General features: G+C 59.5%; 53 protein-coding genes (1 of these 53 running past the window's edge). 20 read left to right on the top strand and 33 right to left on the bottom strand.

Going from position 1 to position 56,660, the window contains the following annotated elements; translation table 11 throughout:
- Positions 1-484: the start of a DUF3426 domain-containing protein gene (locus tag ACQRAX_RS23090; RefSeq protein WP_412041424.1), read on the bottom strand. It extends 797 nt beyond the left edge of the window; the window shows 484 of its 1,281 coding nt (coding positions 1-484); its start codon is at positions 482-484; the stop codon falls past the left edge of the window.
- Between the two features lie 40 nt (positions 485-524).
- Complete coding sequence (prmA, locus tag ACQRAX_RS23085) at positions 525-1,403, bottom strand: 50S ribosomal protein L11 methyltransferase (RefSeq protein ID WP_412041423.1); 879 nt, start codon at positions 1,401-1,403, stop codon at positions 525-527.
- A gap of 677 nt (positions 1,404-2,080) precedes the next feature.
- On the opposite strand from prmA, the gene ACQRAX_RS23080 reads away from it, so the two are divergent.
- A complete protein-coding gene (locus ACQRAX_RS23080; RefSeq protein WP_412041422.1) occupies positions 2,081-2,842 on the top strand; it encodes a hypothetical protein in 762 nt (253 codons plus the stop codon).
- A gap of 100 nt (positions 2,843-2,942) precedes the next feature.
- Here ACQRAX_RS23080 and accC read toward each other — a convergent pair whose 3' ends face one another.
- The 6 genes from accC to ACQRAX_RS23050 form a co-directional block, all read right to left on the bottom strand.
- Complete coding sequence (gene accC / locus ACQRAX_RS23075; protein ID WP_400172394.1) at positions 2,943-4,298, bottom strand: acetyl-CoA carboxylase biotin carboxylase subunit; 1,356 nt, start codon at positions 4,296-4,298, stop codon at positions 2,943-2,945.
- Positions 4,299-4,315: 17 nt separating this feature from the next.
- The gene (accB, locus tag ACQRAX_RS23070) at positions 4,316-4,771 is read right to left on the bottom strand and encodes an acetyl-CoA carboxylase biotin carboxyl carrier protein (RefSeq protein ID WP_412041421.1); all 456 of its coding nucleotides are present in this window, start codon (positions 4,769-4,771) and stop codon (positions 4,316-4,318) included.
- A gap of 98 nt (positions 4,772-4,869) precedes the next feature.
- Positions 4,870-5,322: a type II 3-dehydroquinate dehydratase gene (aroQ, locus tag ACQRAX_RS23065; protein WP_412041420.1), complete on the bottom strand. Its 453-nt coding sequence runs from the start codon at positions 5,320-5,322 to the stop codon at positions 4,870-4,872.
- 171 nt (positions 5,323-5,493) lie between these two features.
- The gene (locus ACQRAX_RS23060) at positions 5,494-7,284 is read right to left on the bottom strand and encodes a protein-disulfide reductase DsbD (RefSeq protein ID WP_412041419.1); all 1,791 of its coding nucleotides are present in this window, start codon (positions 7,282-7,284) and stop codon (positions 5,494-5,496) included.
- Positions 7,285-7,369: 85 nt separating this feature from the next.
- Complete coding sequence (locus ACQRAX_RS23055; protein WP_412041431.1) at positions 7,370-9,217, bottom strand: methyl-accepting chemotaxis protein; 1,848 nt, start codon at positions 9,215-9,217, stop codon at positions 7,370-7,372.
- Positions 9,218-9,443: 226 nt separating this feature from the next.
- Complete coding sequence (locus ACQRAX_RS23050) at positions 9,444-11,057, bottom strand: diguanylate cyclase (RefSeq protein WP_412041418.1); 1,614 nt, start codon at positions 11,055-11,057, stop codon at positions 9,444-9,446.
- A 280-nt stretch (positions 11,058-11,337) separates the two neighbouring features.
- Between ACQRAX_RS23050 and ACQRAX_RS23045 the strand changes: the two genes are divergently transcribed.
- The 4 genes from ACQRAX_RS23045 (at position 11,338) to speA (ending at position 15,584) form a co-directional block, all read left to right on the top strand.
- A complete protein-coding gene (locus ACQRAX_RS23045; protein ID WP_412041417.1) occupies positions 11,338-12,411 on the top strand; it encodes a DUF2333 family protein in 1,074 nt (357 codons plus the stop codon).
- A 3-nt stretch (positions 12,412-12,414) separates the two neighbouring features.
- Complete coding sequence (locus ACQRAX_RS23040) at positions 12,415-12,951, top strand: NUDIX hydrolase (RefSeq protein WP_412041416.1); 537 nt, start codon at positions 12,415-12,417, stop codon at positions 12,949-12,951.
- A gap of 194 nt (positions 12,952-13,145) precedes the next feature.
- Positions 13,146-13,517: a translation initiation factor Sui1 gene (locus ACQRAX_RS23035; protein WP_412041415.1), complete on the top strand. Its 372-nt coding sequence runs from the start codon at positions 13,146-13,148 to the stop codon at positions 13,515-13,517.
- A gap of 153 nt (positions 13,518-13,670) precedes the next feature.
- The gene (gene speA / locus ACQRAX_RS23030; protein WP_045182317.1) at positions 13,671-15,584 is read left to right on the top strand and encodes an arginine decarboxylase; all 1,914 of its coding nucleotides are present in this window, start codon (positions 13,671-13,673) and stop codon (positions 15,582-15,584) included.
- 53 nt (positions 15,585-15,637) lie between these two features.
- Here the strand turns inward: speA and ACQRAX_RS23025 are convergent, their stop codons facing one another.
- Entirely contained in the window at positions 15,638-16,978 is a 1,341-nt protein-coding gene (locus tag ACQRAX_RS23025; protein ID WP_412041414.1) for an MATE family efflux transporter, read from the bottom strand.
- Positions 16,979-17,123: 145 nt separating this feature from the next.
- Between ACQRAX_RS23025 and ACQRAX_RS23020 the strand changes: the two genes are divergently transcribed.
- Positions 17,124-22,046: an alpha-2-macroglobulin family protein gene (locus ACQRAX_RS23020; protein WP_412041413.1), complete on the top strand. Its 4,923-nt coding sequence runs from the start codon at positions 17,124-17,126 to the stop codon at positions 22,044-22,046.
- Between the two features lie 70 nt (positions 22,047-22,116).
- Here ACQRAX_RS23020 and ACQRAX_RS23015 read toward each other — a convergent pair whose 3' ends face one another.
- The gene (locus ACQRAX_RS23015; RefSeq protein ID WP_045182322.1) at positions 22,117-22,410 is read right to left on the bottom strand and encodes a hypothetical protein; all 294 of its coding nucleotides are present in this window, start codon (positions 22,408-22,410) and stop codon (positions 22,117-22,119) included.
- Between the two features lie 104 nt (positions 22,411-22,514).
- Here ACQRAX_RS23015 and pbpC point away from each other — a divergent pair, with 104 nt between their 5' ends.
- Together pbpC and ACQRAX_RS23005 are read left to right on the top strand one after the other, a co-directional pair.
- Positions 22,515-24,869, top strand: coding sequence for a peptidoglycan glycosyltransferase PbpC (gene pbpC / locus ACQRAX_RS23010; protein ID WP_412041412.1), 2,355 nt, complete (start codon positions 22,515-22,517; stop codon positions 24,867-24,869).
- Between the two features lie 115 nt (positions 24,870-24,984).
- Entirely contained in the window at positions 24,985-26,649 is a 1,665-nt protein-coding gene (locus ACQRAX_RS23005; protein WP_412041411.1) for a ShlB/FhaC/HecB family hemolysin secretion/activation protein, read from the top strand.
- 9 nt (positions 26,650-26,658) lie between these two features.
- Here ACQRAX_RS23005 and ACQRAX_RS23000 read toward each other — a convergent pair whose 3' ends face one another.
- The 10 genes from ACQRAX_RS23000 to ACQRAX_RS22955 all read right to left on the bottom strand — a co-directional run bounded on the left by ACQRAX_RS23000 (position 26,659) and on the right by ACQRAX_RS22955 (position 33,739).
- Positions 26,659-27,066, bottom strand: a complete 408-nt coding sequence (locus ACQRAX_RS23000; RefSeq protein ID WP_412041410.1) for a response regulator — start codon at positions 27,064-27,066, stop codon at positions 26,659-26,661.
- A 59-nt stretch (positions 27,067-27,125) separates the two neighbouring features.
- A complete protein-coding gene (locus tag ACQRAX_RS22995) occupies positions 27,126-27,359 on the bottom strand; it encodes a Flp family type IVb pilin (protein ID WP_412041409.1) in 234 nt (77 codons plus the stop codon).
- Positions 27,360-27,620: 261 nt separating this feature from the next.
- Positions 27,621-28,403 (bottom strand): response regulator transcription factor, encoded by a 783-nt coding sequence (locus ACQRAX_RS22990; protein ID WP_412041408.1) that lies wholly within the window; start codon positions 28,401-28,403, stop codon positions 27,621-27,623.
- A gap of 133 nt (positions 28,404-28,536) precedes the next feature.
- The gene (locus tag ACQRAX_RS22985) at positions 28,537-29,007 is read right to left on the bottom strand and encodes an A24 family peptidase (protein WP_412041407.1); all 471 of its coding nucleotides are present in this window, start codon (positions 29,005-29,007) and stop codon (positions 28,537-28,539) included.
- A gap of 150 nt (positions 29,008-29,157) precedes the next feature.
- On the bottom strand, positions 29,158-29,739 hold the full coding sequence (locus ACQRAX_RS22980; RefSeq protein ID WP_412041406.1) for a DUF4136 domain-containing protein: 582 nt from the start codon (positions 29,737-29,739) through the stop codon (positions 29,158-29,160).
- A gap of 19 nt (positions 29,740-29,758) precedes the next feature.
- Entirely contained in the window at positions 29,759-30,397 is a 639-nt protein-coding gene (locus ACQRAX_RS22975; RefSeq protein ID WP_412041405.1) for a DUF4136 domain-containing protein, read from the bottom strand.
- A gap of 19 nt (positions 30,398-30,416) precedes the next feature.
- Positions 30,417-31,166 carry a methyltransferase domain-containing protein gene (locus ACQRAX_RS22970; RefSeq protein WP_412041404.1) on the bottom strand — a complete coding sequence of 250 codons (750 nt, stop codon included), beginning with the start codon at positions 31,164-31,166 and terminating at the stop codon, positions 30,417-30,419.
- Positions 31,163-31,468 carry a MazG-like family protein gene (locus ACQRAX_RS22965; RefSeq protein WP_412041403.1) on the bottom strand — a complete coding sequence of 102 codons (306 nt, stop codon included), beginning with the start codon at positions 31,466-31,468 and terminating at the stop codon, positions 31,163-31,165. Before ACQRAX_RS22965 ends, ACQRAX_RS22970 begins: the two co-directional genes overlap by 4 nt.
- A 61-nt stretch (positions 31,469-31,529) precedes the next feature.
- Complete coding sequence (locus ACQRAX_RS22960; RefSeq protein ID WP_412041402.1) at positions 31,530-32,384, bottom strand: MaoC family dehydratase; 855 nt, start codon at positions 32,382-32,384, stop codon at positions 31,530-31,532.
- Positions 32,385-32,386: 2 nt separating this feature from the next.
- On the bottom strand, positions 32,387-33,739 hold the full coding sequence (locus ACQRAX_RS22955; protein WP_412041401.1) for a 3-oxoacyl-ACP reductase: 1,353 nt from the start codon (positions 33,737-33,739) through the stop codon (positions 32,387-32,389).
- A gap of 201 nt (positions 33,740-33,940) precedes the next feature.
- Here ACQRAX_RS22955 and ACQRAX_RS22950 point away from each other — a divergent pair, with 201 nt between their 5' ends.
- Positions 33,941-35,218, top strand: coding sequence for an acetyl-CoA C-acetyltransferase (locus ACQRAX_RS22950; protein ID WP_412041400.1), 1,278 nt, complete (start codon positions 33,941-33,943; stop codon positions 35,216-35,218).
- Here the strand turns inward: ACQRAX_RS22950 and ACQRAX_RS22945 are convergent.
- Positions 35,205-36,224: a bile acid:sodium symporter family protein gene (locus ACQRAX_RS22945; RefSeq protein ID WP_412041399.1), complete on the bottom strand. Its 1,020-nt coding sequence runs from the start codon at positions 36,222-36,224 to the stop codon at positions 35,205-35,207. The two genes, ACQRAX_RS22950 and ACQRAX_RS22945, sit on opposite strands and share 14 nt — an antisense overlap.
- An 87-nt stretch (positions 36,225-36,311) precedes the next feature.
- On the opposite strand from ACQRAX_RS22945, the gene ACQRAX_RS22940 reads away from it, so the two are divergent.
- Both ACQRAX_RS22940 and ACQRAX_RS22935 read left to right on the top strand, forming a co-directional pair.
- Complete coding sequence (locus tag ACQRAX_RS22940; protein ID WP_412041398.1) at positions 36,312-37,100, top strand: AraC family transcriptional regulator; 789 nt, start codon at positions 36,312-36,314, stop codon at positions 37,098-37,100.
- A gap of 181 nt (positions 37,101-37,281) precedes the next feature.
- Positions 37,282-38,175: a PA4780 family RIO1-like protein kinase gene (locus ACQRAX_RS22935; protein WP_412041397.1), complete on the top strand. Its 894-nt coding sequence runs from the start codon at positions 37,282-37,284 to the stop codon at positions 38,173-38,175.
- Positions 38,176-38,182: 7 nt separating this feature from the next.
- Here the strand turns inward: ACQRAX_RS22935 and cueR are convergent, their stop codons facing one another.
- Positions 38,183-38,587 (bottom strand): Cu(I)-responsive transcriptional regulator, encoded by a 405-nt coding sequence (gene cueR, locus ACQRAX_RS22930; RefSeq protein WP_412041396.1) that lies wholly within the window; start codon positions 38,585-38,587, stop codon positions 38,183-38,185.
- A gap of 71 nt (positions 38,588-38,658) precedes the next feature.
- Complete coding sequence (locus tag ACQRAX_RS22925; RefSeq protein ID WP_412041395.1) at positions 38,659-39,045, bottom strand: hypothetical protein; 387 nt, start codon at positions 39,043-39,045, stop codon at positions 38,659-38,661.
- Between the two features lie 149 nt (positions 39,046-39,194).
- Between ACQRAX_RS22925 and ACQRAX_RS22920 the strand changes: the two genes are divergently transcribed.
- The gene (locus ACQRAX_RS22920; protein WP_412041394.1) at positions 39,195-39,392 is read left to right on the top strand and encodes a heavy-metal-associated domain-containing protein; all 198 of its coding nucleotides are present in this window, start codon (positions 39,195-39,197) and stop codon (positions 39,390-39,392) included.
- 115 nt (positions 39,393-39,507) lie between these two features.
- Positions 39,508-40,689: a multidrug effflux MFS transporter gene (locus ACQRAX_RS22915; RefSeq protein WP_412041393.1), complete on the top strand. Its 1,182-nt coding sequence runs from the start codon at positions 39,508-39,510 to the stop codon at positions 40,687-40,689.
- Here ACQRAX_RS22915 and ACQRAX_RS22910 read toward each other — a convergent pair.
- Positions 40,673-40,930, bottom strand: coding sequence for a hypothetical protein (locus tag ACQRAX_RS22910; protein WP_412041432.1), 258 nt, complete (start codon positions 40,928-40,930; stop codon positions 40,673-40,675). The genes ACQRAX_RS22915 and ACQRAX_RS22910 overlap by 17 nt on opposite strands.
- Positions 40,931-40,963: 33 nt before the next feature.
- Positions 40,964-41,977: a zinc-binding alcohol dehydrogenase family protein gene (locus tag ACQRAX_RS22905; protein WP_412041392.1), complete on the bottom strand. Its 1,014-nt coding sequence runs from the start codon at positions 41,975-41,977 to the stop codon at positions 40,964-40,966.
- Between the two features lie 121 nt (positions 41,978-42,098).
- Here ACQRAX_RS22905 and ACQRAX_RS22900 point away from each other — a divergent pair, with 121 nt between their 5' ends.
- Positions 42,099-43,016, top strand: a complete 918-nt coding sequence (locus ACQRAX_RS22900) for a LysR family transcriptional regulator (protein WP_412041391.1) — start codon at positions 42,099-42,101, stop codon at positions 43,014-43,016.
- A 475-nt stretch (positions 43,017-43,491) separates the two neighbouring features.
- Positions 43,492-44,208, top strand: coding sequence for an ArsR/SmtB family transcription factor (locus ACQRAX_RS22895; RefSeq protein ID WP_412041390.1), 717 nt, complete (start codon positions 43,492-43,494; stop codon positions 44,206-44,208).
- A gap of 64 nt (positions 44,209-44,272) precedes the next feature.
- On the opposite strand, the gene ACQRAX_RS22890 is transcribed toward ACQRAX_RS22895, so the two are convergent.
- The 4 genes from ACQRAX_RS22890 to ACQRAX_RS22875 all read right to left on the bottom strand — a co-directional run bounded on the left by ACQRAX_RS22890 (position 44,273) and on the right by ACQRAX_RS22875 (position 47,137).
- On the bottom strand, positions 44,273-45,226 hold the full coding sequence (locus ACQRAX_RS22890; RefSeq protein ID WP_412041389.1) for an adenosine deaminase: 954 nt from the start codon (positions 45,224-45,226) through the stop codon (positions 44,273-44,275).
- Positions 45,227-45,352: 126 nt separating this feature from the next.
- On the bottom strand, positions 45,353-45,844 hold the full coding sequence (locus ACQRAX_RS22885; RefSeq protein WP_412041388.1) for an NUDIX hydrolase: 492 nt from the start codon (positions 45,842-45,844) through the stop codon (positions 45,353-45,355).
- Between the two features lie 10 nt (positions 45,845-45,854).
- On the bottom strand, positions 45,855-46,568 hold the full coding sequence (locus tag ACQRAX_RS22880) for an NUDIX hydrolase (RefSeq protein WP_412041387.1): 714 nt from the start codon (positions 46,566-46,568) through the stop codon (positions 45,855-45,857).
- Positions 46,568-47,137: an adenylyltransferase/cytidyltransferase family protein gene (locus ACQRAX_RS22875; RefSeq protein WP_412041386.1), complete on the bottom strand. Its 570-nt coding sequence runs from the start codon at positions 47,135-47,137 to the stop codon at positions 46,568-46,570. Before ACQRAX_RS22875 ends, ACQRAX_RS22880 begins: the two co-directional genes overlap by 1 nt.
- A gap of 234 nt (positions 47,138-47,371) precedes the next feature.
- Here ACQRAX_RS22875 and ACQRAX_RS22870 point away from each other — a divergent pair, with 234 nt between their 5' ends.
- The 3 genes from ACQRAX_RS22870 to nadE are packed head-to-tail and all read left to right on the top strand — an operon-like array spanning position 47,372 to position 50,107.
- Positions 47,372-48,019 carry a nicotinamidase gene (locus tag ACQRAX_RS22870; protein ID WP_412041385.1) on the top strand — a complete coding sequence of 216 codons (648 nt, stop codon included), beginning with the start codon at positions 47,372-47,374 and terminating at the stop codon, positions 48,017-48,019.
- Position 48,020: 1 nt separating this feature from the next.
- Entirely contained in the window at positions 48,021-49,259 is a 1,239-nt protein-coding gene (gene pncB, locus ACQRAX_RS22865) for a nicotinate phosphoribosyltransferase (RefSeq protein ID WP_412041384.1), read from the top strand.
- Complete coding sequence (gene nadE, locus ACQRAX_RS22860) at positions 49,259-50,107, top strand: ammonia-dependent NAD(+) synthetase (protein ID WP_412041383.1); 849 nt, start codon at positions 49,259-49,261, stop codon at positions 50,105-50,107. Before pncB ends, nadE begins: the two co-directional genes overlap by 1 nt.
- Before the next feature lie 107 nt (positions 50,108-50,214).
- On the opposite strand, the gene ACQRAX_RS22855 is transcribed toward nadE, so the two are convergent.
- From ACQRAX_RS22855 to ACQRAX_RS22840, 4 genes are all read right to left on the bottom strand, one after another.
- A complete protein-coding gene (locus ACQRAX_RS22855; RefSeq protein WP_412041382.1) occupies positions 50,215-50,895 on the bottom strand; it encodes an SDR family oxidoreductase in 681 nt (226 codons plus the stop codon).
- A 336-nt stretch (positions 50,896-51,231) separates the two neighbouring features.
- Positions 51,232-51,816, bottom strand: a complete 585-nt coding sequence (locus tag ACQRAX_RS22850; RefSeq protein ID WP_412041381.1) for an IMPACT family protein — start codon at positions 51,814-51,816, stop codon at positions 51,232-51,234.
- Between the two features lie 10 nt (positions 51,817-51,826).
- Positions 51,827-52,489 carry a TetR family transcriptional regulator C-terminal domain-containing protein gene (locus ACQRAX_RS22845; RefSeq protein WP_412041380.1) on the bottom strand — a complete coding sequence of 221 codons (663 nt, stop codon included), beginning with the start codon at positions 52,487-52,489 and terminating at the stop codon, positions 51,827-51,829.
- A gap of 62 nt (positions 52,490-52,551) precedes the next feature.
- Positions 52,552-53,469: a LysR family transcriptional regulator gene (locus ACQRAX_RS22840; RefSeq protein ID WP_412041379.1), complete on the bottom strand. Its 918-nt coding sequence runs from the start codon at positions 53,467-53,469 to the stop codon at positions 52,552-52,554.
- A gap of 118 nt (positions 53,470-53,587) precedes the next feature.
- Here ACQRAX_RS22840 and ACQRAX_RS22835 point away from each other — a divergent pair, with 118 nt between their 5' ends.
- Positions 53,588-54,934 (top strand): aspartate aminotransferase family protein, encoded by a 1,347-nt coding sequence (locus ACQRAX_RS22835; RefSeq protein ID WP_412041378.1) that lies wholly within the window; start codon positions 53,588-53,590, stop codon positions 54,932-54,934.
- Between the two features lie 73 nt (positions 54,935-55,007).
- On the top strand, positions 55,008-56,501 hold the full coding sequence (locus ACQRAX_RS22830) for a CoA-acylating methylmalonate-semialdehyde dehydrogenase (protein WP_412041377.1): 1,494 nt from the start codon (positions 55,008-55,010) through the stop codon (positions 56,499-56,501).
- Positions 56,502-56,660: the final 159 nt, after the last annotated feature.

Raw genomic sequence — 56,660 nt, 5'->3', positions numbered from 1 at the left:
GTTCAATCAGCGGCGGTTGAGGCTCGTCGAGTCCTTCTGCCAGGGGCTCGCGCTCGCTGGCAGGAGTGCTGAACAGGCTGTCAGGCCAGGGCTGATCATCGCTCTCTGGCTCGTCACGGTGGGCGCTGAGGCTGTCCTCACGTGGCACGCTGGCCTTGAACTCAGTGGTCGGCTGGATCTCGCGTTGTTCCAGGCGCGCCAGTTCTTCATCCAGGTCGAGCTGGTCGAGGTCCAGTTCGGCAGCGCTCCAGGTGTGCTGTTGAGCTGGCGTCTCGGGGACAGGGGCTGGCACCGCGGGCTCGGCACTCGCCGCCTTTACCTCGGGCTGTTGCGCCGCACTTTGCTCCAGCAACTGCTTGGCGGCGTTGAAAACCTGCAGGCAGGCGCCGCAACGCACCACGCCGCGGGCCACGCTCAACTGATTGTGGCTGACGCGAAAGCTGGTCTGGCAATGCGGGCACTGGGTGACGAAACTGTCGGTCATGCGGCGGTCCGGGTTATACAGAAGGTTATTCTAGGCGCACTTAGCGGCGGCGACCACTGATGCGTACCCAGCCGTCGCGTACGGTAATCGGGTCCAGATCAAAGTCCTTGGTGTAGGCTGCGGCGACTTCTTCGCCCTGTTCGGCGAGGATGCCCGACAGTGCCAGCAGGCCACCGGGGCGCACCAGCGTCGACAGTTGTGTGGACAGCGAAACCAGCGGTCCAGCCAGAATGTTGGCCACCAGTACATCAGCCTGCATAGCGGGCATGTGTTCAGGCAGGTACAGGGCGAATTTCTCGTCAGCAATACCATTGCGCCCGGCGTTGTCGCGGGAGGCTTCCAGTGCCTGGACGTCGATATCGGTGCCGACCGCTTCGCGAGCGCCGAGCAACAGCGCGGCAATCGCCAGAATTCCCGAGCCGCAGCCGAAGTCGAGCACTTGTGCGTCTCGCATGTCCTGACCGTCGAGCCATTCCAGGCACAGGGCGGTAGTCGGGTGGGTGCCGGTGCCAAACGCCAGGCCTGGATCGAGCAGCAGGTTGACCGCCTCAGGCTCTGGCGCAGCGTGCCAGCTCGGCACGATCCACAGGCGCTGGCCGAAACGCATTGGCTGGAAGTTATCCATCCAGCTGCGCTCCCAGTCTTGATCCTCGATGACCTCGGCCTGGTGCTCCGGTAATGCAGCGCCGGTCAGCAGTTGCAGGTGGGCGAACACCGCAGAAGCATCCGTGTCGGCTTCGAACAAGGCCAGCAGATGCGTGTGCGACCACAGCGGCGTGGTGTTCAGGTCGGGCTCGAAAATCGGCTGATCTTCGGCGTCCATGAAGGTCACCGAGACCGCGCCGACTTCGAGCAGGGCATCTTCATAGGTTTCGGCTTGTTCCGGGCTGATAGCCAGACGTACTTGCAGCCAAGGCATGGCGGGCACCTTTGGAAAAATCTACTGGGGCAGCCCGAGGCTGCGCGAAGCGCGGAGTTTACGCCAGCTAGGCGCCAATGTGCACAGCTCGCGCCACTTTGTTCTGCGCTTGCAGTATGTATGTATGACATAGCGAGGCGCGGTACAACTCAGGATGCGCTCTTCTGAAGATAAGGAGTGCTGTGATAGCACACCAAAGGTCGTCAATCTGCTGGAATTGATTTGTTACGGATACGACGATAATGCGGGTATTGACCATCCTGATAGAGGCGTTCGTTCCAGTCTCGGTCAGGACTTGAGTCAACTGCGCAGTGCCGAGTTCGCTAGCTTTGCCCGTCGCGCCTATATTGGCGAGCAATACATCAAAGAGATTCGCGACACGTTCCTTGATCAGAATTCAGACAAGTATCGACAGCGGCAGCAATTGTTCGGTAGGGCGCTGTTAGGGGGGACCGAGACTTGCGTATCGCAGTTGATAGCCAGCAGATCAGTGTCGATGTGTACAACCGCCTCAGCGCACTGTCGACAGCGCTCGGTAAGACCATCACACATGGCAATGCGATGGCCGCTTCAGAGGTGATTCTTACCAGTGATGGCGTAGTCAGGTGCACAGTCGCCGACTGCGCTGTATTGGGGGGCTACGTACTGCGTTATTTCGATCAAGGCATGTCACACGATTGGCTTTACACGCCGCAAGTACCCTGCGCCAAGCCATCATCGCCCAGACCAAGGGTGATGCCGCCGTCGCACTGCGGCACTGGCTGGACGCCTCCTGGGGTGCATTGGGTGCTGTGTTGCAGCTGCCAGGGGTTGGTTTGCAGATGCTCAAGCCGTTGTTCACCGGACTGCGCCGATCAATCGTCGCTCCGCATGGTAACGCCGGGCGGGCGACTGTCCTGAATCGCTCAATGAAATTTGACAATCAATGGGCGTCAGAACCCTCGCAAAGCCTGGAGGAGGTCACTGAGGACGGCATCTGGAAGGGGACGTTGCGTAGCGTACCTTCAAGCGTTGCGCCGGATATCGAGCATTTTGTCCGCGACCGCGGCCGGCTTTTCAAGGTGATCCATGATGTCGAGCACAGCACCTTGCGAGTGGTGAAGGCCAATCGACCACAGGGTTTTCACCAGCAGGCTATCGTGCGTACCGCCGATGGCCGCTGGATACCCAATAGTACGGGCTTGCGCGGTGGTCATGCGGAGGATCTCGGCTGGATCACCGACCTGCGCCAAGTCAGCCGTGGCAACGGCAATCCGCTTGCCGCTCGGGGGGCTTTCCAGGGTGAAGCCGTGGTGGCGCGATTCAATCCCGACATTGCCGACAATTACTTGTTTTCGCTCAATGCTCAAACCTGTGTTGTAGTCTCGTTGTACAACCCCGCCACCCGGGCAGGTACGGATGCGCTCGCGCAGCAAGCCATTGCGATCATTGAGGTGTAACCCTGAGCGCAGGGCTGTCTCCGGGCAAACCTGCACTTTAAAACCTGCAAAAAAAAGACCCCGGCCAATAGGCCGGGGTCTTTTTTACATCACTGCGGAATCACTCCTGGTTAGCCAGTTTGTGTTCCAGATAGTGAATATTGACGCCACCTTTGCAGAAACCTTCATCACGCACCAGGTCGCGGTGCAGAGGGATGTTGGTCTTGATACCGTCGACGACGATTTCGTCCAGGGCATTGCGCATGCGTGCCATGGCTTCGTCACGGTCTTTGCCGTAGGTGATCAGCTTGCCGATCAGCGAGTCGTAGTTCGGTGGGACCGCATAGCCACTGTACAGGTGCGAGTCGACGCGAACGCCGTTGCCGCCTGGGGCGTGGAAGTGCTTGACGGTGCCAGGGCTGGGGATGAACTTCTTCGGATCTTCGGCGTTGATCCGGCACTCCAGGGAGTGGCCACGAATCACCACGTCATCCTGGGTGAACGACAACTTGTTGCCAGCGGCGATGCTGAGCATCTCCTTGACGATGTCGATACCGGTGACCATCTCCGAAACCGGGTGCTCCACCTGAACACGGGTGTTCATTTCGATGAAATAGAACGCACCATTTTCGTAGAGGAACTCGAAGGTGCCAGCGCCACGGTAGCCGATCTCGATGCAGGCATCGACGCAGCGTTTGAACACTTCCTGGCGAGCTTTTTCGTCAATGCCCGGAGCCGGTGCTTCTTCCAGTACTTTCTGGTGGCGGCGCTGCAGCGAGCAGTCGCGGTCACCCAGATGCACGGCATTACCCTGGCCGTCGGACAGTACCTGGACTTCCACGTGACGTGGGTTGGTCAGGAACTTCTCGAGGTAGACCATCGGGTTGCCGAATGCAGCACCCGCTTCGGTGCGGGTCAGCTTGGCCGAGGCGATCAGGTCCTCTTCCTTGTGCACCACGCGCATACCGCGACCACCACCGCCACCGGCGGCCTTGATGATCACCGGGTAGCCGACTTCACGGCCAATGCGCAGGGCTTCTTCTTCGTCTTCCGGCAGCGGACCGTCAGAGCCCGGTACGGTTGGAACGCCAGTTTTGATCATCGCGTCCTTGGCCGATACCTTGTCGCCCATCAGGCGAATGGTGTCGGCTTTCGGGCCGATGAAGGCAAAACCGGAGTTCTCGACCTGCTCGGCGAAGTCGGCGTTTTCCGCGAGGAAACCGTAGCCTGGGTGAATGGCGGTAGCCCCGGTCACTTCAGCCGCGGCAATGATCGCCGGGATGTGCAGGTAGGACTGGCTGGCCGAAGCCGGGCCGATGCAGACCGATTCGTCTGCCAGGCCCAGGTGCATCAGTTCGCGGTCAGCCGTGGAGTGTACGGCGACGGTCTTGATGCCCAGCTCTTTGCAGGCACGCAGGATCCGCAGGGCAATTTCCCCGCGGTTGGCAATCAGGACTTTTTCCAGCTTCGCAGACATCGTTGGCTCTCCGCGGTTCAAACGATGGTGAACAGCGGCTGGTCGAACTCAACCGGCTGACCGTCTTCGACCAGGATGGACTCGATCACACCGCTGGTTTCAGCTTCGATGTGGTTCATCATCTTCATGGCTTCAACGATGCACAGCGTGTCGCCTTTCTTCACGGTCTGGCCGACTTCAACGAAGGCTGGCGAGCTAGGCGAGGCTTTGCGGTAGAAGGTGCCGACCATTGGCGAACGGGCAACGGTGCCGTTCAGTTTTGGTGCGGCAGCTTCAGCTGGAGCGGCGGCAACAGGCGCAGCAGCGGGTGCAGCAACAGGAGCGGCGACTGGAGCCGGAGCGTAGTACTGCTGGGCTGGGGTCTTGCTGTGACGGCTGATCCGTACAGATTCTTCGCCCTCTTTGATCTCCAGCTCGTCGATGCCAGACTCTTCCAGCAGTTCGATCAGTTTCTTGACTTTACGGATATCCATTAATCATCAACTCCCAAGGTTCGGTCAGGGGCGTAAATATAAAAACGTGTTAGCAAACGTTTCTTGTGAGCCCCGGCCCGTAGGCCAGGTTCTCGTCATCAGGGCTTTGCGTTAGCAGCCAGGTGTTCCAGGGCAGACTCCAGGGCCAGGCGGTAGCCAGTGGCGCCCAGGCCGCAAATCACCCCTACTGCGACATCAGAGAAGTAGGAGTGATGGCGAAAAGGTTCGCGTTTGTGCACGTTGGACAAATGCACTTCGATGAATGGGATGCTCACTGCCAGCAATGCGTCACGTAATGCGACGCTGGTATGTGTGAAAGCCGCCGGATTGATCAGGATGAAGTCGACGCCTTCGCTGCGCGCAGCGTGGATGCGGTCGATCAATTCGTATTCGGCATTGCTTTGCAGGTACTGCAAATGATGGCCGGCGGCGCGGGCGCGCTGCTCCAGGCCCTGGTTGATCTGCGCCAGAGTGACGGCGCCATAGACGCCCGGTTCGCGGGTGCCGAGCAAGTTCAGGTTGGGGCCGTGCAGCACCAGTAGCGTTGCCATCTGTGAATCCTTTTTATCGTTAGGAATCGTTGCGCGGCGACTATGCCGTAAACCGGCGGGCACTGTCCAGTTACCCGCAATAGCCAGCACGATGACCGATAATCACGCTAAATATGTGACTAATTTATTAATTTCGGTCATCGATACTGGCTTTTCGGCGGCCAGAACAAGTTATAGACCCAGATCGGCACGAATGCGCGTCAGATGCTCGGCAAATTCGCCGGCGTTTGTCTCACCTACCACCCGAACGCTGGTTTTTTCGCTGCCGTTCGCGGCAAAGAACAACAGTGCCGGTGGGCCAAATAGTTGAAAGCGGTCGAGCAGGGCGCGCTGTTCGGCGGTGCTGTCGGTGATATCGAACCGCAGCAGCGTGTAGTCCTTGAGCTGAGGCAGCACCGCCGGGGCGTTGAGCACTTCATGTTCGATGACTTTGCAACTGATGCACCAGTCAGCGTACCAGTCCAGCAACACAGGCTTTCCGGCAGCCTTGGCAGCAGCCAGGGCGCTGTCCAGCGCTGCGGGGGTGGTGATGGTTTGCCAGGCACTGGCGCTTTGGGTCTGGTTGCTTGCGCTGCTGTTGGCAATGCTGGCCTGGGGTAGTGGGCGCAGCGGGTCGGTCTGCCCGCTCAGGGCGCCGTACCAGCAGGTCAAGGCATAGAACAGCAGGGCTAGGCCGAGCAACTGGGCCAAGCGCTGGCGGGTGGTTTTCATGGTGAACTCCAGTGCACCCAGGAACACCGCCACCCCGGCGGCCAATGCGCCGACCAGAAGCAATGTGATCTGCCCCGGCAGCACCCGGCTCAGCAAGCCGATGGCCAGGCCGAGCAACAGTACGCCAATGGCATTTTTCACCGTCACCAGCCATGGCCCGCTTTTCGGCAACCAGGCCGCGCCGCCGGTTGCCACCAGCAGTAGCGGGGCGCCCATGCCCAGGCCCAGCGCAAACAGTTTCAGCGCGCCGCCGATGGCATCGCCACTCGCGCTGATATACAGCAGTGCCCCGGCGAGCGGCGCCGATACGCAGGGCGATACCAACAAGCTGGAAAACACCCCGAGGATCGCCGCGCCAAGCAGCGAACCGCCTTTGGTCTGACCGACCAGGCGTTCCAGGCGTTGGCTGATGGCGTGTGGCAGTTTCAACTCGAACAGGCCGAACATCGCCAGGGCGAACAGTACGAAAAACAGTGAGAACGGCACCAGCACCCAAGCGGACTGCAAGCGTGCCTGCAGGTTCATGCCAGCGCCGAACAGGCCCATCAATGCGCCAAGGAGTGCGAAACAGGCGGCCATCGGCAGCACATAGGCCAGCGACAGACTGAAACCGCGCAGGCCGCCAACCTGGCCTCGCAAAACCACACCGGAGAGGATCGGCAGCATCGGCAGGACACAGGGGGTAAAGGTCAGGCCGACGCCGGCGAGGAAGAACAGCAGCAGTTCTTTCCAGGTCCAGGCTTTTACCATCGTCGGCGCGGCATCGGTTGGGGCAACGGCCTCGGTACCATCAATGCTCAGGCGGGCGGTTTCCGGTGGGTAGCACAGGCCTTTGTCGGCACAGCCTTGGTAGCCCACCAACAGGGTAAAGGCGCGCGAGTCGTTGGCAGGCCGTGGGATCTCTATGTCGAGAATGCCGTGGTAGACCTCGACGTCGCCGAAAAACTCGTCGTGCTTGGCTTCGCCGGGAGGGATCTGTGCTTTACCCAGCGCGATGTCGGCAGGCTCAGTGCGAAACTGGAAGCGATGGCGATACAGGTAATATCCATCGGTGGCGACGAAGCGTAGCTTGAGGGTTTGCGCGTCGCTTTGAATGAGGCTCAGCTTGAAGGCCTCGTGCACAGGCAGGAAGTCGCTACTGTTATTCAGCGAGGCAGCGCCGAGGGTGGCGCTGGGCCGGTTGTCGAGCAGGCCGGCGCCAACGGCGGGCAAGGCCAGAAGCAGAAACAGGAGGCAAAGCAGGCGGCGCATGGCGGTCTCGCAGTACAAAAGTGCCTGCATGATAACGGACTGGGGCGATATCTGCAGTTAGCGCAATAGGCGGCGATGGCGCAGATTACAGCCGGAAAGCCTGAACCGCAGTGTTCAACGCCCCGCCGAGCCTGAGCAACTGTTCACCCTGCTCACGCCCTTCACCAATGCGTTGCAGGTTGTCTTCGCCCAAGTCATGAATCCGCTCGCTGTGGTCACGAATCTCGCTCACTGCGCCACTTTGCTGCGCGGTGACGTCGGCAATTCTGACTGCGGTAGCTGAAATGGTCTGAATCGACGCGACGATCTCATCCAGGGCACCATCGGCCGCTTGCGCCTGATCGGCAGTGACTTGAGCATGCTCCAACTGGGCGCGCATGCCCTCTACAGACTCGCGTGCCGCTTGCTGCAGGCGGCCAATCAGGCTCTGAATTTCACCGGTAGCCCCGGTGGTGCGCTGGGCCAATGAACGCACTTCTTCGGCCACGACGGCAAAGCCGCGGCCCATTTCCCCGGCACGGGCAGCTTCAATCGCCGCGTTGAGAGCCAGTAGATTGGTCTGTTCGGCAATCGAGCGAATGACTGTAAGTACGCCACCGATGGTCGCCGACTCTTCAGCCAGTTGTTCAATCATCTGCGCATTATCTTGTACCTCATCGACCAAGGTGCGCAGGCCAGTCAGGCTCTGGCCGATGACAGCCTGGCCCTGTTCCACCGCCCGCCCGGCGTCGCGGCTGGCGTCAGCGGCCTGGCTGGCATCGCCCGCCACTTGCAGGATGGTCGCCTCCAGCTCGCCGAGGGCATCGCGGATTTGCGCTGTGTCACCGGCCTGGCGTTCAGCGCCCTGATGCAAGGCGCTGCTCATGCCAGCCAGGGCATGACTGCTACCCGCCACCTGTTCGGCATTGCTGCGGATGGTCCCGACCAGCTCCACCAAGTAGAGGCGCAGGCGGTTAAGGGAGTCCTGGATGTCGTGCATTTCACGGTTGCTTCTACCCAAGGCGATGTCCTGCGCGAAGTCGCCTTCGGCCCAGCGCGACAAGGCCGGCGCCAGGTTGGTCAGCACCCGTGCCAGACGCCCCTGGAGGGTATCGATGAGCAAGGCGATCAACAGGATCAGGCCAATCATCAGGCCCTGGATCAGGCGCACTTCGCCCTGGATTGTCGCATGCTGACTGCGCACCATCGGTTCAAGGGCGGTGATGGCCTGCTGTACGGCGGCAATCTGCTGATGGGTGCTGGCGGCCAGCTCGCTTCGGCGCTGAATCTGCTCACGGGTGCGCTGCAGTTCACTCGGGTAGCGTTTGAGCAAGCTGTTGAGCTCGCGCTTGAGGGCAATACCGCTGTCTTCGGCGTCGCCGCTGCTTTGCGTCTCCAGGCCCATCAGCGCGGCGAAATCGTCGGCGTTCGACTCGTGCGCAGCGCTGACACCGAGCAGTGGCAGCTGATCGAGCGCCTGGGCTTGGCTAACGATTTGCTCAAGCTCGCGCTGCACTTCATCGGCAAGTTCGCTGCGACCGCTGCTGACTAGCTTGTCGCGAGCGAGGGACAGGCGCGAGAGGTGCAGTGCCGCCCGAAACAGTGCGGGAGGATATCCACCGGCATCTCTGCTGGTGCTGCTCTGGGCATAGCTGGCCAGTTGATCAAGGCTGGCTCCCAACTCGCGTTCGGCCTGTAGTAGCAATGCCTGAGGGTCAGCGGCGAGCTTACCCGCCGCCAGTAGCTCATTACCGGTAAAGCGCTGCAGGTTGTCCAGGCTCGGGCGCACGCTTGCCGACAAGGGCTCGGGCAGTTGCTTGAGTTGTTCTTGCAGGTCTGCCGTTGCCTGCACGGCCGTCGCATGGCGCAACGCATCGCCACTGCTCAGGTAGTCCTCGATGTTACGTGCTGCCTGATTCTGGAATTGCTGCGACAGCGACAGATAGCGCTCCATGATTTGATAAGGGCGCTCCAGTGCCCGCTGCGACCACCACAGGGTCGCACCCAGGGCGATACAAACGGTTACCAGCAACAGGGTGTTGAAATTGGTGAGCAGTTTCAGGCGCATGTGCAGGGTCTACCAACGGCCGAATGGTAAGCCCCTGAAGTTATTGCGTTTTTGTGACCGGGTGATGACGAGGTCGGGCTTCAAATTAGAAAAAGTGGCACTTTGCCTTTATCTAGCCGACCCGCTGCACACGGTTGCGGCCTGCACCTTTGGCCTGATACAGCGCTTCATCGGCAGCAGTCGCCATGCTCAGCGCATCGAGCTCATCACCGAGTTGCACCACCCCGGCGCTGAACGTGCAGGACAGATCACGCGGTTGCGCAGGGTAGTGGATTTCGGCAAAGCGCCGGCGAATTTCGTCAAGAACCTTGTGCGCCGCTGACAAGTCGGTGTTGGGCATGACGATGGCGAACTCTTCACCGCCATAGCGGCCAATGAAGTCGGACTTGCGCAGGCGCTGTTTGAGAAACAACGCCAGGCTCTTGATCACCCGGTCGCCCATGGGGTGGCCATGGCTGTCATTGACCTTCTTGAAGTGATCGATGTCGAGCATGGCAAAGCTCAGTGGCTGTTCTTCGCGGCGGGCGCGGAAGCTGCAGTCTTCGAGCAGTTGCAGGATATGTGTGTGGTTGTACAGGCCGGTCAGGCTGTCGCGCACCATTCGCGCCTTGAGGTTACGCGCCCGTGCAGCCCGGTTGCGCACAGTGGTAATCAGGTGGCGCGAGCGGATCGGCTTGGTCAGAAAGTCATCGCCGCCTTCGCTCATGGCGTCGAGTTGCTTGTCCAGGTCGTCTTCGGCTGACAGGTAAATGATTGGCACGCTGACATAACGGTCATTGTGACGAATCACCTTGGCCAGCTCAGTACCGGTGCACTCGGGCATGTACATGTCGAGGATGATCAAGTCCGGCTGGAAGTCGGCAAGCTCAGCCATGGTGCGGATCGGATCAGTCAGGGTGCGGGTGACGATGCCGGCACTATTGAGCAAGCGCTCGGTGTGCATGGCCTGAGCCCGGGAGTCGTCGATGATCAGTACCTTGAAGGGTTCGTACTGAGTGACGCTGGTCAGCAGTTCGACTTTTTCCAACAGGCTGGAGGCTTCCAGGGTGCCGGTGAGAAACTCCTGGCCCCCGGCGCGCACTGCGGCCAGGCGTGTTGGCGTGTCGGTTTCATGCAGGCTGAAGAACAGCAACGGTACCCGCTGCTCCAAACCTTGCTGAGCATGGGCGGCCAGTTGCAAGCCGACACCGCTGCCGGTGAAGTCGACGTCCATGACGATCGCCGATGGCAAGCGTTCACTCATCGAGGCACGAAACGCATCGGCGCTGTACAAGGCTTGTACACCAAGGCCGAAGAACTCCAGTTGCTGAGCCAGACGCTCCGCCCGGTCGTGGTCCTGAAGCATGATGTAGACCGGTTTGCGCAACGGTGGCAACGGCACATGCTCAAGCTGGTCGCCCTGGCGCAGGCCGGTACGTGACAAACGCTGCATCAGCCGGTTGAGCTCGCTGATCAGGTGGCTGCTCAGGCGAGCACTATTGGCTTCGACGGCAGTAAGGGTCTGGCCGATGGCCTCGGCCAGCTCGCTGTGTTCCGGTTGTTCGAAGCGCTCAGCGTAGCGCTGCAGGCGCAGATTGGCCTCGCACAGTTCCCCCAGGTCGCCAGTCGACCACTCGCTGCGCTGCAGGCGCTGCCAGATCTCGAGAATCTGCCGAGCCTGGTGAATAACCCGCTGGGCAAAGTGTTGCTTGAGGCGCTCACGGTTGGGGTCTTCTGGCTCGGTCATGTCCTGACTACTTATATGGGGTGAGGCAGTTCGAGTGATGGCTCTATGCTAGCACCTCTTTTCCGGCAATCGAGTGTCTTGTATCAATTTACTGTACAAGTCTGTTTATTCAGTTGCCGACTCGATAGTCGCTTATGCGATCCGGCGCGCTTGATTTATAGTGCTGGGATACTTGCCCACCCCGGCAGGCGGCGCGCCGTGGAAAACCGCACAGCGCTGGCACGAAGCCCGGGGGTTGCGGTCGAACCCCTTGAACCGACGTGACAGAAAGGACAACGCCATGCTGGATTGGAAAAACCGTACAGGCAAAGCCGAGGCGCGCGAGCGTGTCGAGCCCCGCAGTGCCGCCACCCGCAGTTACTTTGGCGGATTGTTTTTCAGCCGCGCGCTGGGCACGCTGATCGGCCTGTACTTGTTGGTATGCATCGGCCTGGGCTGGTACTGGAGCGCTGAACCGGATCTGTTTCCGGTCCAGCAAAATGCCCAGGCGGCTGCGCAGAAGACCGGCCAGCAGATGGTTGTTGGCTACACCACGGTAGAGACCCTGAAAACCGTTGCTGGGACTTTGCTGCATAAGCCGGGCGGCTACATTTCCAACGACCGTTTCCCACCAGGCCTGTGGATGGACAATATGCCTAGCTGGGAATATGGCGTGCTGGTGCAGGTCCGCGACCTGAGCCGGGCACTGCGTAAAGACTTCGCCCGTTCGCAGTCGCAGTCTGCCGAAGACGCCGATCTGGCCAAGGCCGAGCCGCGCTTTAACTTCGACAACAAGAGTTGGATCCTGCCGTCGAGCGAATCGGAGTTCCAGGAAGGCATCAATTCCCTGACCCGCTACCAGAAGCGTCTGGCCTCGCCGGATCAGCAAGGCGCACTGTTCTATACCCGTGCCGACAACCTCAACAACTGGTTGGGCGACGTAGCCACCCGTCTGGGCTCGCTGTCTCAGCGGCTGTCGGCTAGCGTCGGTCGGGTCAAGCTCAACAGCAGCCTGAAGACCGAGACCGTGGTCGCCGGACAAGCGCCGCAACTGGATGAGGAAGTGGTTGAGACACCATGGCTGCAGATCGACAACGTCTTCTATGAAGCCCGTGGCCAGGCCTGGGCGCTGTCGCACCTGCTGCGTGCCATCGAAGTGGATTTCGCTGACGTTCTGGCAAAGAAGAACGCCACGGTCAGCGTGCGCCAGATCATTCGTGAACTGGAAGCCTCCCAAGAGCCGCTGTGGAGCCCAATGGTGCTCAATGGCAGCGGCTTCGGCATGTGGGCCAACCACTCGCTGGTCATGGCCAACTATATCTCCCGCGCCAACGCGGCAGTGATCGACCTGCGCCAGTTGCTGTCGCAAGGCTGATCGATGGCCATTTCCAAACAAGAGGCGGCGCACCGCGCTGCCTCCGACGCTGAACTGATCGCCTGGGTCGACGACAACGACCAGTTGCTGGGGGCCTTGCCTCGCGCTGAACTGCGTGACAAAGGCCTGATCGGGCGTGGTACCTACATTCTGCTGTTCAACTCGGCCGGTGAGCTGTGCGTGCATCGGCGCACCGAGAGCAAAGCGATTTATCCGGGTTACTGGGATGTCGCCGCGGGGGGCATGGTCCAGGCTGACGAAAGCTTTGCCGAGTCGGCCGCGCGCGAGCTGGAAGAAGAGCTTGGCGTCAGCGGCGTCGAGCTAACGGCCCACGAACGGTTCTTCTTCGATCAGCCCGGCAACCGGCTCTGGTGCGCGGTGTTTTCGGCGGTTTGGGACGGGCCGTTGCGCCTGCAGCCGGAGGAGGTCAGCGAAGCGCGCTTTCTGCCGCTTGAACAGGCCCTGGCCGACAGCCGGCAACAACCGTATTGCCCCGATTCGCTGGCCGCTTTGCAGCGTTATATCGACCGTCGGGCCTGACGTCGCGAATCGCATGGAAAATGGCGCAGTTTTGTACTTAGCATCTGCGGGATTTATCGTTACACTGCGCGGCCTTTCAAGGCTGTCGTACCCTGGTGCGACAGTTGCGCTGCCCCTGCCAGAGTGGGGCTTCGCGGTCGGTACCCTGCCTGGGGCGCCGACCAGTTTTTGTCCTCACCGTTCGAGGATCAAAAGTGGCCAAAAAAGCCGCATCATTCGCCGCCCTGGGTGGCCTGGTGTTCTCCACTGATGCAGGTCGGCATTGTCCGGACTGCAGCAAGCCCATAGATGCCTGCATCTGTAAACAAACGCTCATCCCCGAAGGCGATGGCATTGCTCGCGTGCGCCGCGAAAGCAAAGGCCGTGGCGGCAAGACGGTGACGACCATCAGCGGTATACCGCTGCCCCTGGAACAGCTCAAGGACCTGGCCAGCACGCTCAAGCGTCGCTGCGGTACCGGCGGCGCGTTGAAAGACGGGGTCATCGAAATCCAGGGCGATCACGTCGAGCTAATGTTGGCAGAGCTGATCAAACAAGGCTTCAAAGCGAAAAAGTCCGGCGGCTGAAGACCGTATCGCGATTTTTTGCAGTTCGCTTTCTAAACTCGTTCCCGTAGGAAGGGTCTATCCCTGAACACGGAAAATCGTCATTTCCAGGTTTTACACTGCGCCCGCCACCTGCTGGCCGGTGTTATTCGACTTTTTATATAGGGGACTTCAATGTCCGTACGACGCACACGCAAAGACGATGGCAGCCAATGGACAGTTGCGGACAGCCGTAGTGTTTACGGGATTCGCCATTGGGGGGCCGGTTACTTCGCAATCAACGAGGCCGGCCGCGTCGAAGTTCGCCCTAATGGGCCTGGCAGCGCGCCGATTGATCTGTACGAACAGGTCGACGAGCTGCGCAAGAGCGGCCTGTCGCTGCCGTTGCTGGTGCGTTTCCCCGATATCCTGCAAGACCGCGTGCGCCAGCTGACCGGTGCCTTCGATGCCAACATCGCGCGCCTGGAGTATCAGAGCCAGTACACCGCGCTGTACCCGATCAAGGTTAACCAGCAAGAAGCGGTGGTGGAGAACATCATCGCCACCCAGAACGTCTCCATTGGCCTTGAAGCCGGTTCCAAGCCTGAGTTGCTGGCTGTTCTGGCGCTGGCACCCAAAGGCGGCACGATTGTCTGCAACGGTTACAAGGACCGTGAGTTCATTCGTTTGGCGCTGATGGGCCAGAAACTTGGTCACAACGTGTTCATCGTCATCGAGAAAGAGTCGGAAGTGGCCTTGGTGATCGAAGAGGCGGCCGAGCTCAAGGTCAAACCGCAGGTTGGTCTGCGCGTACGTCTGTCGTCGCTGGCGTCGAGCAAGTGGGCTGATACCGGTGGCGAGAAGTCCAAGTTTGGCTTGTCGGCTGCGCAGTTGATCTCGGTGGTTCAGCGTTTCCGTGACGCCGGTCTGGACCAGGGCATCCGTCTGCTGCACTTCCACATGGGTTCGCAGATCGCCAACCTGGCTGACTACCAGCACGGTTTCAAAGAAGCGATTCGCTACTACGGCGAACTGCGCGCCTTGAACCTGCCGGTCGATCACATCGACGTCGGCGGTGGCCTGGGTGTCGACTACGACGGTACCCACTCGCGCAATGCCAGCTCGATCAACTACGACATGGACGACTACGCCGGTGTTGTGGTCGGTATGCTCAAAGAGTTCTGCGATGCTCAGGGCTTGCCGCATCCGCACATCTTCTCCGAGAGCGGCCGCTCGCTGACTGCTCACCACGCCATGCTGGTGGTGCAGGTTACCGACGTCGAGAAGCACAACGACGAAGTGCCGGTAATCGAGAACAAGGAAAGCCTGCCCGAGACCGTACAGTGGCTGGCTGACCTGCTCGGCCCGACCGATATCGAGATGGTCACCGAGACCTACTGGCGTGCGACTCACTACATGAGTGACGTGGCGGCGCAGTACGCTGATGGCAAGATCACCCTGGCCGAGAAAGCCCTGGCCGAGCAGTGCTACTTCGCCGTCTGCCGACGCCTGCACAACTCGCTCAAGGCCCGTCAGCGTTCGCATCGCCAAGTGCTCGATGAGCTCAACGACAAGCTTGCCGACAAGTACATCTGCAACTTCTCGGTGTTCCAGAGCCTGCCAGACACTTGGGCCATCGGCCAGGTCTTGCCGATTCTGCCGTTGCATCGCCTGGACGAAGAGCCGATGCGCCGCGCGGTATTGCAGGATCTTACCTGCGACTCCGACGGCAAGATCAACCAGTACGTCGACGAGCAGAGCATTGAAACCAGCTTGCCGGTGCACGGGATCAATGAGGGTGAGGACTACTTGCTGGGGATATTCCTGGTCGGTGCCTACCAGGAGATTCTCGGTGACATGCACAACCTGTTCGGTGATACCGACTCGGTGAACATCTACCAGAACCCGAACGGTAGCGTGTACCACGCCGGTATCGAGACCCACGACACCATCGAAGACATGCTGCGTTATGTGCACCTGTCGCCGGAGGAGTTGATGACTCACTACCGCGACAAGTGCGCCAGTGCCAAGATCACTGCCCGTGAGAAGACCCAGTTCCTTGATGCGTTGCGTCTGGGCCTGACCCGCTCTTCGTACCTGTCGAGCTGATCAGGGCCCATCGCCGGCCTTGCCGGCGATGGGCTGCAGAGCAGCCCTCGAATCTACCGGGAAAACCACCCATCCCGCCGCTGCAACCGCCAGCCTATCACCCCCAGCGTCACCCCCCGCAAGGCCATGAACAGCAAAAAGCCCAACCACAAACCGTGGTTGCCCAGGTCCCTGGCAACATAAGCGACCGGCAGAGCAATAACGACGCTGAGCAGCATGCCATTGCGCATCTCCCGTGCCCGCGTGGCGCCGATGAACAGTCCATCCAGCAAGTAACTCCACACCGCGATCAGCGGCAGCAGGGCCAGGTACGGCAGGTACTGGTAGGCGGTTTCGCGCACGCTGGCGATGTCGGTCTGCATATTGATGAACAGATGCCCGCCAAATAGAAACAGTACGGCAAAGCCACTACTGGCCAGTAGCGACCAACCACAGGCGACCGTCAACGAGCGGCGCAGAGCCTGGCGATCACCCGCGCCAATGGCGTGGCCGCACAAGGCTTCGACCGCATGGGCGAGACCATCGAGGGCGTAAGCCGTCAGCAGCAGGCCATTGAGCAGTAGGGCATTAGCAGCCACCGTGGCCTCGCCCAAACGCGCTCCCTGCACGGTGATCAGGAAGAACACCGCTTGCAACGCCAGGCTACGAATGAAGATATCGCGGTTGACCGCCAGCAATGGCCGCCAGCTGTGCCAGCGTGCCAGCAGCGCCCAGGCGATCTTGCCCGGGTAGGCGCGTAGCGCCGGGCGGGTGAGGGCCAAGCCGAGCAAGGCGGCGCTCCATTCGGCAATGACCGATGCCCGTGCCGAACCGATTACGCCCCAATCCAGGCCCAGCACGAACCACAGGTTCAAGGCGATGTTGAGCAGGTTGGTGGTCAACAGAATCGCCAGCGGCGCCTTGGCGTTCTGGGTGCCGAGGAACCAGCCAACCAAAGCGAAACTGGCGAGCGCTGCCGGTAGGCCGAGCAAGCGGGTCTGGAAAAAGTCGTGGGTCGATTGCTCCAGCGCCGCCGATGGCTGCATCCATTGCAAGGCCAGGTGACTGAAGGGTAGGGCCAACACGCCCAGCAACAGCGCAAACAACAGCGCTAGCAACAAGCCTTGCACCAGCACCTGACGCAACGCCGCGCCATCGGCACGCCCAGCAGCTTGGGCGGCAAAGCCGGTGGAGCCCATGCGCAAAAAGCCCATTACCCAAGCCAGAAAGGTGTACAGGCTGGCACCGACGGCGACCGCGCCAAGCTGGTGAGCATGGGGCAGATGGCCAATTACGGCACTATCGACCAGCGCCACCATGGGCACGGAAATATTCGAGAGAATCATCGGCGCAGCCAGTGCCCAGACCTTGCGGTGGGTGGGGCGGTCGCGCCAGTCGGTGAGCAATTGGGACATGTCGGCTCCAGGCAAGCCGCACATTGTAGCCGCTACCGGCAACAAATCCTGTAACTGTGGAGGGAAGCGCAGATGCCGCAGCCCGGTCGCTGCGCGGTTGATATATAGTTCACCCTTCAGAACCTGCTGCCAAAGAGTTACTTACATGCTCAACAAAGGATTGTTGCTGGCCTGCGCGCTGGCCTTGCTCAGTGCCTGCGACTCGTCTGCCCCGGATAAGCCCGCCACGCCGCCGGCCCAGGCACCCGCCCAGAGTCAACCTCAGGTGCAAGAGACCGCCACCGCAGCAAAACCGGTCGAGGACGCCGCGACCCTGGCCAAGCGCTACGCTGGCCGCGAGCTTAGTGTGGTGGACGTCTCTGAAGTTCAGGTCGATGGGGCCAGTGCCTTGTCCCTGAGTTTTTCCGTGCCACTGGATGCGCAGCAGAACTTTGCTGACCGGGTGCACTTGGTCGATACCGTCAAAGGTAAGGTCGATGGGGCTTGGGAGCTCTCCGACAACGGTATGGAACTACGCCTGCGGCACCTGGAGCCGCAACGCAAGTTGGTACTGACCATTGATGCCGGCCTGCAGGCGGTCAACGGCAAACGCCTGGCCGCTGAGTCGGTTAGCCGTCTGGAAACCCGTGACATGCAGGCCACCATCGGCTTTGCCAGCCGTGGTTCGCTGCTGCCGACGCGTCTGGCCGAAGGCTTGCCTGTGATTGCGTTGAACGTCAATAAGGTCGATGTCGAGTTCTTCCGCATCAAGCCCGAGTCGCTGTCGCCGTTCCTTAGCGCCTGGGGTCGTAACAGCAGCCTGTACTACTACCAGTCGAAAGAAACCCTGGACATGGCCGATCTGGTCTACAGCGGCCGTTTCGACCTCAACCCGGCGCGCAACACTCGCGAAACCGTGTTGCTGCCAATTGCCGGGATCAAACAGCTGCAGGAGCCTGGTGTGTACCTGGCGGTCATGCGCGCCTCGGGCACCTACGACTATTCGCAGCCAGCGACGCTGTTCACCCTCAGTGACATTGGTGTGTCGGCGCACCGTTTCCATAACCGTATGGACGTGTTCACCCAGGGACTGGAGGGCGGCAAGGCACTGAGCGGCGTCGATCTTGAACTGCTCGACGCAGAAGGCCGGGTGCTGGCGCAGGGCAAGACCGACAGCGATGGTCATGCCCAGCTGCCGACGCCGCCCAAGGCTGAGACCCTGCTGGCTAAACAGGGCGTGCACACCACCATGCTGCGCCTGAACAGTGCCGCGCTGGACCTGGCAGAGTTCGCAATCACCGGACCCCAGGCCAACCCCCTGCAGTTTTTCGTATTCGGCCCACGTGACCTGTACCGCCCCGGCGAGACGGTGCTGCTCAATGGCCTGCTGCGTGATCAGGACGGTCGCCCGCTCAAACCCCAGCCGGTGACAGTGGAAGTGCGTCGGCCCGATGAACAGGTCAGCCGCAAGTTTGTCTGGGAGCCAGGCAGCAACGGCCTCTATCAGTACCAACTGCAACTGGCGAGCGAAGCCCCGACCGGCCGTTGGCAATTGCTGTTCGACCTGGGTGGCGGCAAGAAGCAGGTTTATGAATTTCTCGTCGAAGACTTCCTGCCTGAGCGTCTGGCCCTGGAGCTTAAAGGCAGCGATGTACCGCTCAGTCCTGAACAGAATGTTGAAATCGACGTCAATGGTCGCTACCTGTATGGCGCCCCGGCGTCGGGCAACCGTCTGAGCGGTCAGGCCTATGTACGCCCATTGCGCGAAGCGGTACCGGCGTTGCCGGGTTATCAGTTCGGCTCGATCACTGAGCAGGAATTGAGTCAGGACCTGGAGCTCGATGAAGTCAATCTGGACGCCAACGGCAACACCGTTATCAGCATTGAAAGCAAATGGTCTGAAGCCCGTTCGCCGCTGCAACTGACGGTGCAGGCCAGTCTGCAGGAGTCCGGTGGCCGGCCGATTACCCGGCGTTTGGAGCAGCCGATCTGGCCTGCTGAACGCCTGCCGGGATTGCGTGGCTTGTTTGACGGTGAAGAAACCGACAGTGATGCACCGGTGGAGTTTGAAGTGCTGGTCGCCGACCGCGATGGCAACAAACTGGGGGTCAACAACCTCAAGGTGCGCCTGATTCGCGAGCGCCGCGACTACTACTGGAACTACTCGCAGAGTGACGGCTGGAGCTACAACTTCAACGAGAAGTTCCTGACCCAGAGTGAAGAAACGGTCAACATCAAAGCCGGCTCCACTGCGCGCCTGAACTTCCAGGTTGAATGGGGCCCGTATCGCGTTGAAGTCGAAGACCCGGCCACTGGCTTGGTTTCAAGCGAGCGCTTCTGGGCCGGCTACCGTGCCCAGGACAACGCCGACGGCGGCGCGGTACGTCCGGATCAGGTCAAGTTGGCCCTGGACAAGCCGTCTTACGCCGATGGCGCCACGGCTAATGTCACCGTCACACCACCTGCAGCCGGTACCGGCTACTTGATGGTCGAGTCCAGTGACGGACCGCTGTGGTGGCAAGAGATCGACGTACCGGCCGAAGGCAAGACCTTCGAGATCAAGCTCGACCGCAAATGGGCTCGTCATGATTTGTACGTTAGCGCCCTGGTGATTCGCCCGGGCGAGCGCAAGGTCAACGCCACGCCCAAGCGTGCAGTTGGCATCCTGCACTTACCGCTGGACCGTGCCGAGCGTAAGCTGGCGGTGACGCTCAATGCACCGGAAAAGATGCGCCCCAAGCAGCCGTTGAAGGTTAAAGTCCAGGCGCGCAATGCTGACGGCAGTGTGCCCAAGCAGGTGCATGTGCTACTGGCGGCGGTGGACGTAGGTATCCTCAATATCACCGATTACCCGACCCCAGACCCGTTCACCGGCCTGTTCGGGCGTAAAGCCTACGGCGCCGACCAACTGGACATCTACGGCCAGTTGATCGAAGCCGGCCAGGGCCGTCTGGCCAGTCTGGCCTTCGGTGGTGACGCCGCGATGGCCAAGGGCGGCAAGCGACCCAATACCAGTGTCACCATCGTCGCGCAGCAGAGTGCACCGGTGACGTTGAACGAGAACGGTGAAGGTGAGCTCAGTGTCGATATTCCTGACTTCAACGGTGAGTTGCGGTTGATGGCGCAAGCCTGGACCGAAGAGCGCTACGGTATGGCTGAAGCCAAGACAGTGGTTGCTGCGCCACTGATTGCCGAGTTGTCAGCACCGCGCTTCCTTGCCGGAGGCGACACCACCACCCTGGCGCTGGATCTGTCGAACCTGTCGGGGCAGGCGCAAAAGCTGACGGTGCGCCTGAGTACTGAAGGCCAGTTGAATTTGATGCGCGCTGGCGAGCAAACCATAGACCTGACCCAAGGCAAGCGGGTCACCTTGAAACTGCCGGTGCAGGCCACTGGTGGGTTGGGCCAAGGCAAGGTCAAAGTGGACGTGCTGGGCCTGCAACTGCCGGGTGAGAAGGCCACAGCCTTCAGCCGCGAGTGGACCCTGGGCATCCGCCCAGCGTATCCGGCCATGCTCAAACACTACCGGGTGGCGCTCAGCGATCAACCCTGGAGCTTGCCCGAGGCTGACCTGGCCGCATTCGAACCGGCGGGCCTGGAGGCAATGCTGGCTTTGTCCAGCCGCCCACCGCTGAACCTGGCCGAGCAGATCCGTGCTCTGGAAGCCTACCCCTATGGTTGCCTGGAGCAGACCACCAGTGGTCTGTACCCATCGCTGTATGCCGATGCTGCAACACTCAAACGTCTTGGCATCACTGGCGAGCCGGCCGATGTGCGCAAGCGCAAGATCGAGATGGGCATCGAACACCTGCTGGGAATGCAGCGTTACAACGGCAGCTTCGGCCTGTGGAGTTCCGATAGCGAGGAAGAGTATTGGCTGACCGCCTATGTCACCGACTTCCTGTTGCGGGCGCGTGAGCAGGGCTATGCGGTGCCTGCCGATGCCTTGAAGAAGGCCAGCGAGCGCCTGCTGCGTTATCTGCAGGAGCGCAACCTGATCGAGGTTAACTACAGCGACAACGCCGAGCATAGCCGCTTTGCCGTGCAGGCCTATGCCGCACTGGTACTTGCTCGAACCCAGCAGGCGCCGTTGGGCGCACTGCGCAGCCTGTTCGAGCGGCGCAGCGACGCGCGCTCCGGCTTGCCGTTGGTGCAATTGGCCATCGCCCTGGAAAAAATGGGCGACAAACCACGTGCCCAGCAAGCCTTGCAGGCCGGCCTGGCGGTTGCTCGTGATGCTAAAGGCTGGCTCGGAGACTACGGCAGCCCGGTGCGTGACCAGGCATTGATTCTGGCCCTGCTCGAAGAAAACAACCTGGCCAGCAACACCCTGGATCAACGCCTGTTTGAACTTTCCGATCAGGTCGCGGCCAATCAATGGCTATCGACCCAGGAGCGTAACGCCCTGTTCCTCGCTGGCCGTGGCCTGCTCAGCAGACCTGAAGGCAAGTGGTCGGCGCGTCTGGACAGCGCCGGCGAGCTGCGAGACCTGGATAGCGCACACTCGGGGCTCAAGCTTGAAGGGCCACTGCTGTCTTCGCCGCTGACGGTACAGAATCAGGGCAGTGAGACGCTCTACCAGCAATTGACTCTGTCCGGTTATCCGCGTCAGGCGCCGGCGGCGATTAACGTCGGCATGAGCATTCGTCGCGAGTACCTCGGCATGAACGGTCAGCCTCTGGATATTCGGGCGCTCAAGAGTGGTGACCTGGTGCTGGTGCACCTGGCGTTGACCGCTACGACGCGGGTGCCGGATGCGCTGGTAGTTGACTTGCTGCCTGCTGGCCTTGAGTTGGAAAACCAGAACCTGGCGCAAAGCGCAGCCAGCCTGGAGAACGCCAGCAGCGCAGTGAAACAGTGGCGTGAATCGATGCAGAACGCCAACTTGGTGCATCAGGAGTTTCGTGATGATCGTTATGTCGCGGCGTTGCCGGTCAACAGCTACGGCACCACTCACTTGCTGTACCTGGCGCGTGCCGTGACACCTGGTACCTATCGAGTGCCGCCGCCACAGGTAGAGTCGATGTACCGGCCGAACATGCAGTCGGTGGGTGAGTCTGCCGGTGATATGGTGGTGAGGGGCCGCTGAGCGCGGGGTGCAGTTTTATTGTACGAGCCGGCCTGGCCGGCTCCTACAGCGTTTTAAGGCTGCAGTATCGTCAGTGGATGATCCAGCTCAGTACCCACAGCCCCAACACCAGCCAGATAATGCCAAGCACAATGGACGCACGCATAAAGGCGCGGATTGCCGAGTACAGCAGCATCAAGCCGATGATCAGGGCGATGATGCTGACTAACGAGGTGTCCATGCCCAGCGTGCGTGCCAAGCCGTCGATAAAGTTGCCACCGGCGTTGGTCAGCAGGTTGAATAGCCCGCTCAGGGCATCAACGATAAAGCGGATCAGCGCACCCAGTGCCTGGCCGAGCCACTCGAAAAAACCTTCTACATGCATAGTTGCTTCCTGATGATCGTATCGGCTCATTGGCCGTTGCCAAACCTTTGGCCATGCATTGGCCCGCTCGGTTCCCTGCCCATTGCCAGCGGCAGGGAGGCCTGATGCACATCTTAGCTCGCCCGCTCAGCTCAATGGCAAAACGCCTGAGAGGGCTATTGGCTGTGCTGCTGTTGTTGATGGCACTGCTGTGGGCCGCCGACCGCATTTGGCCCTTGCCGCTGCCGACCGATGACCTGGCGCGGGTGGTGCTGGCCGAGGACGGCACACCGCTGTGGCGATTCGCCGATGCCGAGGGGGTCTGGCGCTACCCGGTCAGCGCCGAACAGGTATCGCCCTATTATCTGCAGGCACTGTTGACCTACGAGGACCGCTGGTTCTACCAGCATCCAGGTGTCAACCCGCTGGCTCTGGGGCGTGCGGCGTGGCAAAACGTGCGTGACCAGCGCGTGGTCTCGGGGGGCAGTACGCTGTCGATGCAGGTGGCGCGGTTGCTCGATCCGCATTCACGCACCTTGCCCGGCAAGCTGCGCCAGTTGTGGCGCACGGCGCAATTGGAATGGCACCTGTCGAAGGCGCAGATTCTGGAGATCTACCTCAATCGCGCCCCATTTGGCGGCACCTTGCAGGGTGTGGCCGCAGCCAGCTGGGCGTATTTGGGCAAATCGCCGCAACACCTGACCCCGTCGGAAGCGGCCATGCTCGCGGTACTGCCCCAGGCACCAAGCCGCTTGCGTCCGGACCGGCACCCGGCGCGTGCGCAGGTGGCCCGCGACAAAGTACTCAAACGCCTGGCCGAGTTTCAGGTATGGCCGCAACAGCGAATCGATGAGGCCATGGAGGAGCCCTTGTTACTGGCGCCTCGCCAGGAGCCAGCGCTGGCTCCCTTGCTGGCGCGACGTTTGAATCGACCACACAGCCCACCGCTGATCCGCACTACCCTCGATGCTTCGCTGCAACGTCGCCTGGAAGACTTGTTGCTGGGCTGGCGAGCCCGGTTGCCTGAGCGAACCTCGGCCGCGATCCTGGTGGTGGAGGCGCAGACCATGGCGGTACGCGCTTACCTGGGGTCGGTTGACCTGAACGATGAACGACGGTTCGGCCATGTCGACATGATCACCGCCTTACGTTCCCCTGGATCGACGCTCAAACCGTTCCTCTATGGCATGGCCATGGACGATGGCCTGATTCATTCCGAATCCTTGCTGCAGGACGTGCCTAGACGCTATGGCGACTATCGACCCGGTAACTTCTCAATGGGGTTCAGCGGCCCGGTGGCCGCCAGCTCGGCGTTGGCGCTGTCGTTGAACCTGCCAGCGGTGCAGTTGCTAGAAGCCTACGGTCCCAAGCGCTTTGCCGCGCAAATGCGCATGGGCGGCGTGCCCCTGACTTTGCCACCGCTGGCCGAGCCAAACCTGTCGTTGATCCTCGGCGGTGCGGGCAGTCGCCTGGAAGACCTGGTGGCCGGCTACGGTGCGTTGTCGCGTGGTGGTATGAGTGCCCCGATGCGCTTGCAGCCGGACGCGCCATTGCTTGAGCGCCGTTTACTGTCGCCGGGTAGTGCCTGGATCATCCGGCGCATCCTCAGTGGCCAGGCGCGCCCGGACCGCGACCCGCATGCCGAATTGGTGCAGCGTCCGCAACTGGCCTGGAAAACCGGCACCAGCTATGGCTTTCGCGATGCCTGGTCGATCGGGGTCGGGCCGCGTTATCTGATTGGGATCTGGATCGGTCGACCGGATGGCACCCCGGTACCGGGGCAGTTTGGCCTGGCGTCGGCGGCACCGTTGATGCTTCAGGTTCACGACGTGCTGAGCAACCGCGACAGCCAACGTGGCATTGCCGTACCGGTGGCGGCGGTGCCTGCCAATGTCGGCGTGGCCGCGATCTGCTGGCCGTTGGGGCAACCGCTTGCCCGCCAGGACGACAATTGCCGTCGCCAGCGCTTTGCCTGGACGCTGGACGGCACCACACCGCCGACCTTGCAAGCGGCCGACCAGCCCTTGAGCGTCGGCTTGCGCGAAACAGTGTGGCTCAACACCCGCGGGCAACGGGTCGATACCAGTTGCCCGGGGGCCCAGGCCCGCGAGATCGCCTTGTGGCCGGCGCCGCTGGAGCCCTGGTTGCCGCGCGTGGAGCGGCGTCAGGCGCGCTTGCCCCAGGTTGATCCAGCCTGCCCACCCCAGGTCCCGGCGATTGCCCCGCCGTTGTCTATCGTCGGTGTGCGCCAAGGCGATCAACTGCGCCGACCGGCCACCAGCAGCGAGCCCTTGCGTCTTGAGGTGTCTGCGCTAGGTGGCAGTGGGCGGCGCTGGTGGTTCCTCAACGGTGTGCCACTGGGGGAATCGCTGGGGCAGGAACACTTGAGCGCCCGCTTCGAACAGAGCGGACGGATGGAACTGAGTGCCCTGGATGAAAGCGGGCAAACCGCACGGGTCGAGTTCCAGATCAATGACTAGGGGCTGGCGGCCCCTGGTATTGTAATTAGACGATCCTGCGGGCAACACCTACGCTTGAGACTGACGAGCGGACTGTCTTGGCTCTCTTGTACTTGTCGGGATCATGGAGCGTCCAATGCGTCCGTTGACCGTCGCGATTGTGAGTCTTGCCTGGGCAAGTGGGCTTAGCGCCGAACCGCTGCCAGGCTTTCTCAATAGCAATGACGTCGAACGCAGCCTGCCCGCGCCCAACCTGCCCGCCGATGTCTATCGCCCCAGTGCACCTGACCTGCAAGTGGCTGCGCCTGTCCCTCAGCCGCAAGCGTTTATGAGTAAACGAGTGCGCTTGCACAAGGTGCGCTTCGAGGGCGGCACCCTCTATCCATTGAGCGACCTGCGCGACAACTATCAGGACCTGATCAATCGCGAGGTCAGCCTGGCCGAGCTGAACGAAGCGACCCAACGCCTGACCCGACGTTATCAGCAGGATGGTTACCTGTTGTCCTACGCGTACTTGCCAGCGCAGGATTTTGCCGATGGGCGGGTACAGGTGGTGTTGGTCGAGGGCTATATTCGCGACTATGAACTGCAAGGCGATATTGGCCCGGCGTCAGCTTACTTAGACAAGCTGGCGACCCGACTCAAAACCGAGCGCCCGCTGACGCGCGAGACCTTGCAGCGCTATACCGGGTTGATGAGCCGAGTGCCCGGCGTCACCCTTCGCGCACAAGTGGAGGCGCCTGACAGCCATGACGGGGCGAGCAAGCTGATCGTCCAGGCCTCGCGCAAAGCTGTTTCCTCGACGCTAACCCTGAGCGATGGCAGTCGCGACGATCTTCAGGCGCTGCTGAGCGTCAGCAGCAACGCCCAGACGGCGCTGGCCGAACAGGTGAGTTTCAGTGCGTTATTGCCACCCGGCGATGACCATGAATACTACTACCGTCTGGACTATGCCCAGTACCTGGACAGCCAAGGTAGCCAGCTCAACCTGTCAGCCTCGCAGTATCGTAGTGAGCCGCGTGCGCGGGTGCGTCTGAACAATGGCATCGACCTCAAGCAACGCCGCGAGAACGACCGTTACTCGGTTGGCCTCAGTCAGGTCCTGATTGGCGCGCCCGACGAGTGGCTGAGCGCTGGTGGGCGCCTGTATGCGGTGAACGACGACACCGATTATCACGCCGTCGATGTACCCCTGAGGATCAGCAGCCGTACCGATGTACGTGCGTTGGCGTTCGAAGGTGACTGGCGCAAGGCCGATCCGCGACAGCTGCGTATTCTCAGTGTCGGTGCCTACCAGGGCATGGACTATCTTGGGGCGAATACCACAGGTGATATCGATCTCGATTTTCTGCGCCTGCGTGTCTCCGGGTTGCAGAGTGATCGCTTCTTCGATCACTGGCAGGGTGTGGTTTCGGCAGCGTTGTTCTGGACCAACGACAGCCTGCCTGACAGCGAGCGCGCCGTATTTGGTGGGCAGACGTTCGGGCGTGGTTATCCCAGCGATCAAGCTTCAGGCGACAAGGGCTGGGGTGCGGCGTATGAACTGAACTACAGCTTCAAACGTGACAGCGGCTGGCTCAGGCAGGTTCAGCCCTATGTTGTGGTGGATGCTTCGCGAAGCTGGTTCAACGAACTGGAAATACGTGACTCACGCTTGTCTTCAGCGGCGCTGGGGCTGCGCCTTGGCGATGCCCGCTCTTACAACATCTCCATGGAGGCGGCCAAGCCGATGTCGGACATCGCTCTGGACAGCCTCAATAGGCAGCCACGTTTCACCGTGAGTTTCAGCTGTCAGCTGTAGCAGCGGTGGTCAGTTAATCAGGTGCAAGCGGGGCTTGGGGAACAGGTTATCCAGGGTCTCCAGCAGGCGGGTGTGATAGATCGGCTTGCGAAACAGGTCCAGCACCTGCAGGCGCAGCAAGTCACTGATGTCGTCCATGTCGGCATGGCCGGAGGTGACAATCACCGGCAACTGCTGGCGCGCAGTGTGCTCGCGCAGGCGCTTGATCAGGGAAATGCCACTTTCTTCCGGCATGCGCAAGTCGGTAATCACCAGAGCCACATCCGGGTGGCGGGTGAGCTGCTGCAGGGCGAGTTTGACCGAGGTGGCGGTGTAGCAACAGAAGCCTTCGCCCTCAAGCAGTTCGGCCAGTTCCAGCAAGGCGTCCTCTTCATCATCCACGAGGAGAATCTGTTGACGCTGGGAAGAGGTTGGCATGGTGTTACACCGTTAGAGTTCAAAGGTCAGGCCGTAAAGCCCATAAAGCTAGTCAGTCTTTAAGTGCCACTACCGCCACCAGTAGAAGCAGTAGCACTGCCAGTTTTCCCCGCATTTTCCATGGAGGTTTGCACCTTTTCGAAAATCGAGGTGACGTTGGTGGAAATGGGCTCGATAAAGGTGGTCAACACCGCCGCCACCATTGCCGCCGCAATGGCGTACTCGATACCTGAGGCCCCGTCCTTGCGGTAGAAGAATTCTTTGCAACGCTTGAGCATTCGGCACAGACGCATGGCATTTCTCCTAGCGCACAAGGCGCAGATGGCTGGGGATTTATTCGATGATTCCCCTTTGCCATCACAGCATCGTCAAACGCCGGAAATCCAGCAAATGTAAGAAGGCATTAATGCGAAAGTGATAGTGCCTTTTTGACGTCACTCACCTGCTGTTTTAACGGAGTGTTGGCACTGCTTATTTTGAGTTCACAGCCGTTGACGGTGCTGGCGAAAGAGGCGGCCGTCGTCCGCGTCGCAAAGGCCCCGTCGGCAACGATGCTATTGCGCCGTCATCCGCAGATGCAGCGGCGATCTGCTCGGTGACATCGCCAGCGCCAATTGCGTGCGGTTGTGCATGTGGGTCAGGCGTAATACCTGGGAGACATAGAGTTTGACGGTGTTTTCAGTGATGCCTAATTCGCAGGCGATCTGGTAATTAGTCTTGCCTTTACTGACCAGGCGCGCGACTTCCAGCTGACGCGGTGACAGTTGCTCGAAAAGGCTTGGCAGGCTTTCGCCCTCTGCTTCATTCTCGACGTCGGTGGCTCGACGATGCGCGCCCAGGCCGCGGGCTTTGTCCAGGTCCTGATACAGGTCATCGATCGAGTCGGCCAGGTACTGCAGCTTCTGGTTCAAACTACCCAGTTGCTGGAATTCTTTCTGCCGCGTTTGCAACGCCGCGTCTTGGCGCTGAACGCCTTCGAGCAGTTCGTTCAGGTCTACGGGTTTCTGGTAGTAATCGGCAAAGCCTTCGCGCAAGGCTTTGATCACATCCTGCTTGTCGGCTTGGCCGGTGAGCATGATGGCTTCGAAAATCCGCTGATGCCCGGCGATAACTTTCAGCGCCTTGAGTAACTCGATGCCATCGCAGCCGGGCATGTGCAGGTCGCACAGCACCAGGCCAATGCCAGGATCAGCAGCAAAGCACTCGAGCGCCTGATCAGTGGACTGACAGGGTACACAACAGTAGCCGTAGTTTTGCAGAAACTCGCACAGCTCTGCGACGGTCAAGGGCTGGCCATCGACCACCAATACCTTTACTGCACTGACGGGCTTGTTCACACGCTACTCCCTGCTAAGAAGCTCCTCTGTCCCAGAGCTTGGGGCCTTGCGATCGGCCGCGGACTCTGTAGAAAGTAGTCGCACTTTACGACTATGTAAAAGCGATACGTGGCGCAGGTAGGGGGCTGGGCGACTAGTGGATCCACACGCTGGCCAGTACAAAACCGGCCAATATGAAAGGTGCGAAGGGTTGTTTATTTGACGTTTCTTCGGTCAGTTGCTTGATGCGGTTCTTAACCTTTTGACTTAACAGTGACCAAAGCCAGCGTCGACTGGATAGCCAGATCAGTACTGCTATCCCGGCCCCGATAAAGGTGCCCAGCACATACATGCGATCGGTCGCCAGTGCCAGGGCGCCAAGCAACTTCACGTCACCGGCGCCGAAGCGACCGAGCATATAGCCGGGCAAGGTCAGGAGCATGACGATGGCCAGTGCCCAGCCGCCTTCGCTGGCGTCGGCACCGATCCAGGTGTGCCCGGTCATGAACAGATAGCTCAGTGCGCAGGCTGCTGCGCCGAGGGTCAGGGTGTTGGCGATCTGGCGCTCACGCATGTCTTGTTCCGCGCACAAGGCAAGCCACAACAGCAGGACAACGCTTTGCATTGGCGAAATGCATCCCTTTGTGGTGAATGATTCTATGCTGTCAGTCAGGTGTCACTGTCAGGGTAGACGCGATCATGAAAGCAAGCGCGGTCAGACGGCAAAAAGGCGCAGTGGCGCTGGAGAGTCTAGGGCGCAATCAGCAGGGCGTAGTCACGGCGATGGCGTTGTCCCTCTAGCGGGTGGGTAGTTGGACAAGGCGCTGCTCACGGTGTTGTAGATCGCACTGCTGCGTTCTTCCGGGCTTGGCGGGTAGTTGTTCATGATTTGTTCGGCACTGCCACGCCACACCAGCTTGCCATCTTTGCTGTCGAACATATCGATCTGGATGGTCGCCACCTTGTAGTCAACGCTGCGGGTTTCGTTGTACATCGGCCCACCCCAGTATCCGTTCCAGTACCCGTTCCAGGCGCCGCCGTAATGGGTGGTTATCTGTTGCTGGCGTTGCTCGACGATCAGGTAGGACTGCACTTTCAGATCGCCCTGGCTATTGCCTTGAGCCGGGTGCAAACCACGCTGATCAAGCTGACCTGTCACTGCCTGGCGGATGCGTTGTTCAGTCAGGTCGCTCTTGATCCGCGGATCGTCAGGACGGTACTGCAACGCCGGTTCTTGCCACACCCAACTGCGATAGGCGGCAAAATCGCGGCTGGAATCGAAATCCACAGTTGTATTGTTGCTCTGGCAGGCGCCGAGCAACATCACTAACGAGAGTAAAGCAAGACGGCACAACATGGTGGATCTCCAATTGCCTTTAGCTGGGAGGATAGCCGCTGAGGGCTTTGTTCACTGATTCGCGTAAAGCCTCTGCGCGTTCGCCCTGGGAGCCCTGGCTGCTGGTCTCGGCGCTGCTGCTCCAGACCGCTTGACCGTCGCGGGCGTCATACAGATCGACGTAGACCACCACCACTTCAACTTCATAGGTGCGCACCAACGGAACGCTGGCAGCCACCCCGTAACCGTTGTAGTAGCGGCCAGCACCGACGTAACCACCATAAGGGTAACCATAGGGATAGCTATCGTAGGGGTAATAGTCTTCACGCACTTGGCGCAGACGGCGCTCCAGTTGCACGTTGGCACTGACCAGCAGATCGCCGGCCTGGCCATTGCGTGCCGGACGTAAACCTTGTTGGTCCAGGGCATTGCTGACCGCGTCGGCGATTTGCCCAGGCTCTGCCAGGGCCGTGCCGGGCGGCAACTGACCGTTCTGCCAGGCCCAACTGCGGTAGCGGCCAAAATCCCGTGGCGGGGCAGGGTAGGCGCTGGCATCGAAGGTGGTGGCCGCCTGCGGCGGCGCCGGTGGCAGCGGCAGGGAACTGGCGACATAAGGGTTGCTGCTCTGGCAGCCTGCCAGGGCGAGGACAAGCAGGCCCACAGCCAAACGATGCGACATGTCACCCTCCCGGCGTGATTCAGCGTGGTCGACAGAGCCAGTGCAGGTAACGTCCCAGCCCGGCAAAGGCGGGATGGCGTCGATGGGCCAGTTCCATTTCCAGCAGGTCGAGCAACTCGGCCTTGGCCTGGAACTCGTTGGGCATGTAGTCGTGAAATACCCGGACACCGCTTTCTGTTTCGACCTGCCACAGATCTTCAAGTTGCACCCTGAGCGTGCGTGGATCAAGTGGTTTTTGCGGGGTCAGGCTCTGCTTTTCGCCGGCCATGTCATCGCGTCGCAGTTTGCGGAAATGGCCCTTGAGCAAATTGCGATAGACCAGGGCGTCGCGGTTGTAGAACGCCAGTGACAGCAAGCCATCACTGCGGGTCAGTTGGTGCAAGACCGGCAAAATGGTTTCAGGCTCGGCCAACCATTCCAGTACCGCATGGCACAGTACCAGGTCGTAGGGTTCTGTTAGTTGCCCGAGCAGTTCCTGCCAGGGCGCCTGGATGAACGTCGCCGGTTGGCCAGCTTCGGCAAAGCGCGTGCGAGCGCCTTCAAGCATTGGTGCGGCGGGCTCGGCCAGTGTCACCTGATGACCGCGCTCAGCCAGCCACAGGGCCATATGACCCAGGCCCGCACCAATATCCAATACGCGCAAAGGGCGGTCGGGCAGGGCTTCGGCCAGGTCAGCCTGGAGCACCGCCAGGCGGATTGCGCCTTTGGCACCGCCGTAGATTTTCTCGGCAAAGCGTGTGGCCAGGGCATCGAAATGGCGGTCTTTCATCGTGCAAAGCGCCGTTCACTGTCGGCCAGTTTGGCCCGCACCACTTGATCCATGTCCAGACCCAATTCACTGCACAGCAACAACAGGTACAACACTATATCGCCGACCTCCTGGCCGGCATGCTCCAGTTGTTCAGGTGACAGTTGACGCGACTGGTCTTCACTCAGCCACTGGAAAATTTCGACCAGTTCAGCCATCTCGACACTGGCGGCCATGGCCAGGTTTTTCGGGCTGTGAAAACCGCGCCAATCGTTGGTGTCGCGGATACGGTGCAAGCGTTGCGTCAGTTCGTGCAGGTTCATCAAAACTCTCCTCAAGCCGTATAGCTTCAGGCGGACGACTGCGCAACGCAAGAGGGCTGTTTCACGCCAGGGTTTGCCAGGCTCCGCGCATGTGCGCCAGATCGCCATGGCCGTCCAGGCGCAGTTGCCCCTGGTCGGCAGGGAGGCTCGCATTGAGGATCACTTCGCTGGGCAGGCGCACGGGTTTGAGAAAGTCCACCTCGACCTGGTAGCCACTGACCGGCAGGTGAGTGCGCAGGGCTGCCAAGGTCATGGCCTTGCTCCACATGCCATGGGCAATGGCGGTGGGGAAGCCGAACAGCTTGGCGCTGGCAGCGCTAAGATGGATCGGGTTGTAGTCGCCGCACACCTTGGCATAACGGCGACCAATGTCGCTGTCAGCGTACCAGCGGGTCAACTCGTCCAGAGGCTCACTGGCAGGCTCTTCGCTGGCCACTGGTTCTGCGTCCAGTTTCATCGCGCGACACAGCATGCGGCTGGTTTCGGACCAGATTAGGCCGATGCCATCTTCAGCTTCAGTGACCAGATCGCAAGTAGCGCCTTTTTCATGCGCTTGCAGGTTATCCACATGTACGCTAAACCGCAGGCGGCTGATACCGCCGAGCGGACGCAGTACGCGGATGCTGTTGTGCAGATGCACCAGGCCAAGCAAAGGGAACGGGAACGCCTTGTCGGTAAGTACCTGCATTTGTAAGGCGAAGGCCATCACGTGGGGGAAGGTGGGTGGCAAGCGTCCATCGTCACTGAAGTGACAAAGCTTGCGATAGGCCTCAAGGCGCTGCTGTTGGACCTCCAGATAACAACGCAACCCCGTGTCAGGCAAACTGCTGCCGCTGATCTTGCGCTTGCGGGCGGCGCGCAAATAAAGGTGAGAAAGTGAGTCGGTGCTGCTCAGGTCCTGCCACTGTCGAGTCATGTTCAAGCCCCCATCACGGCCTGGCCGCAGACGCGCAGCACTTGGCCATTGACCGCACCGCTGCCGGGTTGGACCAGCCAGGCGATGGCTTCGGCGACATCTTGGGGCAGGCCACCCTGGCCGAGCGAACTCATGCGCCGCCCGGCTTCGCGCAGGGCAAAGGGAATGGCGGCGGTCATGCGGGTTTCGATAAAACCAGGCGCTACAGCGTTGATACTGGCGCCGCGTGGCGAAAGCTTTGGTGCCCAGGCCTGGGCCAGGCCGATCAGCCCTGCTTTGCTGGCGGCGTAGTTGGATTGGCCGCGGTTGCCGGCAATTCCGCTGATTGAGGCCAGCAGTACCACGCGCGCGTTGTCATGCAGAGCGCCGCTGTCGAACAAGGCCTGGGTCAGCACTTGCGGGGCCTTGAGATTGACCGCCAGTACCGAGTCCCAGAATTCTGGGGTCATGTTGGCCAGGGTTTTATCGCGGGTGATGCCAGCGTTGTGGACAACAATATCGATGCCTTCAGGAAGCCCTTCGAGCAGTTGTGCGGCAGCATCGGCCGCGCAAATGTCCAGCGTCAGGCTGCGTCCTCCCAGGCGCGCGGCCAGCGCCTCTAAGTCACTCTTGGCCTGAGGCACGTCGAGCAGGATGACATCGGCACCATCGCGGGCCAGGGTTTCGGCAATCGCTGCACCGATACCCCGGGCGGCGCCGGTAACCAGAGCCTTGCGCCCTGCCAATGGCCGGGTCCAGTCCTGCACCTGAGTGCTACAGGCCTCCAGGCGCAGAACCTGGCCGGAAATAAAGGCGCTCTTGGGCGAGAGGAAAAAGCGCAAGGCCCCTTCAAGCTGGTCTTCGGCGGCATCGCTGACATACAGTAACTGCAAGGTGCCACCAGCACGCAGCTCTTTGGCCAGTGAGCGACTGAAACCTTCCAGGGCACGCTGGACGACCTGAGCCAGTGGGTCATCGAGTTGTTCCGGCGCACGGCCGAGAATCACGATGTGCGCGCTGGGCGCCAGGCTGCGAAGCAGTGGCTGGAAAAATTCGCGCAATTGCTTGAGCTGATCAATGTCATCCAGTTCGCTGGCATCGAAGACCACCGCCTTGAGCTTGGTACCCAGCCCTGCGACCCACTCAGTAGCGCTCAGATCGGGGCTGGCGAAGCTGTAGACATCATCGGTAAGGCGCTTGGCAAACGCCTCGACCTTGTTCGCCAGAGGGCCGCCGCCCAGCAGCAGGGCGCCTTCGATCGGCCGCAGGCGACCGGCCTGCCAACGTTCCAGGCGCGCAGGGCTGGGCAAGCCGACGGCGCCGACCAGACGGCGGCCAAGGTCGGAGTTAGCGAAGTCGATATAGCGGTCGCTCATGTGCGGCTCTCCCTGAAATAAGCTTCAAAGTGTGGACCATCTTTGGCCGTTGGTCGTTCGAACCCTGAAAAAACACCTACGCTGTGGGGGAGTAACGCTCCTGTGCCGATCTGTGGGGGCTGGCTCTCACAGTAAAGCAGCCAGCACAGAGTGCGCTTTGACATTGGACGATGTGCTAGAAAAAAGAAGAGGAGGGTACGCATGCGCTCATTGCGCCGAGTCGCGATCATTGGCGGCAACCGAATTCCTTTCGCTCGTTCCAACGGTGCCTATGCCACTGCCAGTAATCAGGCGATGCTCACGGCGGCGCTGGAAGGGCTAATCGAACGTTTCGGCCTGCATGGCCTGCAGCTGGGCGAGGTCGTTGCCGGCGCTGTGCTCAAGCACGCTCGGGACATGAACCTGACGCGCGAATGCGTGCTGGGCTCTCGCCTGTCGGCACAAACGCCGGCCTACGACCTGCAGCAGGCCTGCGGCACCGGGTTGGAGGCGGCGCTGCTGGTGGCCAACAAGATTGCCTTGGGCCAGATTGACAGCGGTATAGCCGGTGGTGTCGATACCACCTCCGATGCGCCCATTGCCGTTAATGAAGGCTTGCGCCGAATGCTGCTGCAGGCTAATCGCGCCAAGACCATGGCCGACAAACTCAAGGTATTTCTCAAGCTAAGACCGGGCCATCTGAAACCAGAGCTACCGCGAAATGGCGAGCCACGCACAGGCTTGTCCATGGGCCAGCATTGTGAACTGATGGCGCAGACCTGGCAGATTCCTCGCCAGGCGCAGGACGAGTTGGCCTTGCTCAGTCACCAGCATATGGCGGCTGCCTATGACGACGGTTGGCATGACGATCTGTTGACGCCCTTCCTTGGGTTGAGCCGCGACAACAACTTACGTGCGGACCTGACACTCGAGAAGCTCGCCAGCCTCAAACCTGCCTTCGAGCGTAGCGACAAGGGCACCTTGACGGCGGGTAACTCGACGCCGCTGACCGATGGCGCTTCGGTGGTATTGCTGGGCAGTGAAGACTGGGCCCGCGAGCACGATCTGCAGGTGCTGGCCTATCTGGTCGATGGCGAAACGGCGGCCGTGGACTTCGTCAAAGGCCAGGAAGGGCTGTTGATGGCGCCGGCCTACGCGGTACCGCGCTTGCTGGCACGCAATGGCCTGCGCCTGCAGGACTTTGACTACTACGAAATCCATGAAGCCTTCGCCGCCCAGGTACTGTGCACCCTCAAGGCCTGGGAAGACCTCGACTACTGTCAGCATCGCCTGGGGCTGGCTGAGCCGCTGGGCGCGATCGACCGCAGCAAACTCAACGTCAAGGGCAGTTCGTTGGCGGCCGGACATCCGTTTGCAGCCACTGGTGGGCGTATCCTGGCCCATATGGCCAAGCTGTTGGCCACGGCCGGCAAGGGCCGCGGCCTGATCTCGATTTGCGCCGCTGGTGGTCAGGGCGTGACAGCCATCATTGAGCGCTGACCAGCGACGCTGTTGTGAGTGGGGCCGGGCGATCGGCATAGTGCTCGGCCATGATTGAGCAGACGATCAACTGCAGCGGGTGATAGATCATGATCGGCAGCAAGATCAAGCCCAGCCCAGGATGCGCACCGAAGATCAACGCGGCCATCGGTGCACCGGCGGCCAAGGATTTCTTGCTGGCGCAGAACACCGCTGCCACTTCGTCAGCCGGACTCAAACGCAGGGCCCGGGCGCTGCGAGTGGTCAGCCAGAGCACTAGCGCCAGCAGCAGCGCACTGCCGACAAAGGCGGTAATCAATACCGCGCGACCTTGCTGCTGCCACATGCCCGAGACCATCGAGTTGCAGAACGCGGCGTAGACCAATAGCAGGATCACCAGCTTGTCGACGATGTTTGTGTAGCGCTTGTGTCGGGCGAAAAAACGACCCAGCCAAGGGCGCAGCAATTGGCCCAGGACCAGCGGCAGCAGCAGTAAGGTGCACAGGTCTAGCAGCGTTGCGCCCAGTTCGATGCCATTGCTGCCGGTGCCGACCACCAGGCTGACCAGCCACGGAGTCAGGAAAATCCCGAGGACACTGGACAGGCTGGCATTGAGGATCGCTGCCGGAACATTGCCGCCAGCGCTACCGGTCAGCGCCACAGATGAGGAGATGGTCGACGGCAGAGCGCACAAATAGAAAAAGCCCAGCATCAACAGTGCGGGAAGGTGACTGCCCAATAGTGTGTCCGCCAACCACCAGAGCAGCGGGAAGACGATAAAGGTAAAGCCCTGCACCATCAGGTGCAGGCGGCCATTCTTCAGCCCCTGGCCAATCTGCTCGCCGGACAGGTTGACGCCGTGCAGGAAGAACACCAGGAAGACGCCGACATTGATGACATACTCGGCGTGCATCGCTCCGCCACTGCGGCCAACGTTGGGGAACAACCAGGCCAGAAAGGTGGCAACGAACATACCGCAGAGGAACCAGTCGGTTACCACGCGTTTGAGGTACTTGAGCGCATGCATGGGCGGGCCTTCGAATCATTTTGTATTCATTGAGCGCAAAGGCTACGCTCGGCGAATGATTGCCGTCTTGCGACATAAGGCCAAGTGATGCCGATTAACGGACAACAACCTGCTCCTCGTCCAATTCCTGTACTTGAACGATTGCCCCGGGCGCTGTATGCGCGGGCGGAAAGCTTAGGCGCGGGGTCCTGGACGCCACGTCATCAGCATGACTGGGTGCAGTTTTCCTATGCGATCAGTGGAGTGCTGGGTGTCTATACCGCTGAGGGTAGCTACTTCGCCCCACCGCAGTGGGGCGTATGGATTCCGGCTGGGGTCGAACACGAAGTGGTGACTTCCATGCAGGCCGAGATGCGCAGTGTGTATGTGCGCCGAGAGGAGGCCAGTTGGGCGCCGGGGCATTGTCGGGTGCTGGAAGTCACGCCGCTGGCGCGCGAGTTGATCAAGCAGTTTTGTTTGTTGCCGGTGGACTATGCCGAAGGCAACAGCGCCGAAGCGCGGCTGGTGGCGGTTTTGCTCGATCAGTTGCAGGTGTTGCCGGAGGTGGGTTTCTCCTTGCCTTTGCCCCAGCATCCGCGCTTGTTGGAACTGTGCAATGAACTGCTCGCGCACCCGGAACAAGGACACACCCTGGGGCAGTGGGCGCAGCGCTTGAATACCTCGGAAAAAACCCTGATGCGTTTGTTCCAGCGCGAAACCGGTTTGAGCTTCCGCGGTTGGCGTCAGCGCATGCGCCTGTTGTCTTCGCTGACGGCTCTTGAGGCCGGGCAGAGCGTTACCGAGGCTGCGTTGGGCTGTGGTTACGATTCGACCTCGGCCTATATCGCCGCTTTTAAAGGCATGTTTGGCTTCACTCCCGGAGGCTTGTGCCTGTGAGTGGCAAAGAAATCTGAAGATTTTTGTGAACGATTGTGCACCGACAGATACAAAAACTATGGCAAGTCGAACGGTTTGTCGTTACAACGCAGTGCGGTCTTGCTATAGCGACAAGCCCGGTGCTGCACCGGTGACCTAAAAAAACTCGTGTCTGGCAGAACAGGACCCCCGACAAAAGCCGATGAAGACTCCAAAACGCATTGAACCACTGGTTGAAGATGGACTGGTCGACGAAGTACTGCGACCGCTGATGAGTGGCAAGGAGGCCGCCGTGTACGTGGTGCGCTGCGGTCAGCAATTGCGCTGTGCCAAGGTCTACAAGGAAGCCAATAAACGCAGTTTCCGCCAGGCTGCCGAGTACCAGGAAGGGCGCAAAGTGCGCAACAGCCGCCAGGCCCGAGCCATGGCCAAAGGCTCCAAGTACGGACGCAAGGAAGCCGAGGACGCCTGGCAGAACGCCGAGGTGGCTGCCCTGTTCCGCCTGGCCAACGCCGGTGTGCGGGTGCCGCGGCCCTATGACTTTCTCGACGGCGTGCTGCTGATGGAACTGGTGGCTGACGAGTATGGCGATGCCGCGCCGCGCCTCAACGACGTGCACCTGGAGCCGGATCAGGCCCGTGAGTACCACACGTTCGTGATTCGCCAGATCGTGCTGATGTTATGCACGGGGCTGGTGCATGGCGACTTGTCGGAATTCAACGTGCTGCTTGGACCTGACGGTCCGGTGATTATTGATTTGCCCCAGGCGGTGGATGCGGCGGGTAACAACCACGCCTTCAGCATGCTCGAACGTGATGTTGGCAACATGGCCGCTTACTTCGGACGCTTTGCTCCAGAGCTACGCGAGACGCGCTACGCCAAGGAAATGTGGGCCCTTTACCAGGCCGGCGAGTTGTTGCCAGACAGCGAGCTTAGCGGTCTGTTCGAGGAGGAGCAGCATAGCGCCGATGTGGATGGGGTCATGCGCGAAATCGATGCGGCGCGCATTGATGATGCCCGTCGACGTGCCGCCAAAGAGGACGCCGAGCGGGGCGGGCGCAAAGAAGAAGAGCCCACGCCGCCATGGTTGCAATAAGACGCCGTCAGTGACAGCAACTGGCGCCGGCTGCCAGGTCCTTGAGGATCGGGCAGTCGGGGCGATCATCGCCCTGGCAATGGGCGACCAGCTCACTCAAGGTGTCGCGCAGGCTGACCAATTCCGCGATGCGCCGGTTAAGGTCATCGATATGCTCGCTGGCCAGCGCCTTGACGTCGGCGCTGGCGCGCTGCCGGTCCTGCCAGAGGGTCAGCAGCCGAGCGACTTCTTCCAGCGAGAAGCCCAAGTCCCGTGAGCGCTTGATAAAAGCCAGTTGGTGTAAATCGTCCTGTTGGTACAGGCGATAGCCGCTATCGCTGCGCAGGGCTGGCTTAAGCAAGCCGATGGACTCGTAATAGCGGATCATCTTGGCGCTCAGCCCGGAGCGGCGAGCGGCTTGGCCGATGTTCATAAGGCGTCGTCCTGTGGTGGGTTCAGGCTTCCAGGTTTCCCGCCAGCATCAACCTTGACACACGGGTAAGGTCAATAGCCCAAGCCAGCTCTTATCAATGTGAGGCCATTCTGATCGACTGCAACCCGGTATTTATTGATCTGACCGGCCTGCAGCTTCAAGCGGGTACTGCGTTGGTTCTCAATCCCAGGTTGGCAACCTGGCGCTTGGCCTGGCAGATAACGCAGGCGAATATCGATTTCGCCGGCTGGCAGGTTGAAAGAATTAGATTGCTCCTGAAACACCCGGCCGGCCAATTGGTCGTTGATGTACACGCCGATCTCGCATGAGGTCGCCACTTCCAGGCGTTCACGCGAAATGATCAGAATGCTGTAGTCGCTCGGCCCCGCGGCATTGGCCTGGGGAAGCATGGCGAAAATACTCAGCAGGCCGAAAAGGCCGAAAGCTGCCCTGCGCATGAAATCAATCTCCTGCATCGTCAAAATCATCAGCTTCGCAGCTTGGCCGACCCGGGCGATGATTTCCAGCCCGGCAGCGTCAACAGGAACTTGACCTTACCCTGATGGCAAGCTTGAAGCTGAGTCAAAATCTACACGAGGTAATCCCCATGCAAGTATTCAATGTTGAAGGTATGACCTGTGGCCATTGCGTCAAGGCCGTGACCCGCGCGGTTCAGGCTCAGGATGTGCAAGCCGTCGTCGAAGTCGATCTGGGCCAGAAGCAAGTGAAAGTGCAAAGTACGCTGCAGGCTCCAGAGATTCTGCAGCTGATCCGCGAAGAGGGTTACCAGGCCGAAGCGGTCTGAGGTCAATGGCTGGCGCTGTGGATAAGACTTTCACGGCGCGGCGCCAACTCTTCGCAGCGCAACCTCGGCAGGACAGTTAGACTAGCAGACTTGCTTAGCCTGCTATGGATCTTCCATGAACCTGCGAACCATCCTGATTCTGGGCGCCCTCAGTGCGTTTGGCCCCTTGGCGATCGATTTCTACCTGCCAGGCTTTCCAGCGATGGCGCTGGCCTTCGGTACCGACGAAAACCATATTCAGACCACCTTGGCGGTCTACTTCCTTGGCTTGTCCACAGGGCAACTGGCTTACGGGCCGGTGGCCGATCGCTTTGGCCGCAGGATTCCGCTGCTGGTCGGGGTCTGCCTGTTTACTCTGGCGTCCATCGCCTGCGCCTTTGCCCCTAATCTCGAAGCGCTGATTGTGGCGCGATTTGTCCAAGCCCTTGGTGGTTGTGCCGGTATGGTGCTATCGCGGGCTATTGTCAGCGACAAATGCGATGCAGTGGCCTCGGCCAAAGTGTTTTCCCAGTTGATGCTGGTGATGGGCCTGGCGCCCATTCTGGCGCCGATGCTCGGCGGGGTATTGGTCAATGTCTATGGCTGGCAGTCGATCTTCATCGCTCTGACCTTGTTCAGTGCCCTGTGTACGGTGGCCGTCGCCCTAGGATTGCCGGAAAGCCTGCCTGCCAATCAGCCGCGTCAGCCTCTTTCGGGGGCCCTTCGACAGTACGGGCGCCTTCTCAAGGATCGGGTGTTTATCGGTCATGCTTTGACTGGTGGTATCGCTATGGCTGGGATGTTTGCCTATGTCGCCGGTTCGCCGTTTGTCTTCATCAAACTGTATGGGGTGCCGCCCGAGCACTATGGCTGGTTATTCGGCAGTAACGCGGCCGGGTTCATTCTGGTGGCGCAGATTAACGCGCGGATGCTGGCCAAGCGCGGGCCAGCGTTTTTGCTGGCGCGGTTCGTGTGGGTGTATCTGGCAGCAGGGTTGACCTTGCTGGCGATCAGCGCCCTGCATCCGGCCAAGCTCTGGCCGCTGCTGATTCCACTGTTCATTTGTATCGCCAGCTTGGGCTGCATCATTCCCAATGCCTCGGCCTGCGCTATGAATGGTCAAGGCGCACGGGCCGGTAGTGCCTCGGCACTGCTTGGTTGCCTGCAGTTCAGTGTGGCTGCCGGGGCCGCGGCCTTGGTTGGTGTGCTGCACGATGGCAGCGCCATGCCGATGGCATTAGTCATCAGCCTGTGTGGGATGGCGGCGACAGCGATGGCGATGGTCACCCGTCGCTTGCAGCTCAGCCGACCCGTTTGAGTGGGTGCGGCGCCTGTAAGCGGGTTTGCAAGGTGTTAACAAAGGCGCGGGCTTCGGCCTCGCTGCGAAAGCTGACTACATGCTGGTCGAGTCGAACCTGCCACGGACAGTCGGGTTTTTGAGCTGATGCACTGACTTGAATGAACATCGTTGCATACCTGCGATTAGCGTTGGCTGAAGAATTGTAGCGCTGCCTGCCCGCAGGGAAATGACCTGGATCAGTTGTCGGACTGACGGTCATGCCCACCCCTTTTTCAGGAGTGGGCCACTTGCCTTAGAACCCTTCGAGGACGATTTTGCCTTTGGCTGCGCCGCTTTCCAGTAGGGCGTGAGCGCGCCGCAGATTAGCCGCGTTGATGGTGCCAAAATGCTCGCCCAAGGTGGTCTTGAGGGTGCCGGCGTCGATCAGTTCGGCGACCCGGTTGAGCAGTTTATGCTGCTCAATCATGTCGGCAGTTTCGAACAGTGAACGGGTGTACATGAACTCCCAGTGCAAGGACAGACTCTTGCGCTTGAGCAGGCCGACATCCAGTTGCTTGGGGTCATCAATCAGCGCCAGCTTGCCTTGTGGTGCCAGTGCTTCGACCAGCTGTGGCAGGTGCTGATCGGTCTGCGTCAGGCTGGCGACATGGGTGACGTAATCGAAGCCTTGCGCCTTGAGTGCTGCAGCCAGCGGCTGGCTATGATCGATCACCTGGTCAGCGCCCAATTGGCGCACCCATTCCTGCGTTTGTGGACGCGAAGCCGTGCCGATCACCGTGAGACCGGTCAGTTGGCTGGCCAATTGAGTCAGAATCGAGCCGACACCACCGGCGGCGCCGACGATCAACAGGCGTTGACCCAAGTCGTCCTGACCTTGTGGCACTTGGAGGCGCTCGAACAGCAATTCCCAGGCGGTTATTGCCGTTAGCGGCAAGGCGGCAGCTTGCGCGAAACTTAAGGTCTTGGGCATATGGCCAACGATACGCTCGTCGACCACATGCAACTCACTGTTAGCACCGGCACGAGCGATAGAGCCTGCGTAATAGACCTTGTCGCCAGGCTGAAACAGGCTCACTTGATTGCCCACGGCCTTGACCACACCCGCCACATCCCAACCCAACACCTTGGCGGTGTCGGCTTCAGGTTGCACGTTCTGGCGCACCTTGGTATCGACCGGGTTGACCGAAATGGCCCGCACCTCAATCAGTAGATCCCGCGGCCCAGGTTCCGGTGCGGGTAACTCGACGTCTTGCAGGGCTGCCGGATCGGTGATGGCCAAGGAGTGGTAGTAGGCGATGGCTTTCATAATGGGCGTCCGTCACAAGAGGAAATCGATGGGGGCCATGATTGGTGCTTTCACTTCATGTTAAAAGCCGCTAAAACGACAGATACTTTCAATTATTTATTGATAATAAAGAGGTCTACTTGTGCGAGTCGATGACCTGCAACTATTTGTTCGCAGCGCCGAGCTGGGTAGTCTCTCCGCTGCTGCGCGACTGCTCGATTTATCACCTGCCGTGGCCAGTTCGGCACTCAAACGTCTGGAGCAGCAATTGGGTACGCGTTTGCTGGCGCGTTCGACCCGCAATCTGCGTCTGACCGCCGACGGCGAGGGCTTCCTGGTGCATGCCCGCAGCGCGTTGGCGAGCCTGGATGAAGGGCGCCGGCAACTGGCGCTTGGGCAGGATGAGGTCAGTGGTGTGTTGCAGCTATCGGCGCCATCGGACTTTGGTCGCAATGTTCTGCTGCCTTGGTTGGATGAGCTGCAGTGCGAACACCCTAAACTCTCCGTGCGTCTGTTGTTGGGCGACCGTAACGCCGATCTGTTTCGCCAGGCGGCGGACATCGCCCTGCGTTACGGCACACCGGAAGACTCGAGTCTGGTTGCGCTTGGCTTGTGTGCGGATAATCGACGGGTGCTGTGCGCTTCTCCGGTGTATCTGAACCGTCATGGAGAGCCCAAGGAAATGGCCGATCTGACTCAGCATAATTGCTTGCTCTATCAGTTGGGCAATCGCGTTCACGATCATTGGCGCTTTGGCCGTGGGGCGGGCGAGGTGGGCGTGACCGTCAGTGGTGACCGTTTTAGCGACGATGCCGATGTGGTCCGTCGCTGGGCGCTGGCAGGGTATGGCATTGCCTACAAGTCGTGGCTGGATGTAGCGTTCGATGTGCAGGCAGGGCGCCTGAGGGTTGTGCTGGGACAGCTTGAAGGAGAGCTCGCACCCTTGAACCTAATGTGCACGCATCGGGCGCAACTGGGGAAGCCAGTGCAACTGTTACGTAATCTGCTCAGGGAGCGTTGTCAGACCCTATTTGAACAATTGAAAGCAATAAGCCACTAGCCTGGTTTTTTGTATTACAGAAGCTTCCGAAATATGTGTGGCTTCTACACATGAAGGATGTAGGTTTAATGTCTGCTTTTTTTATGGCCAGCAATTTTTGTGTTTGAGCGAACAGGTATGGGCTGCGGTTCTACAGCAATCATTTCGAAAAGTTGATTGTGCCTTCTAGGCGCGAGATATGGTCAAGGTTGGCTAGGGCAGAGTGTTTTGCACCGTGATCTAACTGCTGACGAGGAAACGGTGCCGTCGGGGCGGCTTATAATGGTTCCAGCAGTCGCTTCCAGCGAGAGAACTTCCATGCCAATGACCCGCAAGAATTGCTCTCGCTTTATCTTTCGTGGGTTATAGCACTGGCTGATTGCCGGTGAGTGATTACAACAACTTCCAGTCTATCTGGTATCGGAGACCTCGCAGTAAGTGCTGCTGACATGGTTATTCAAACGATTTCAGATGTAATCTCGCAGGGAGTTGAGATATGAAACCTGTTACAAGTATTAGCCAAATTGCCAGCCTACTTGCCGACCCTAAACGCAGCGCAATGCTTTGGGCGTTGATCGATGGCGTGGCGCGGCCCTCGGATGAGTTGGCCGACATGGCGGGCCTGACGCCTTCTTCGGCCTGTGCGCATTTGGCCAGGCTATCGGCCAGCGGTTTGCTCAAGCTAGAACCACGAGGGAGAAAGCGCTACTTCAGGCTAGCTGGGCCCGAGGTAGGTGCCGCTGTAGAGGCATTGGCCAGTGTTCAGGTCACGTCTCGGGAAATAAACCCAGCCAGAGAGGACGTTGGTATTCCACTGTCCATGCGCCGGGCCCGGTTATGCGGTGATCATCTCGGTGGAGAGCTCGCGGCGGATTTGTATCAGCGCCTGTTCGATGCCGGTTGGCTGGAGGGCATGGAGCAACAGATCGAGGTGACCCAGGAAGGCCGCACGCAGTTTGCCCGCTATGGCATCTTCATTGAGTCCCTGGCTCGCTATCAACGCAGAAATATCAGCAGCTGTCGGTGCTGCAGCGAGTGGACTGACCATCGTCCGCACCTGGGTGGCGCATTGGGCAGCAGTTTACTCAAGCTGTTCCTGCAATCTGGCTGGATTCGCGAGAGTGAACCCTCACGCAGGTTGCAGATCAATACCGCAGGTTTGCGTCAGATCAACGGGATTGCCCAGCCGCTGACGTTGCAGTCGGTGGGTTAGCAAGTAGATACAACGACGCCCCAGCAGAGGCGTCGTTGTACTGATTTTCACAGATCGATGATATTTACGGCTTGATCAATCGCGCATCCAGGCTATTTTGCGCCAAGCGTCGAGCCTGGTCCTGGGTCATGCCCAGATGGGTATGCAGGGCGTGGAAGTTCTCGGTGACATAGCCACCGAAGTACGCTGGGTCATCCGAATTGACTGTGACCTTCACACCACGCTCGAGCATGTCGAGGATGTTGTGCTGGCTCATATGATCAAACACGCACAGCTTGGTGTTGGACAGCGGGCACACAGTCAGCGGGATCTGTTCATCGATGATGCGTTGTATCAGCCGCTCGTCTTCAATAGCGCGCACGCCATGATCAATACGCTGGATCTTGAGCAGGTCGATGGCTTCCCAGATGTACTCGGGAGGGCCTTCTTCACCGGCGTGGGCAACGGTTAGAAAACCTTCGCCGCGGGCACGGTCGAAGACGCGCTGGAACTTGCTTGGCGGGTGGCCCATTTCTGAACTGTCGAGGCCAACGGCGATAAAGGCGTCACGAAATGGCAGGGCCTGGTCGAGGGTCTTGTGCGCCTCGTCTTCACTCAGGTGGCGCAGGAAGCTGAGAATCAGGCCGCTGCTGATGCCCAATTGCTGTTGACCATCCTTGAGCGCAGCGCTGATGCCATTGAGCACCACCTCGAAGGGAATGCCACGATCAGTGTGGGTTTGCGGGTCGAAGAATGGTTCAGTGTGGATAACGTTCTGCGCTTTGCAGCGCAACAGGTAGGCCCAGGTCAGGTCGTAGAAGTCCTGCTCGGTGCGCAGTACATCGGCGCCCTGGTAGTACAGGTCTAGAAACTCCTGCAGGTTGTTGAACGCATAGGCTGAACGCAGGGCTTCGACGTCGTTCCAAGGTAGGGCAATCTTGTTGCGTGCGGCCAGGGCGAACAGCAGCTCGGGCTCCAGCGATCCTTCCAGGTGCAGGTGCAATTCTGCCTTGGGCAGCGCGTTAAGCCAGTCGTACATAAAGTCTGTTTCTCATCAGGTGCGGTTGCCAGCATTCTACAGCGGTTGTTTGGCCCTGGCCGAGAAAGCTGACCGGGTGGCGACTGCGGGAACTCTTCCACACATTGACGACGGCTGAAGTTGCGATTAACGCATTGCCCAGGCCGACAGCGTATGTGCGTCAGTGATTTTGCCACCGCGGATCAAGGCTTTCATTTCGTCCTCGGTGTACGTTTTGATGCCTTTGGCTTCTCCATCGGTGTCCGTTGTAACCTGTACGGCATCAACCGCCAGATACACTTCAACCGAGCTTCGGATCAGCGAGGTGTTGGTGTGCACCTTGCCGAGGTGCGTCCAGGATGCTGATGCATACCCTGTTTCCTCCAACAGCTCACGCTTCGCCGTTTCTTCCAGCGTCTCATCAGGTTTGCGGCCACCGCGTGGGAGCTCCAAAGAGTCCTGGTCGATGGCGCCACGGTAGTGCTCAACCATCAGGTATCGTCCTTGGGGATCCCTGGCCAGGATCACGGCAGCATTGACCTCGTGCTCTTCCGCGACAATGAAATACTTCCCCCGCTTGATCACATCGAAGAATGGGGTTTGAAGCAGGGTCTGAATCTCTTGAGTGGGTGCGTTCATGGTTTATGCCTTAGCCATCTGACAGTGCACGATCAAACTCGAAAATGACTTCTGGTTTGAGTTTGAGGTATAGGTTTTGTGGGCGGCCCATCGCGAGCTGGACAGTTTCGTTGGTCAGCGCGATGAGCTCTGCCTCGATCATTTTCTTGACCCGCTGAATGATGCTGGTCTTACCCTTGGCTGGGTTAACGCCCCTGACTACCGAGAAAAGGGTGATCACATCAGTCATGGTGAACTTCATGGGCAGCATGGAAAAACCGATGCTGGTGTAGCGAAACTTGCCAGCGAGTCGCGCCCGGATTTTGTCAACGAGTTCGTTGTGATCGAATGCCAGCAAGAACCTCTTCTCGCTGACAGCGATCAGGTCGACCCATTGCTTCTCGCCTTCAACTGCAACGCCGTCATCAACCATGGCCATGTAGACCGTCGTCGTCGCCCAGCCCCGGGGGTCTCGAACGGCGTTGCCGACTGTTACAACCTGTTCGCAATGGCTGACGCTGAAGCCGACCTTTGGTGATAGAAGTAGGCGATCGATCGCCGCTTCCAGGCTTTGATCCTCGGTGTCCCCGTTGATGACCAGGCCAGGTAATGCCCATTGACCGAAATAGGGCTCTTCCGGGTTTTGCCGTTTGAGCAGCAGAATTTCCGCACGGCCAAGCTCGCGATTGAATCGAAGGATTCCGACATCGACCGATTGGATTGCGCTTCTTCGTTCTTCGCTCACTACGCAGTCCTCAAGTGTTGATCTGAAGAAATCCGCCCAGTATCAGCGAAAACCAGATAATCCGTCACGTTCAGGCCAGGTGCTATCCAGCTTGAAGGGATGTCCGTGCCGACCTTCAGGCTGTCGCGGATCATACTGCTGTGGACGTGAATCGTCTCTGGCACGGTGATGATTGAGAACTCGTCGAGGATTTCCTGGTAACCATAGAAGGTGTGGAGCACCTTTTGGTTGTCCTCGCCCACCACCAGGGCTACGTCCTTTTTGTTCAAGCTGAAACGTTCGGCAATTGACCGAAGCAGGTCAATGCTGAAAATCGGGGCCTTGTGTCTGAACAACTCACGTTCGCAGGCGTCGACCAGCAGTCGAGGCTCGTTGAAACTCCCAACGATCTGTTCCAGCCACTGAATACGCAGGTTGAAATCCACCATCTGCTTACCAAACGGGTGCGCAAACGACGGCACAACTCGTACGTGTTCTGCCTGGCTCAACAGTGACGCCATCACTTGGACGTGTCCTGCGTGTGGAGGGTTGAATGCTCCTCCATACACCGCCAATTTCGTTTTGTTCATATTGCCCTCCTTTCGCAACATAGTGCGCGTCACGTATTTTGTCGTCAAGAGGAAAGTGGCAACTCTGAAGCCTGGGAAAATTAGGTGGTAGCGGAATCATCTCTGCATATGGTCTTTGTTGAATGCTTGAGCTGATATCGTGGTGATGATAATTGAAAGTTTTTTGGTCTGTCTGTTGACTAATATAATGCGTGACGCGCATTATGTTTTCAAGACGACAGCGGAGGCGCTGAGATGAACATGCTCAAATCCCATATTGCTAGCTTCGACGTAGATGCGCAGTGCGGCTTCACCCCGCTGTGCCCAGATGAGCTGCCGGTTCCTGGAGGGAATGAAATCGTACCCGCCCTGAACTTCATGGCCTCGCTCGCAGGTTTGAGGGTGGGTAGCAAGGATGCCCACAGCCCGAATGCAAAATGGGTTGTTGGCTCTCACGCCGAAATGGGCGTTCCAACGGGGCTTGCGCATGCAGACCTGACCTGGGTATCGCACTGCGTTGTTGGCACCCCGGGTTTTGAGCTTCTTCCTGGCCTGCCTAAGGTCAGTGAGTACGGCTACATGGTCTACAAAGGCCTTGAAGTCGATCTTCACCCGTACGGTGCCTTGTTTCACGATGACGTCCTGAGCACCGGCGTTATCGAGGTTCTGCGGGCAAAAGGTATCAAGACCGTTCTTGTCGGCGGCTTGGCCCTCGACTACTGCGTGAAATCGACGGTGCTGCAATTGCTCGCCGCCGAGTTCGAGGTTGCCGTTTATCTGCCTGCCTGCCGGGCAATCAGCCAGGACACCGCCGACCTGGCACTGCAAGATATGAAAACTGCTGGCGCGGTGTTGGCGAACAGCAGCGATGAATTGGCCCGTTTCGTGAGTGAGGGGAAATAACATGGAAAGTGTTTATAGCTACAACCGCCCTTTAATTCAGAGCTTGCTGGACACCGATTACTACAAGCTGACCATGATGCAGGCCGTGCTTCACCAGCTGCCAAATGTCGACGATGTCGAGTACAAGCTGATAGTGCGCTCCAAGGAAGACCTGACGTACCTGATCCCCGAGGTGCGTAATGAGCTGGAAAACCTGGCTAACCTGCAGGTGCGTGAAGACGAATCACGGTTTATTTTCGACGCCCGCTTCCGCGAATACCTGACCACAGATTTCCAGCGTTTTCTGGGGCTGTTCCGATTCAACCTGCGCTACGTTCACGTGTCGAATGAGCAGGGTCAGTTGGCTATCCGTGTTCGTGGCCCAATGCTGCATTGCATGCTGTTCGAAATCCCGGTTCTGGCCACTGTCAGTGAGCTGCGAAATCGCCACAAGTATCCTGATGTCCAGTTATCCCAGGTACGTGACCGCCTGTATCAGAAGTTCGAATGGCTGGAGAAGAACGCCTCCAGGGAGGAGCTGGCTGACTTTCGCGTATCGGACTTTTCGACACGCCGCCGCCTGTCCCACCTCGCCCAGCGTGAAGTCGTTGATGTCATGCGCCGCGACTTCCCGGGTGTGTTTGTCGGCACCAGCAACCCGTCACTGGCTTACGAATTCAACCTGCCTTTGATCGGCACCATGGCGCATGAGTGGCTGATGGTTCACCAGCAAAGTGATTGCCGTTTGAGTCATAGCCAAAAAGCTGCACTGGAAAATTGGGTAAAGGAATATCGCGGACGCCTGGGTATTGCGCTGACCGACGTCTTCTCCACTGAATATTTTCTGAGCAAGGATTTCGACCTTTACCACGCCAAGCTGTACGACGGCTTGCGCCACGACTCGGGCAGCCCGTTTACCTGGGCTGACATGTGTATCAAGCGTTACGAAGCGTTGCGGGTCGACCCCAAGGGCAAGGAACTCATGTTCTCCGACAGCCTCAACTTCGAGAAGGCCCTTGCTATCCACCGCCACGTTAATGGGCGGGCCAGAGTTGGCTTCGGTATTGGTACCAACCTTGCCTGTGACGTCGAAGGCGTTGAGCCGTTGAGCATCGTGATGAAGCTGGTACGCGTTCACGGGGAGCCGGTTGTAAAGTTCTCTGACGACCCGGTCAAGAATGTCTGTGAGGACCCAAGTTTCCTGCAGTACGCCGCCAGTGTGTTTGGTATCAAGAAAATCAACGACAAGGTAGGTATGTGATGAGCGCCAATCAGAATTCCGATATCGTCGTTTCCGCGGCCATTCGCATCGCTCACAATCTGAAAGTTAGTCCGTGGGCTGATGACGCCCAAGGCGCGGCTCAAGAAATCATCACACGGATAAACTTCCTCAAAGAGCGGCTTCGGGCCACTAACACCAAAGGTCTGGTGTTGGGTATCAGTGGAGGGGTCGATTCCACCGTAGCGGGTAAACTCTGCCAGATGGCGGTTGAGCAGCTGCGTGCCGAAGGCTACGCAGCGAAGTACTACGCAGTACGCTTGCCCTTTTATGTGCAACGCGATGAAGAAGACGCTCAGAAAGCGTTGCGCTTCATTCGCCCCGATGAAACCTTGACCGTCGATATCGGTCAGTCTGTTGACGCCATGATGGGCGCCTTAAGTGGCCAGCACACTGGCGATGAGCACAAGATCGACTTCGTCAAAGGGAACGTAAAAGCACGTGCCCGGATGATCGCCCAGTATGCCATTGCAGGCGATAAAGGCTGTCTAGTGGTGGGAACCGACCATGCGGCCGAGGCCGTAATGGGCTTTTTCACCAAATTTGGTGACGGCGCATGCGACCTGACGCCATTGGCCGGTCTGGTCAAAGGCCAGGTTCGCCAGATCGCGCTGGAGCTGGGGGCGCCAACAGAACTGGTGCACAAAACACCGACTGCCGACCTCGAAGACCTTGCCCCAGGCAAACCGGATGAATTGGCATACGGCTGTACCTACGATGATATCGACAACTTCCTGCTCGGCAGACCTGTTTGCGGTGACATTGCCAAGGTGATCATTGGTGCCTACGAGAGGACAGCCCACAAGCGCGCGCAGCCATACGCCCCATAACTCAACCGTGATCGCCTCGGCGCCATAGCGCAGGTGCCGCAATTACAGGGCCTGACGCGCTTAAGGTGTGCGGGTATCCAGGCGTGTATTCAGCGCTTGGGTCAGGGTCACCAGATCAGGCTTTCACCTTTGTAGTTGATGAAATGCAGGCCGCCTTTGCCGGTACTGGCCTTTATTTGTTCAAGCATGCCCTGCGTACTCGTGAGCACATCGATCTCGGCATTTTCGCCGCCCATGTCGGTTTTCACCCAGCCCGGGTGCATGGCCAGAACGGTCTGTGCCGGCTGATGCAGGGTGACAAAACTGTTGATCATAGAGTTCAGCGCAGCCTTGCTGGCCTTGTACAGGCAAATCTCGCTGCCGTCGGGAATGGCAATGCTGCCAAGGATCGAGCTCATGAAGGCCAGGACGCCATCGGCCTTCAATTGCGAGGCAAAGCGCTGGGCGACGCGAATTGGCGACACGGCATTGGTCATGAACAGGTTGCCGACATCTGCCAGTTGTGCGCGCTCGGGATTCTGGTCTCCTGGCCCCATGACACCTGCGTTGACGAATAACAGGTCAAACGTCTGGCCTTGCAGGCGTTGCTGGAGGTTATCAAGTTGGCTGCCACTGTTCATTTCCAAGGTCTCTACCTGCACACCCGGCAGGGCTGCCAGGTCGCTGGCCTTGGCCGCGTCCCGGACGGTGGCGATAACCTTCCAGTTGTCTTCCAGCAGGCGTTGTACCAGCCCCAGTCCGAGGCCGCGTGAGGCACCGATGATCAGGGCGGTTTTGTTCGAGGGCATGGAGAAACTCCTTTCAGTGGATGGACTGTTGATCAAAGAATAACCAGTCTAGCCAAGCGTCGGCCGGACAGGGCATTGGTGCATGGGTACACGGCTTATCCACAGTTTGCTCCACAGTATCTGTGAGCAATTGCTCAAGGTGGATATAAGTGCGTTCAGGCTTCCTTCGAAGGGCAATAAATGGGGATAACTGACTGATTTTTGGACAGTTGAAGCGCTGTCATCAAATCTTGATCAAAATATGATCGTTAGTCTGTAGGCCTTGTAAATCAAGGGGCGTAGGGGAATGCCCAGAGCTTATCCACAGCCAGGCCCACAGTGAATGTGGGCAATTGTTCAGCGTCGTTCGAGCAAGATCCGGCCGCGGCTCAGGTCGGCCAGTTGGCGTTGCAGTGGTTCAATGTGTTCTTCGCTCAAGGCCAACAGCAGGTCGACGCCATTGGCGGTGAAGTGCTCTTCCAAGACCAGGCCGTCAGCTTCGGCCACGCGTAGTTTGAGCAGGGCAAGCTCATTGAACCCGCAACTGCACTGGACTTCGCTGCGACTGACCAGCAGTCGTTTTTCCGCTTGCTGCAAACATTTATTGGCGCCGCCGCCATAAGCGCGAGCAAGGCCGCCGGTGCCCAGTTGGATACCGCCGTACCAGCGGATCACCAAGACCACTACCTGATCACAGTCCTGGGCTTCGATCGCCGCCAGGATCGGGCGTCCGGCGGTACCGCCGGGCTCGCCGTCGTCACTGCTGCGATACTGCGCGCCCAGCTTCCAGGCCCAGCAATTGTGGGTGGCAGCGAGGTCGCTGTGCTGTTCAATGAAGCTCATGGCCTCGGCGGCGCTGTTGATCGGTGCTGCCAGGGTAATGAAGCGACTCTTGCGAATTTCTTCGCGAAACTCGCAGGTGTCGAGCAGGGTAAAAGGCATAAACGCAGATTCAGTCGGGAAGTTTCAGGCCACAACCTATGAGAATGATGTGGATAAGATTGTTGCTGGCATCTTGCATGTCTTGCTTGGTCAGACGGCTACGGCCGGTGACCTGGCAGATCTGTGTGGCGAAATCGGCGTAATGCTGCGTGCTGCCCCACAGCAGAAAAATCAGGTGTACAGGGTCGACCGGGTCCATTTTTTCGGCGTCGATCCAGGCCTGGAACACGGCGGCACGGCCCTTGAACCAGTCGCGGTAATCCTGGCTGAAATAGTCGCTCAGGCACTGGCCGCCGCTGATGATTTCCATGGCGAAGATTCGCGAGGCCTGAGGGTTGCGACGGGAAAATTCCATCTTGGTGCGGATGTAGGTGCTCAGCGCCTCGGCGGGATCATCGTCGACACTCAAGGCATTGAAGGTGCTGTCCCACAACTCAATGATGTTGCTTAGCACCGCCACATACAGGCTGAGTTTGTTGGTGAAGTAATAGTGCAAGTTCGCCTTGGGCAGCCCGGCCTTGAGGGCGATGGTGTTCATGCTGGTGCCCTTGAAGCCGTGGCGGGCGAACTCGTCCTCGGCAGCCTGGATGATGGCTTGCTCGTTCTTCTGACGAATGCGGCCGGCGGGCTTGCCCGGGGCGGGGACACGATGCGCAGGGACTTCGAAGGACATGGACGGTTCCAGGCAGGGCAATGGGTATCACTTCCGATCGGCTAACCTACCAGCATTAGCGCTCAGCGAGTAGCCGCCAAGCTTTCCAGAAAGCTTTCCAGGACCAGATGCGGGCGCCGCCCTTTACGCGTTACCCAGCACAAGCTCAGGTCATAAAAGCGTTGCGTCGGTTTGAGCGCGCGCAAGCGTCCTTGTTGCACCCAAAAGCTGGCGTAGTGATCCGGCAGGTAACCGATATAGCGCCCAGTGAGGATCAAAAAGGCCATACCTTCCCGGTCCGAAGCACTGGCGGTGCAATTGAGGGCCTGGTAGTGCGCCTGGATATCGGCCGGCAGGCGAAAGGTCGGTGCAATAGCATCCTGGCTGTTGAGACGTTCGTCGTCCAATTGGCGGTCATCGGCATAGAACAGCGGATGACCAACTGCGCAATAGAGTAACGAGCGTTCGCTGTACAGTGGCTGATACTCCAAGCCCGAGAGCGGGCTGGTTTGAGGCACCACACCGACATGCAGGCTGCCGTCGAGTACTCCTTGTTCAACCTGGCTGGGGGCGATCATGCGGATCTGGATGCGTACATCCGGGCCACGGTCCTTGAGCTGGGCCAAGGCGTGAGTGATGCGCATGTGTGGCAAGGTCACCAGGTTGTCGGTCAGGCCGATGTTCAGCTCGCCACGCAAGTGCTGGTGCAGGCCGTTGACCTCGGTGCGAAAACTTTCCAGGGCGCTAAGCAGTTGCAAGGCCGACTGATACACCTCGCGACCTTCTTCGGTCAGTGAGAAACCGGCGCGCCCACGCTGGCACAAGCGTAGCCCCAGGCGTTGCTCCAAGTCGCTCATCTGCTGGCTGATCGCCGAGCGGCCGATCCCCAGCACGTTCTCTGCGGCTGAAAAACCACCGCACTCGACAACACTGCGGTAAATCTTCAGCAGACGAATGTCAAAGTCGCTGACTTGAGCTAGGGGGTCGGGGCGGCGGCTCATAGTTTAGTCACCATCTATCTGAAGATTAGAAAAGTTGGGTTTTCTAGACTTTATCGCCATGCCAATTTAGTCGCAACAACACTTGTCGCTGCCCATTGCCCTCGCGAGGACTTGCCCGATGAATCTGCCTGAAAACGCTCCTGTCGGTTTGGCCAGCCAGCTCAAGCTGGACGCCCACTGGATGCCCTACACTGCCAACCGCAATTTTCAGCGCGACCCACGGCTGATCGTTGCCGCCGAAGGCAGCTACCTGACTGACGACAAAGGACGCAAGATCTATGACGCACTGTCGGGGCTGTGGACCTGCGGTGCCGGTCACACCCGCAAACAGATCCAGGAAGCGGTGTCGCGTCAGTTGGGTGTGCTCGATTACTCGCCAGCCTTCCAGTTTGGTCACCCGCTGTCGTTTCAACTGGCCGAGAAGATCACCGACCTGACCCCGGGCAACCTCAATCACGTTTTCTACACCAACTCCGGTTCCGAGTGTGCCGACACCGCGGTGAAGATGGTGCGTGCTTACTGGCGCCTCAAAGGCCAGGCCACCAAGACCAAGTTGATCGGCCGTGCCCGTGGTTATCACGGCGTGAACATCGCTGGTACCAGCCTGGGTGGCGTTAACGGTAACCGTAAACTGTTCGGCCAGCTGCTCGATGTCGACCATATTCCACACACCCTGTTGGCCAGCAATGCCTTCACCAAGGGCATGCCGGAAGAGGGCGGTATCGCTCTGGCCGATGAAATGCTCAAGCTGATCGAGCTGCACGACGCGTCGAACATCGCCGCCCTGATCGTCGAGCCGCTGGCCGGTTCCGCTGGTGTCCTGCCGCCGCCTAAGGGTTATCTGAAGCGTCTGCGTGAGATCTGCGATCAGCACAACATCCTGTTGATCTTCGACGAAGTCATCACCGGTTTCGGTCGCATGGGTTCGATGTTCGGTGCTGACGCCTTTGGTGTCACCCCAGACCTGATGTGCATTGCCAAGCAAGTTACCAACGGCGCGATTCCGATGGGCGCGGTGATTGCCAGCAGCGAGATCTATCAAACCTTCATGAACCAGCCGACGCCGGAATACGCGGTGGAGTTCCCCCACGGCTATACCTACTCGGCACACCCGGTCGCTTGTGCTGCTGGTCTCGCGGCACTGGACCTGTTGGAGAAAGAAAATCTGGTGCAATCCGCCGCCGACCTGGCGCCGCATTTCGAGAAAGTGCTGCATGGAGTGAAGGGTGCGAAGAACATTGTCGACATCCGTAACTACGGCCTGGCTGGCGCTATCCAGATTGCTGCGCGTGACGGTGATGCCATCGTGCGCCCGTACGAGATCGCCATGAAGTTGTGGCAGGCAGGCTTCTATGTGCGCTTTGGTGGCGACACCCTGCAGTTCGGCCCGACCTTCAACAGCCAGCCGCAGGAACTGGATCGTCTGTTCGACGCGGTTGGCGAAGCGATCAATCAGGTCAGCTGATCGTCACACCTATATATAAGAAGAGGACGCGAGCGCGCTCGCGTCCAGGTACACCCTCTTTCTGGAGTTTTGCATGAGCACTGTTCAACATCTGATCAATGGCGAGTTGGTTGCTGCTGACGAGCGCACCGCTGAGGTCTTCAACCCGTCTACCGGGCAGGCTATCCACAAGGTCGCGCTGGCCAGCAAGCAAACCGTGCAGCAGGCCATCGATTCGGCCAAGGCCGCGTTCCCGGCTTGGCGCAATACGCCACCTGCCAAACGCGCCCAGGTGATGTTTCGTTTTAAGCAACTGCTGGAGCAAAACGAAGCACGTATTTCCCAGTTGATCAGCGAAGAGCATGGCAAGACCGTTGAGGACGCCGCCGGTGAGCTCAAGCGTGGTATCGAGAATGTTGAGTTCGCCTGTGCAGCGCCAGAAGTACTGAAGGGCGAGTACAGCCGTAACGTCGGCCCGAACATTGATGCCTGGTCCGACTTCCAGCCGCTGGGCGTGGTTGCTGGCATTACCCCGTTCAACTTCCCGGCCATGGTGCCACTGTGGATGTACCCACTGGCCATCGCCTGTGGTAACTGCTTCATCCTCAAGCCGTCGGAGCGTGATCCAAGCTCGACGCTGCTGATTGCTCAGCTGCTGCATGAGGCCGGCTTGCCCAAGGGTGTGCTGAACGTAGTGCACGGTGACAAGGAAGCAGTAGATGCGCTGATCGAAGCGCCAGAAGTCAAGGCGCTGAGCTTTGTAGGCTCGACACCGATTGCCGAGTACATCTATGCCGAAGGCACCAAGCGCGGTAAGCGCGTCCAGGCACTGGGCGGGGCGAAGAACCATGCTGTGCTGATGCCAGACGCTGACCTCGACAATGCTGTCAGCGCATTGATGGGCGCGGCGTATGGTTCGTGCGGTGAGCGCTGCATGGCCATTTCCGTTGCGGTGTGCGTGGGTGACCAGGTTGCCGACGCAATGATTGCCAAGATCGAACCTCAGATCAAAGCGCTGAAAATCGGGGCCGGCACCTCCTGCGGCCTGGACATGGGGCCGCTGGTTACTGCAGCTGCGCGTGACAAGGTCGTGGGCTATATCGATGATGGCGTTGCTGCCGGTGCAAAACTGGTGGTGGACGGTCGTGGCTACCGTGTTGCCGGTAACGAGGATGGCTACTTTGTCGGCGGTACGCTGTTCGACCGCGTGACCCCGGAAATGCGCATCTATAAAGAAGAGATCTTCGGTCCGGTGCTGTGCGTTGTTCGGGTCAACAGCCTGGAAGAGGCCATGCAACTGATCAACGAGCATGAATACGGCAACGGCACCTGCATCTTCACCCGTGACGGTGAAGCGGCACGTCTGTTCTGTGACGAGATTGAAGTGGGCATGGTTGGTGTGAACGTGCCGCTGCCAGTACCGGTGGCTTACCACAGCTTCGGTGGCTGGAAGCGTTCGCTGTTCGGTGACCTGCATGCGTACGGCCCGGATGGCGTGCGTTTCTATACTCGCCGCAAAGCGATCACTCAGCGTTGGCCGCAACGTGCGAGCCATGAGGCGTCGCAGTTCGCGTTCCCTAGCCTTTAAGGCAAGCGCAAAAGGGGGAGGCCGATAGGCCTCCCCCTTTGTTTTTGGCGTTTTTGACCTTTACGACAGATTTATTGCAATAAGTCCTTGACGCCCCTGTGGATCTGTCTATAATTCGCCCCACTTCCGGCGCAGTCGGAACGGAAAACTCCTTGAGAT

The sequence above is a fragment of the Pseudomonas sp. UM16 genome (assembly GCF_050312595.1).
GTDB lineage: Bacteria > Pseudomonadota > Gammaproteobacteria > Pseudomonadales > Pseudomonadaceae > Aquipseudomonas.
This window is presented reverse-complemented; position numbering and strand designations above follow the sequence as displayed.

Coding starts and splice junctions, on each gene's coding strand:
- ACQRAX_RS23040 (WP_412041416.1), top strand. CDS start 12,415: ATGGCCATTTCCAAACAAGAGGCGGCGCACCGCGCTGCCTCCGACGCT.
- ACQRAX_RS22910 (WP_412041432.1), bottom strand. CDS start 40,930: ATGACCGTCAGTCCGACAACTGATCCAGGTCATTTCCCTGCGGGCAGG.
- ACQRAX_RS22935 (WP_412041397.1), top strand. CDS start 37,282: ATGAAGACTCCAAAACGCATTGAACCACTGGTTGAAGATGGACTGGTC.
- ACQRAX_RS22835 (WP_412041378.1), top strand. CDS start 53,588: ATGAATCTGCCTGAAAACGCTCCTGTCGGTTTGGCCAGCCAGCTCAAG.
- ACQRAX_RS22980 (WP_412041406.1), bottom strand. CDS start 29,739: ATGTTGTGCCGTCTTGCTTTACTCTCGTTAGTGATGTTGCTCGGCGCC.
- ACQRAX_RS22960 (WP_412041402.1), bottom strand. CDS start 32,384: ATGACTCGACAGTGGCAGGACCTGAGCAGCACCGACTCACTTTCTCAC.
- ACQRAX_RS22965 (WP_412041403.1), bottom strand. CDS start 31,468: ATGAACCTGCACGAACTGACGCAACGCTTGCACCGTATCCGCGACACC.
- nadE (WP_412041383.1), top strand. CDS start 49,259: ATGAGCGCCAATCAGAATTCCGATATCGTCGTTTCCGCGGCCATTCGC.
- ACQRAX_RS22955 (WP_412041401.1), bottom strand. CDS start 33,739: ATGAGCGACCGCTATATCGACTTCGCTAACTCCGACCTTGGCCGCCGT.
- ACQRAX_RS22920 (WP_412041394.1), top strand. CDS start 39,195: ATGCAAGTATTCAATGTTGAAGGTATGACCTGTGGCCATTGCGTCAAG.
- pncB (WP_412041384.1), top strand. CDS start 48,021: ATGGAAAGTGTTTATAGCTACAACCGCCCTTTAATTCAGAGCTTGCTG.
- speA (WP_045182317.1), top strand. CDS start 13,671: ATGTCCGTACGACGCACACGCAAAGACGATGGCAGCCAATGGACAGTT.
- ACQRAX_RS22940 (WP_412041398.1), top strand. CDS start 36,312: ATGCCGATTAACGGACAACAACCTGCTCCTCGTCCAATTCCTGTACTT.
- pbpC (WP_412041412.1), top strand. CDS start 22,515: ATGCACATCTTAGCTCGCCCGCTCAGCTCAATGGCAAAACGCCTGAGA.
- aroQ (WP_412041420.1), bottom strand. CDS start 5,322: ATGGCAACGCTACTGGTGCTGCACGGCCCCAACCTGAACTTGCTCGGC.
- ACQRAX_RS22985 (WP_412041407.1), bottom strand. CDS start 29,007: ATGCAAAGCGTTGTCCTGCTGTTGTGGCTTGCCTTGTGCGCGGAACAA.
- prmA (WP_412041423.1), bottom strand. CDS start 1,403: ATGCCTTGGCTGCAAGTACGTCTGGCTATCAGCCCGGAACAAGCCGAA.
- ACQRAX_RS22995 (WP_412041409.1), bottom strand. CDS start 27,359: ATGCGTCTGTGCCGAATGCTCAAGCGTTGCAAAGAATTCTTCTACCGC.
- ACQRAX_RS23015 (WP_045182322.1), bottom strand. CDS start 22,410: ATGCATGTAGAAGGTTTTTTCGAGTGGCTCGGCCAGGCACTGGGTGCG.
- ACQRAX_RS23005 (WP_412041411.1), top strand. CDS start 24,985: ATGCGTCCGTTGACCGTCGCGATTGTGAGTCTTGCCTGGGCAAGTGGG.
- ACQRAX_RS22970 (WP_412041404.1), bottom strand. CDS start 31,166: ATGAAAGACCGCCATTTCGATGCCCTGGCCACACGCTTTGCCGAGAAA.
- ACQRAX_RS22855 (WP_412041382.1), bottom strand. CDS start 50,895: ATGCCCTCGAACAAAACCGCCCTGATCATCGGTGCCTCACGCGGCCTC.
- ACQRAX_RS22830 (WP_412041377.1), top strand. CDS start 55,008: ATGAGCACTGTTCAACATCTGATCAATGGCGAGTTGGTTGCTGCTGAC.
- ACQRAX_RS23020 (WP_412041413.1), top strand. CDS start 17,124: ATGCTCAACAAAGGATTGTTGCTGGCCTGCGCGCTGGCCTTGCTCAGT.
- ACQRAX_RS22875 (WP_412041386.1), bottom strand. CDS start 47,137: ATGAACAAAACGAAATTGGCGGTGTATGGAGGAGCATTCAACCCTCCA.
- accC (WP_400172394.1), bottom strand. CDS start 4,298: ATGTCTGCGAAGCTGGAAAAAGTCCTGATTGCCAACCGCGGGGAAATT.
- ACQRAX_RS22950 (WP_412041400.1), top strand. CDS start 33,941: ATGCGCTCATTGCGCCGAGTCGCGATCATTGGCGGCAACCGAATTCCT.
- ACQRAX_RS22890 (WP_412041389.1), bottom strand. CDS start 45,226: ATGTACGACTGGCTTAACGCGCTGCCCAAGGCAGAATTGCACCTGCAC.
- ACQRAX_RS22845 (WP_412041380.1), bottom strand. CDS start 52,489: ATGTCCTTCGAAGTCCCTGCGCATCGTGTCCCCGCCCCGGGCAAGCCC.
- ACQRAX_RS22975 (WP_412041405.1), bottom strand. CDS start 30,397: ATGTCGCATCGTTTGGCTGTGGGCCTGCTTGTCCTCGCCCTGGCAGGC.
- ACQRAX_RS22885 (WP_412041388.1), bottom strand. CDS start 45,844: ATGAACGCACCCACTCAAGAGATTCAGACCCTGCTTCAAACCCCATTC.
- ACQRAX_RS23045 (WP_412041417.1), top strand. CDS start 11,338: ATGCTGGATTGGAAAAACCGTACAGGCAAAGCCGAGGCGCGCGAGCGT.
- ACQRAX_RS22925 (WP_412041395.1), bottom strand. CDS start 39,045: ATGCGCAGGGCAGCTTTCGGCCTTTTCGGCCTGCTGAGTATTTTCGCC.
- ACQRAX_RS23025 (WP_412041414.1), bottom strand. CDS start 16,978: ATGTCCCAATTGCTCACCGACTGGCGCGACCGCCCCACCCACCGCAAG.
- ACQRAX_RS22905 (WP_412041392.1), bottom strand. CDS start 41,977: ATGAAAGCCATCGCCTACTACCACTCCTTGGCCATCACCGATCCGGCA.
- ACQRAX_RS22850 (WP_412041381.1), bottom strand. CDS start 51,816: ATGCCTTTTACCCTGCTCGACACCTGCGAGTTTCGCGAAGAAATTCGC.
- ACQRAX_RS22915 (WP_412041393.1), top strand. CDS start 39,508: ATGAACCTGCGAACCATCCTGATTCTGGGCGCCCTCAGTGCGTTTGGC.
- ACQRAX_RS22945 (WP_412041399.1), bottom strand. CDS start 36,224: ATGCATGCGCTCAAGTACCTCAAACGCGTGGTAACCGACTGGTTCCTC.
- ACQRAX_RS23050 (WP_412041418.1), bottom strand. CDS start 11,057: ATGACCGAGCCAGAAGACCCCAACCGTGAGCGCCTCAAGCAACACTTT.
- ACQRAX_RS23055 (WP_412041431.1), bottom strand. CDS start 9,217: ATGGAGCGCTATCTGTCGCTGTCGCAGCAATTCCAGAATCAGGCAGCA.
- accB (WP_412041421.1), bottom strand. CDS start 4,771: ATGGATATCCGTAAAGTCAAGAAACTGATCGAACTGCTGGAAGAGTCT.
- ACQRAX_RS23000 (WP_412041410.1), bottom strand. CDS start 27,066: ATGCCAACCTCTTCCCAGCGTCAACAGATTCTCCTCGTGGATGATGAA.
- ACQRAX_RS22870 (WP_412041385.1), top strand. CDS start 47,372: ATGAACATGCTCAAATCCCATATTGCTAGCTTCGACGTAGATGCGCAG.
- cueR (WP_412041396.1), bottom strand. CDS start 38,587: ATGAACATCGGCCAAGCCGCTCGCCGCTCCGGGCTGAGCGCCAAGATG.
- ACQRAX_RS22840 (WP_412041379.1), bottom strand. CDS start 53,469: ATGAGCCGCCGCCCCGACCCCCTAGCTCAAGTCAGCGACTTTGACATT.
- ACQRAX_RS22895 (WP_412041390.1), top strand. CDS start 43,492: ATGAAACCTGTTACAAGTATTAGCCAAATTGCCAGCCTACTTGCCGAC.
- ACQRAX_RS23060 (WP_412041419.1), bottom strand. CDS start 7,284: ATGCGCCGCCTGCTTTGCCTCCTGTTTCTGCTTCTGGCCTTGCCCGCC.